We start from the raw sequence: 49,210 nt of genomic DNA, 5'->3' as shown, positions 1-49,210 counted from the left end.
TGGACTACCACGTGCCGTTTGGTGGGCGCAAGGGCAGCAGCTATGGCTCGCGCGAGCAGGGCCGCTATGCGCAGGAGTTCTTCACTACGGTGAAGACTGCCTATATCGGGGTTTGATCGGAGCCTGAAGCAATGCCGCGCGTCGTACTGTTCGGCGAATGCATGCTGGAACTTCAGGGCGAAGCCTTTGGTTCCATGCAGCAAGGCTTTGGCGGCGACACGCTGAACACCGCCGTCTACCTGGCGCGGTGTTCGGCGGGCCTGGAGGTCGGCTACGCCACCGCGTTGGGCGACGATGGCCTAAGCACCGGCCTGCTGGATCGCTGGCAGGCAGAGGCGCTGGACACTTCGTTGGTGCAGCGCCTGCCGGACCGCATGCCGGGTTTGTATTTGATCGAGGTGGATGCCCAGGGCGAGCGCAGCTTCAGCTACTGGCGTGACCATAGCGCGGCCAAGGCCTATTTCGATGGGCCCGAGACTCCGCTGGAGCAGGTAGCCGACCAGATCGACGCGCTGTACCTTAGTGGCATCAGCCTCGCCATCCTGCCAGCTGCGGGCCGCGAGCGCCTGTTCGCTGTGATGGCCCGCTTGCGCGCACGCGGGGCCACCGTGGTGTTTGACAACAACTACCGTCCCCGCCTGTGGCCCAGCCGTACCGAGGCACTGGACTGCTTTGACCGCGCCTACAGCCTGGCCAGCATCGCGCTGGTCACCGCCGACGATGAACAGGCTCTGCGCAGCTTGCCCACGCTGGAAGCCGCCGTGGAAGCCGCATCGGCCCTGCCATGCCCCGAGGTGGTCATCAAACGGGGCCGCGATGCCACCCTGGTGCGCACCGCCAGCGGCGTGCAAGACATCGCCACCGAACGGGTCGAAAAGGTCGTGGACACCACCGCCGCCGGAGATTCCTTCGCAGCAGGCTACCTGGCGGTGCGTTTGCAAGGCGGCAGCACGGTCGCCGCCGCCACCCAAGGCAACCGCCTGGCCGCCCGTGTCATCCAGCACCGGGGTGCCTTGATTCCGTTGGCGGCGATGGTGGATCTGGTGCTCTAATAAATAGAGCTAACGGCGTAGGTATCACTTGGGCTAGAAGCCTATTTTCTTTATATTTTTAAAGCATTCCTGCCACCTGGTCTCCCAGCGCCAAACAGCTCGTCAAGCCCGGCGACTCGATCCCAAACAAATTCACCAACCCTGGCACGCCGTGTACGGCCGGGCCCTGGACGAGGAAGTCTCGGGCTGCTTCGCCTGGGGCGTGGATCTTGGGGCGGATACCCGCGTAGCCAGGCTGCAGCGCGCCATCGGGCAGGCCGGGCCAGTACTTGCGTACCTCGGCGTAGAAAGCATCGCCGCGCGCCGGGTCCACCGCCAGGTCGTCGGGGCTGTCCACCCACTGCACGTCGGGGCCAAACTTGGCCTGGCCGCCCAGGTCCAGTGTCAGGTGCACGCCCAGGCCGGCGGCTTGCGGTACGGGGTAAATGAGGTGCTGGAAGGGCGCGCGACCCGCCAGGGTGAAGTAGTTGCCCTTGGCGAAGTAGGGCCTGGGAACATGGCGCGCGTCCAGCCCGACGCAGCGGCAGGCCAGGGCCGGGGCGTGCAGCCCGGCGGCGTTGACGACGCTGCGGGCCCGTAGCCGGTTACCGTCATTTGCTTCCAAAATAATAGCTGTTTGTGTAGATTCCATCTGCGCTAGCGGGCTATTTAGTGCCAAAGTTCCGCCGGCGTGCTCCAAATCCCCCAGCAGCGCCAGCATCAGCGCGTGGCTGTCGACGATGCCGGTGCTGGGCGACAGCAGCGCGCCGGTGCACTCCAGCTGCGGCTCCCGCGCGCGGGCGGCGGCACGGTCGAGCAGGACCAGGTCGTCTACGCCGTTGGCAGCGGCCTGGGCGCGGATGTGTTCAAGTTGGTTTAGCTGCCCGGCATCGGTGGCGACGATCAGCTTGCCGCAGCGCTGGTGGCCTATGCCGCGCTCGGCGCAGTAGGCGTACAGCATCTGTTTGCCGCGCACGCACAACCGTGCTTTGAGCGAGCCGGGCGGGTAGTAAATGCCCGCGTGGATGACTTCGCTGTTGCGCGCACTGGTGCCGGTGCCGATGGCGTGGGCGGCTTCCATGACCAGCACCTCGCGGCCCTGTAAGGCCAGCGCCCGGGCGACGGCCATGCCGACCACACCGGCGCCAATCACCACGGCATCGACCTGCTCCATCTCAGCCCAGCTTGTCGCGTTGGGCCAGACCGGGGAACAGCCGCAGCCACAGCACCGCCACGATGAGCGTGCCGATGCCGCCCAGCACCACCGAGCCTACCGGCCCCAGCAGCGCGGCGGTAGCACCCGATTCAAACTCGCCCAACTGGTTGGACGCACCGATGAACACCGAGTTGACGGCGCTGACCCGGCCACGCATTGCATTCGGCGTTTCCAGCTGTACCAGGCTCTGCCGCACCACCACGCTGACCATGTCGGCACCGCCCGAGATCCCCAGCGCCGCCAGCGACAGCACCAGGCTGGTGGACGCGCCAAACACCAGCATGCAAATGCCGTACAGCCCCACGGCCAGCAGCAGGGTGCGGCCTACTTTGCGTTGCAGCGGCCAACGCGCCAGCACGATGGACACCAGCAGCGCCCCCACCGCCGGGGAGGCACGCAGCAAGCCCAGGCCCCAGGGCCCCGTGTGCAGGATGTCTTTGGCAAACATCGGCAGCAGGGCTGTGGCCCCACCCAGCAACACGGCAAACAGGTCCAGCGACACCGCGCCCAGAATGGTTTTTTTCTCCCAGATGAAATGCACCCCGGCTAGCACGCTGCGTACCGTCATGGGTTCTCGCGGTGGCGGCACATGCTCGTAGCGCAGGCCGGCCAGCAACACCACGCTCACGCCGAACAGCAGCACGCCGCTGGCATACACCGCGCTGGCTCCGGCTAGAAAAATGGCCCCGCCCAGCGCCGGGCCGCCGATGGTGGCCGCTTGCATACCCGCTGCGCTCATGGCCATCGCCTGCGGCAGCAGGGCAGGGGGCACCAGCAGCGGCGTGAGGGCTTGCTGCGCTGGCATCTGAAAGGCCCGGGCAGCACCCAGCACCAGCGACACCAGCAGCAGCCATTCGCGGCTGACCCACTGTTCGTGCGTGACCCACAGCAAGGTCACGGCCACCAGCGCCTGCAAGGCCACGCAGGTGGCCACAATCCGGCCCCTGTGGACCCGGTCGGCCACGTGCCCGGCTACCAGCGACAGCAGCAGGGCGGGCAGGAACTGCAGCAACCCCACCAGGCCCAGGTCCCAGGCGCTGGCGGTCAGGTCGTACATTTGCCAGCCCACGGCCAGCATCAAAATCTGGCTGCCCAGCGTGCCAAACACGCGCGCAATCCACAGGCGCATGAAGGCGCGTTGTTCAAAAAGGGAATTCAAGGCGGGGCTTTGGGGAGGGTTGAAAAATCGCAGACGCTGCGATGCAACCATCATAAAGGCCCGCCCGCCGCCAGGATGCTGCTGGCGGGCGATTGCTACTGTTTAAATAGCTGCTAGCGTAGAAGGTATATGCGCTAGCAGCCTATTTGGCTTGAAATTCAGTGCAGGTAGTCGCCGTCCGGGGCGCTGGACGATACGTTGAAGAAACTGGTGCCAGTGGTGCCCCGGCCAATTTCTTCTTCGGTGGCTTCGCGCACACCGGCCACGCCCAGCTTCAGGCGCAGCGCCATGCCGGCCAGCGGGTGGTTGCCGTCCAGTACCACGTGCTCGGGGTAGATTTCGGAGACGATGTACAGGCCGTGGCGGGGCACTTCGGGGCTGATGCCTTCGGGCAGGGCGCTGCCTTCAAAGCCCATGCCTTCTTCCAGCACCTCGGGGAACAGGCCACGCGCTTCCAGGAAGATCAACTGGTCGTTGAAGTCGCCAAAGGCTTCCTCGGGCTCCAGGTGCAGCTCCAGCACATCGCCGACCTCGTGGCCTTGCAATTCATCTTCCACTTTCTTGAGCAGATCGCCGCCGCCCACTAAAAGTTCGACCGGCTCGTCGAGCACGTCCAGTTCCACGCCCAGGGTGTCCTTGAGCGTCCAGGTCAGAGCGACCACACATTGTTGGGTAATTTCCATAGGAGAATTGTCGCAGTTTAGGCAGCTGCCTTTATGACACAGGACTTGCGCAAGACCTCTGTACGCCCAAAGGGCTGTACAGAGGGTGCAGCGTAAATCTTACCGATACCTCAAGGAATTCTGTGGATACCACCCAAATTTTGCCGCTGCTGGGCGGACTCAGCCCGCAGCAATTCATGCGCGACTACTGGCAAAAAAAGCCTTTGCTGATCCGCCAGGCGATTCCGGGCTTCCAGGCGCTGCTGGACCGCAGCGCGCTGTTTGCGCTGGCCGAGCAAGACGAAGTCGAGTCGCGGCTGATCACCCAAACCGACGCAGGCTGGAAGATGAAAAACGGCCCCTTGCCCCGCCGCGCCTTGCCGCCGTTGAAAACCCCCGGCTGGACTTTGCTGGTGCAAGGTGTGGACACCCATGCGGCCACCGTGCACGACCTGCTGCAACAGTTCCGCTTTGTGCCTGACGCGCGGCTGGACGACGTGATGGTCAGTTTTGCCACCGACGGCGGCGGCGTGGGCCCGCACTTTGACAGCTACGACGTATTTCTGCTGCAGGCCCACGGCCAGCGCCGCTGGCGCATCGGACGGCAAAAAGACCTGACGCTGGTAGATGGCGCACCGCTGAAGATACTGGCCCACTTTGTGCCCGAGCAAGAGTTTGTGCTGGAGCCCGGTGACATGCTTTACCTGCCGCCGCGCTACGCCCACGACGGTGTGGCGGTGGGCGAGTGCATGACCTACTCGGTGGGTTTTCGGGCCCCGAAGCGCGCTGAACTGGTCCGCGAACTCATGCAGCGCATGGCCGAAGAGGCCGAGGATGCGGTCGGCGAGGCCTTGTACAGCGATGCCGACCAGCCCGCCACCGATACGCCAGGGGCCATCCCGGCAGCTTTGCAAGACTTTGCGCAAACTGCGTTGCAAGAGCTGCTGGACGACCCCGTGGCTTTGCAATGTGCGCTGGGCGAGGTGCTGACCGAGCCCAAAGCGCAGGTCTGGTTCGAGGCCAACGAGCCGTCCGAGCCGCTGGGTGCTGTCAGCCTGGACCCGCGCAGCCGCATGTTCTACGACGCGCAGCACATCTTCATCAACGGCGAAAGCTTCCGTGCCGCCGGGCGCGATGCCACGCTGATGCGCCGTCTGGCCGATGCGCGCACACTGGGGGCCAAAGATTTGGCCCGTGCCAGCGCCGATGCGCGATCTCTGGTGCTGTCGTGGTGCGCCAATGGCTGGGTGCATTCCCACTGAAAGGCTTCGCTATGGACGACTTGCTGCCCACCTCCGATATGCCCCAACGTCCCTCCGGCCGCTTTCTGGGGCGGGTCGCGTTTCAGCAAATGGTGCGCGATGCCCTGGCCTGTGCGGCCCACGAGGGTTGGCGCGAGATCGTCATCAGCGACCCGACTTTTGAGGACTGGCCGCTGGGTGAACGTGAGGTTTGCACATCTTTACAAGTCTGGGCGCGGCCAGGGCGGCAGTTCACCATGCTGGCGGCATCCTTTGATGCGGTAGTGCGCCGCCACGCCCGTTTTGTGGCCTGGCGTACCACCTGGTCCCACCTGATCGACTGCCGCGCCTGCCGCAATGCCGACCCACAAGACCTGCCCAGCGCCCTGTGTAGCCCGGTATGGACGATGCGCCGCCTGGACCTGGAAAACAGCAGCGGCATCTGCGGCATGGAGCCCCAGCGGCGGGTTTTGCTGCAACAGGCGCAGGGGGAGTGGCTGCGCAAAAGCAGCCCGGCGTTCCCGTCCTCCACGCTGGGTCTGTAGTTTGCTTGTTGTAATTACGAGTAAGGGTTTTCGGGCATTGCAGAAGAAGAAGCTTATAATCGAGGGCTGAGTTGAAAGAGCTCGAGTGCTTTCTCTCGGTCACATATACGTAAAGTTATGCTGACGATTTCCGGAAATTGTTTCTACTCCCTCTGTCTTTAAGGAATTTTCTAATGAACAAATCGCTTGTACTCGCGGCTCTGATGGCTGCTGTTGTTTTGGCTGCTTGCGGCAAAAAAGAAGAACCAGCTCCTGCACCAGCACCCGTGGTTGAAGCACCTGCTCCTGCCGCTCCTGCTGCTGCTGAGGCTGCCGCTTCCGCTGCAACCGACGCTGCTGCCGCTGCTACCAGCGCTGCTGCTACCGCTGTCGACGCTGCCAAAGACGCTGCTTCTGCTGCCAAGTAATTCTTTCCAGAATGCTTAAAAGCCACCGCAAGGTGGCTTTTTTTATGGGCGATCATTTATGGGGGGCAATGAGCGACAAGGTCGGTCCTTGCATTTCAGGCTTTGCCCACCACATATAAGCCTTAAGTCCAAGGCATGTGCCCTGAGACCATGGAGAAATGTGTGGCAGATTTTGTAACCGGTATGGTGAGGTTTGTGGTCCGCGCGCTCGTGTTGGCAATGGGTTTGGTGTTTTTCGCCAGCCTGTTGCTGGTGGTGGTGGCGTTGGCCTTGCTGTGGGGGCTGCGCGCGCTGTGGGCCAAGCTCACCGGCCAGCCGATGGTGCCTTGGGTCATGCGCGTGAACCCCAGTGCGGGCTGGAGCCGGGCCTCCCAGGCCGCCAGCCGCTGGCAGCCTGCGGCCAAGCCACCCGGCAGCCGCTCTGGCGTGGGCCGTGCGCTGGCCGACCAGGCAGACGTTACCGACGTGCAGGCCAAAGAACCCTGAGTGTGGATGGCAGACAAGTTGTAAGACCGTGAACCGGTTCTTAGGGCGGCGTGGTCCGCTGGGCAGCCTCGGCATGGCGTGAGTTTTTGGTCGCGTACATCGCCCGGTCTGCTGCCGTGAGCAGCTGCTCGGCGCTGGCACCGTCCACCGGGTAAATCGCCAGCCCGATGCTGGTGCCAATTTCAACCATCTCGCCCGACTCCAGGGTGACAGGCATGGCCAGTGCATCCCGGATTTTGCGGGCGATGGCCATCATGGTGGCGGCACTGTTGACGGCATCCAGGATCAGTACAAATTCGTCGCCGCCCACGCGCGCCACGGTGTCCACACCGCGCACGGTCGAGGTCAGGCGCAATGCGAGTGACTGCAGTACCGTGTCCCCTGCTGCGTGGCCGTACTGGTCGTTGACGGCCTTGAAGCCATCCAAATCCAGCATCAGTACCGCGAAACCTTGTTGGTTGCGCTTGGCATGGGCCATGGCAACGTTCAAGCGGTCGTTCAGCAGCTTGCGGTTTGCCAGGCCGGTCAGTGGGTCGTGGTGGGCCTGCAGGGCCAACTGCTGCTCGTTTTGCTGCAGCAAGTGGTTGGCTTTTTCCAGTGCGTGGGTACGCTCCAGTACCCGGGCTTCCAGGCGCCGTTCGCTTTCGTGCAGGGCGGCCACCACGGCTTTTTCGCTGGATTGCGCCTTGGCCTGGGCCACCATGGTGGTGTTGCGTTGCAGGCGAATCCGGTCGGCCAGTGAGAACGCCAGTACCAGCATCTCCATCGCCGACCCCACCAACAGCGCATGGCGGAGCCAGGGGTACGAGGGCAACCAGCCCAGGTTGTAACTGGTTTTGACCAGGATACTGACCAGCAATACGCTCCATGCCAACATGAAGTAGCGCGCACCGGGACGCTGCCGCACCAGGCTGGTGATGCCAACCACCGCCACGGTGGCAGCGAACACGATGCCTGCGATGTTCAGCAGCCAGGCGCTGGTATGGGGCGGCAGCACCATGACGGCCAAGGCCGTTGCCGCCAGCAGCCCGGCCACCGCCAGCACCCCACGGTCCAGCCGGGGCGCATGCGCGGGCAGGGCCAAAAACGCGCGGGTAAACAGCAGCGCAAAAACCCCGCCTACCGCCGGGCTGAACAGGTTGGCCAGGTACCGCCACTGCGGATGCTGGGACCACATAAATTCGGCACCCAAGCCGGTGATACCCCACTGGGTCAGGCCCATGCCGAGGGCAAAGCCGATGTAGAGCAGGTACAGCCGGTCCCGCAGCGACAGAAACAGCAGCAGGTTGTAGAGCACCAGCCCGGCCAGCAAGCCAAAGTACGCGCCCAGCAGCGCGTAGGTTGAGTGTTCTTGCTGCACCAGGGCTACCGGCTGCCAAAGATCCAGCGGTACCGACACAGCGCCTTCGGATGCGACCCGCAGGTAGAGGGTTTGTACGCTGCCGGGCTGCAGTGGCAGGGGAAACACAAAATGGCGGTGCGGCAATGGCCGGTCGACAAACGGGATCTGGTCACCCGACACCAAGGGCTTGAAACCGCCACCGGCCTGTGGTGCGTACAGCGTGATCTGGTCGAGCGTGGGGTAGGCCACCTCCAACAGCCATGCGCTGGCGGCTTCGGGGGCAACTTGCAGCGTCAAGCGTAGCCAGTAGGCCGACTGCGTCAGGCCAAAGTTGGCCGATCGTCCCTGGCTGGCCAGGGGCACAAACTGTGCCTGCTGATCGGCCTGCAAAATCTGCTCCAGCGTGCGTTGGCCGCTGGGGTCTTCCAGTGCAGCCACTGCCGGGCCCAGCGGGTAATGTGCTTCGGTACCGATCGGCCAGGCCTTGGTTTGTGCCGCCACAGGATTGCAAAGCAGGGCGGCCATGGCGACCAGGCACACCCACAACCACACAGCCCAGGGCCGCACACCGAGAAAAAGGAGTCGCATAGTGGTGGAGATTGGCAAGGTGCAGCCTGCGGTGAAAACTTGGATTTTGTTGGATATTGGGCCGCTGCGTGGATTTATGTACCGAATCTTTGGAAGCGCTGAAGATAGGTGTCTTGTCAGTTGCTATTATTAATATAGCAATAAATGTATAAATAATATGCGCTAGAAGCCTAAAAGGTACTAAAAATAGGCTGGGCCCATCGGCTACCCGGCAGTGCGTGTGTCCGGCTGCAGGATTACAAAACTTTGCAGGTACCGCGTCGGCCTGTGGCCGGTGCCGGGGCGTTGCATATCCATGGACATCAACACTCCATAAAGACGCTAAAACCCTGCCATTTTCAACGCCTCCAAGGAGCCACCATGCAAGTCAAGACCCTGATCGCCGCCCTCGCTTTTGCTGCTACTAGCGCGGCCAGCTTTGCCCAGGCCCCTGCAGCTGCTGCTACATCGGCCACACCGGCTGCCCCGGCCATCGCCAAGCCGGTGGTGGCACCCACCAAGCACGCACACCACCGCGTGGTCCAGCATACGCCAGCCAAGAAGGTCGTGAAGCACCAGGTGAAGGTGGTACACCACCCCGTCCACGCCCACAAGATCGCCCACGCCGCGTAATTCGGCCCGATGCAAAAAGCCCACCGTGGTGACACGGTGGGCTTTTTGCGTTGGGGCGGTTAGCGCCGTTCAGCTTTGGTTGCAAACCCAGGCCACGACGGCGGCGGCGCTGCGGAAATCGTCGCAGGCGCGGGCCGGAATCTCGGGATAACGCTGGTTCCAGATGCGCGCCAATGCCTGCCCTGGGCCGACCTCCAGCACACAGCCCACCCCGCGCGCGGCCAGGTTGTCCATGCACTCGTCCCAGCGTACGGTCTGGGCGATTTGCGCGGCCAGAGCCGCTTTGGCCTGCGCTGCATCCAGAATGCGGTCGGCCGCATTGCTAAACAGTGCGCTGCGTGGCCGCTGGAATGGCAGCGGGGCCAGGGTCTGGGCGAAGCTGTCGGCCGCGGCCCGCATCCAGGGCGTGTGCGAGGCAACCTGCACCTTGAGGCGGGTGCAGTGCGCGTTCTGTTGCAAGGCCAGGCTTTCGGCCTGCGCCAGCGCGGCATGCGGACCGCCAATGACCGCGCTGTCCACCCCGTTGCGGATGGCCACGGCCACGCCGGTCACATGGCAGAGTGCCTCAAGCAAAGGCATCGCCAACCCGCTGACGGCTAGCAAGCCGCCTGGCGTATCGTTGGCGCAGCGGTCCATCGCCTCGGCCCGGTCGCGGGCCAGGGCCAGCGCCGTGGCGGCATCGAACACCCCGGCGGTGCTGAAGGCGGCCAGCTCGCCTACGCTGTAACCGGCAATGGCAGCCGGGGGCGGCAGGTCTGCGGCAAGTTGCTGCCAGGCTGCCAGCCCCAGCCCGGTCAGCAGGCATTGCGCATGGCGGTTGCTGGCGGCCCAGCCAACGTCTTCCAGAGCTTTGCGCCAGTCCTCCACGCCCAGCCGTGCACAGGTCAGACGTACCAACGCACTATCGGTGGCCAGCCAGGGCAGCATGGCCGGGTGCTGCATGCCTTGGCCGCTGAAGACCAGCGCGAAGCTCATGGCGTGGGGGCACAGAGCTGGACCATCCAGCAGGCGGCGGCCAGGGTGTCGGCGGAGCCGCCGGGCGACAGGTTGCGGGCTTGGAATTCGCGGCCCATGGCCTGGGCGGCCTCCATGCCCCCAGGGCGGGCGGTCCCGCCTGCAGCCAGAAAATCGCGGGCTGACTGCCGGGCGTAGCGCAAGCCCTGCAGCCCGCCCCGGTGTGCCAGGTTGCTGTCATCCAGCACCTCCATCACGTGGAAGAGGGTGTCCAGGCGCGCCTGCGCAGGTGAAAGGCCCCGTACAAGCCCCGCAGCCAAGGCCGGTACCGCCGTTTCGAACAGCACCGGAAACGCCAGCGCCGCCTCTTGCGAGGCACTGCGCAAACCGTGTTTTTGCGCGGCAATGCCACCGAGTAGCGTGGGCATTCGCGAAGCCCGTGCTGCCAGCGCGTCGCCCCAGTGGTACCGCAAGGCCTGGCGCAGCCGCGCCGGGGTGGGCGTTGCGCCGCTACCAAACACCGCCCCCGCCGCCGCACACAGCAGGCCCAGCATGAAGATGGCTCCTCGGTGCGTGTTGATGCCGCCGGTGGCCGCCAGCATATGGGCTTCGGCCTGGATGCCGCAGCGCTCCAGCGCCGCAAAATTGGCGTTCTGCTGGCCCAGCTCGGCGATGGCCACAAAGTAGCCGCGCAGCGCGAACAGGCTGCGCATAAAGGTCTGCGCATCCATGTCGCGGTGGCTGCCGTTGTCGGTCAGGGTAACCAGGCCGGGTTTGGGGGACAGGGCCAGCTCGTGGTACAGCGCCCGTGTCGCCGCCCGGCCTATCGCCTGGGGGGTAGGAGCCCGGGGCCAAGCCTGCACTGTCTGCAGTACGGCGGCCCTCATGCAATGGCCTCCGCCAAAGACGGCGCGCTCTGCCAGAACGGTGCGTGCTCCAGCGTGGCACCGCACAGGCGTTTCACCAATACGGCACTGCTGCGGCCCGCCCGCCAAGCGGCCCATTCGCGCCAGGCCACGGCGGCACCGTCGCCAAACACCAGCTCACCGTCCAGGCGCACGCGCGGCACGGCACAACTCTGCAACAACGCGGCAACGGCATCTGCCTGGTGGGGGTCGGATACAGCGATGCACAGGTCGATATCGGAGCCGCCATGCACATGGTCCAGTCCGGTCAGCCGCTGCCAGCCGTAGCTGCCATAGACCCGCGCTGCGGCGTGGCTGGCGCTGAGCTGTTCACACAGCCCGCGCCACGCGGTGCGGGCAGGCAGCGGCAGCAGGCACTGCACCTCAGTGGCGCGGGGAAATGCGTCGAAATACAGCACCGCACTGCGCGGCACGGCCAGCGCGATGCGCCGCTTGTCCCAGCGCGTCGGGGCGGGCAAGCCCACAGCGACGGTGTGCGGCATTTCGCTGGCGGTCTGGCGCGTGACCACCAGCGGCAGGCGCTCGCGGGCCCAGTGTTGCAGGCATTTCTGTGCGGTGGCATCCCAGGTCTGGGACAGCACCTGCTGCCAGCCGGCATCAGAAAGCCATGCGATCTGGTGGCGGTGCAAGGGGGTCATGCGGCATCCAGCACCCGTTGCACCACGGCAGCCGACATCTTGCGGCCACCGCGTGCGGCACCGTCAAGGGCACGCCGGTCTTGCGTGGGCGCATGCGCCAGCGCCTCGCGCAGGGCGGCGGGCAGGTCACCCTGCCATAGGGCTTGCACGCCGCCCATGGCCACATAGTTGCCCACGCCGGGGGCGAATACGGGGTTGGACTGCGACAGCGCCGTCAGCATCTCTTCGGGCAGCTTGGTAACGCGGGCCATGGCGGGGATGCGCATGACGCGGATCTCCGCTTCGGGCAGCGCGTAGCAGGCATCGGCAATCAGGCCCGAGGTGATGAAACCGCCCGACAGCGCCTGGTCGTACACCAGCCCCAGCACCCGGTGCCCGCTGCGCCGTGCCAGGTCGATGGCCATGCCCAGATGCGCCATGGCGCGGTTGATGCCCAGCAGCTCGTCACGTCGGCGCAACTGCTGGCCCTGGGTGTCGATCAGCAGCAGGAGGGGGCGGCCTGGGTGCCGCGTAATGGTGTCCAGCACCACCCGGGCCTGGGCCAGTGCCAGTTGGACACCGATGGGCGCGTGGTTCGTGGTGCCCAGCACCGCCAGCGGCTGCCCGTCGAATGTGGCGGTGCCTTGCAGAAAGTCGCCTTCGGCGGTGATGCCGTGTTCGGGGCCGAAGAGTTGGGTGGCCAGGGTGTCCCAGTTCATGCGTTGACTCCCAAGGTGTTGAGCTCGGCCACATCCATGTCCGGTACGCGGGCTGCGTCGGCAATACCCAGGCGTTGCCACAGGGCGGTGGCTTCGTCGCTGGCGCTGCCCAGGGGCTGCAGGCGCGCTGCCAGCAATGCATGTTCGGCTTCCAAGGCAGCCAGGGTGACAGGTCGGGCGGCTTGCAGTGCCGCAACGGCAGCGCGGCGGAAGGCCGCCACATCGTCTTCTACCAGCGTATCGCAATCGCCGGTCAGCCAGCGGTGCTTGCCGCCCGTGGTACGCCAGACCAGTGCGCGGTCGCGAGAATCGAACTCGTCCACACCGTGGCTGGCTTCGATCACTTCCGGGCCGGACATGGCCAGGCGGCCCACGTCGCTCATCACGATATGGTCGGCGCAGCGCGCCACGATGCCCATGCCGCCAAAGCAGCCGTTGGCGCCGCCGATCAGCACGATCACCGGAATGCCCGCAGCCCGTACGTCCAGCACCGCACGCATCACTTCAGACACCGCAATCAGCCCGGCATTGGCTTCGTGCAGGCGCACACCGCCGGATTCGGCTAGCAACAGCACGGCCTGGGGCCGGTCGCGCAGCGCGCGCTGCAGCAGACCCACCAGCTTGGCACCATGCACCTCACCCACACCGCCACCCATGAATTCGCCTTCTTGGGCAGCTACGAAGATGGAATGGCCGTCCAGGGTGGCGCGGCCAATCGCCACGCCGTCGTCAAAGGCCGAGGGCACGCCGAGTTGGGCCAAGTGCGGGCTGGTGATGCGTTCGGACGGAGGCAGCCACTCATGGAAGCTGCCACGGTCCAGCACCTGGGCCAGGCGCTCGCGGGCGGTGCATTCGACATAGCTGATCATGTGGAGGCCCCTGGAGTTGCTGGGAGTTCTGCCACGGCCTGGTCCAGGCGCAGGCTGACGACCGCGGGCGTGGCCCCCATGTCGTGGATGGAAATGCGCACGCCGGTGATCGGGTGGCGGGTGTGGAAGTCGTCCACCACCGCCTGCCAGATCGGGGCAAAGCCGCGTGCCGAGGTTTCGACGCGCACAGCGCAGTCGGTGTCGGACGTGGCCTCCAGCATGACTTCCAGGTTGCCTGAGCCGACCACGCCGACCAGGATGGGTGCAAAGCCGCCCGCAGGCAGGCCTGTAGCGTACGAAAAATCCAGGGTCTCTAGCCCTGCGGGAATATCGCTCATGGTGGTCTTCCTCCTACCAGTTTCTGAAACGTTTGGGCGGTTGGTACAGCCCGCCGGAGGCGCGCACCAGGTCGCGCATGCTGCGGGCAGCCAGCAGATTGCGGGTGGCATCGCGCGGGTCAATCCCCATGTCTTGCGGGCGGCGGATGATGCCGCGGTCGCGCAGGTTTTCGACCGCGCGTTTGTCACGCGCCAGGCCCACTGCCGTATACCCGGCCACGCCACGGATGGCCTGCTCGCGCTCGGCATCGTTGCGGCACAGCAGCAGGTTGGCAATGCCTTCTTCGGTGAGGATATGGGTCACGTCGTCGCCATAGACCATGATGGGTGGCAAGGCCATACCGGCTTGCTCTTGCAAGGTCCAGGCATCCAGCCGGTCCACGAATGCGGGCTGCATGTGTTCGCGGAAGGTCTCCACCATCTGCACCACCAGCTTTTGCCCGCGCGGCGTGCCCGCTGCGCCGCTGCGGCCTGCGCGGGCCTCGCGCCCGGCTTTCAGCCAGGCCGGGCTGGCGTGGCGTCGGCCCCGGGCATCGGCCCCCATATTGGGTGCGCCGCCAAACCCGGCGATACGGCCCAGGGTGGCGGTGGAGCTGTTGCCGTCCAGGTCGATCTGCAAGGTGGAGCCGATGAACAGGTCGCAGGCGTAGTGGCCCGCCGCTTGGCTGAAGGCGCGGTTGCTGCGCAGGCTGCCGTCCGGGCCGGTGAAGAACACGTCGGAGCGGGCGCGGATGTAGTCCTCCATGCCCAGCTCGGAGCCGAAGGAGTGGATGGATTCGACCCAGCCGGCTTCGATCGCCGGGATCAGCGCCGGGTGCGGGTTCAGCGCCCAGTGCTTGGCGATCTTGCCCTTCAGCCCCAGTGATTCCGCGTAGGTGGGCAGCAGCAGCTCGATGGCAGCGGTGTCGAAGCCGATGCCGTGGTTCAGCCGCTCCACCCCGTATTCGGCGTAGATGCCCTTGATCGCCATCATGGCCATCAGCACCTGGATTTCGCTGATCTGCGCCGGGTCGCGGGTGAACAGCGGCTCGATCAGGTTCGGGCGCGGGGCCTTCACCACAAAGCTGATCCAGCCCGCGGGGATGTCGATGCGTGGCAGCGTGGTGTTGCCGTCCACCAGCTCGTTGACCTGGGCAATAACGATGCCACCCGAGAAGGCCGTGGCCTCGACGATGGCCGGGGTGTCCTCGGTGTTGGGGCCGGTGTAGAGGTTGCCCTCGGCATCGGCCGCGTGGGCTGCCACCAGCGCCACCTTGGGGGTCAGGTCCACAAAATAGCGGGCAAACAGCTCCAGGTAGGTGTGGATGGCACCGATCTGGATGCGCCCGGTGGACACCAGCCGTGCCAGCCGCGCGCCCTGCGGACCAGAGAAGCTAAAGTCCAGCTTGCTGGCCACGCCGTTCTCAAAAATATCCAGGTGCTCCGGCAGTGCCAGCACGGATTGCACCATGTGCAGATCGTGGATTTTTTGTGAATCGACCTGCACCAGGGCCTGGGCCAAAAAGTCGGCCTGCTTCTGGTTGTTGCCCTCCAGGCAGACGCGGTCGCCGGGCTCGATCACGGCCTCCAGCAGCGCGCCGATGGCCTCTGTGGCCACATGCTTGCCACGCAGCTGCGGCCCCAGCGCCTGGGCAGCCCGGGCCAGCCGGGCGGCGCGGTTGTCGGCCTTGGTATTCCAGTTCAAACGGTCCATGGCGTGATCCTTAACCCACCAGAGCTTTGGTGGCAAAAAACAGCACCGACGGGCCCATCAGGCAGCCCAGGCCGGTGTGGAAAGTAGCGACCAGCGCGCCGTAGGGCACCAGCTTGCGGTCGGTGGCGGCCAGCCCGGCCGATACACCGCTCACGGTGCCTGCCAGCCCGCCAAACACCATGGCTGAGCGGGGGGTCTTCAGCCGCAGAAAACGCGCAGCCACCGGGGTGCCCACCATCACCAGAATCGCCTTGATCAGGCCGGTGGCAATGCTCAGCGCCATCACGTCGGGGCTGGCCCCAATGGCTGCACCGGTGACCGGGCCGACGATGTAGGTGACGGCCCCCGCGCCGATGGTGGTCATGCTGACGGCATCGGTATAGCCAAAGCTCCAGGCGATGCTGGCCCCGACGATGAACGGCAGCACCGTGCCCAGCAGCAGAGCCACAACGCCGATCAGACCGGCCTTGCGGGCTTCGGTGGCCTGCACTTCGAAGGCGGTGGCGACGATGGCGAAGTCGCGCAGCATGGCACCGCCCATCAGGCCGATGCCGCCAAACAGCGACATGTCGGCCAGGCCCTTGTGTCCGCCGGTTTGGGTACCACCCCAGTAGGCCAGCAACAGCCCGATGACGATGGCGATGGCCGAGCCATGCACCCGCCCAAAGGTCAGCTTGCGCGACAGAAAGTTGGACAGCAAGACCACCAGGCCGACGATGGCGAAGGCGGTGACAAGGCCGTTGCTGGCGGCGGCTTTTTGCAGAATTTCGAGCATGGTGTTTACTTTGCGTGGGGGGTGGGTACTGCCGTGGGCAGCGCGGCGGCATCGGCCTCTTCAGGCGGCTTTTCCATGCGGTTGATCAAGGAGATAACGACGGCGCACAAGCCCACCGCACCCAGCGCCGACAACAGCGCCAGATGCCCGCCGCGCAGGGCCGACACCACGTCTTGCTGGGCCGCCATGGCCACCACCACCGGGATGTACATGGCCCCCCAGTACTCCACACCCACCTCGGTGAGCCTGGGCAGAATGTTTTTCTTCTGCATGTACAGGCGCGCAAAAATCAGCAGCAGCATGGCGATGCCCACCCCGCCCACATTGGTTTTGACCCCCATGGCCTGGCCCAGCAGGTCGCCTAAAAAAATACCGAGCAAGTGGCAGGCTGCCAGCAGTGCGGTGCCGTAAATGATCATGTCTGTCTCCTGGTTATGGCGCATGTCAGCGCTATTTTTAGAAGCCTTGCCAAGCGGATAGGGCACGGCTGGGCTTCTCGGAATGGAATGTACCGAGCAAGCCGCAATAGAACAATTAACCGCGGGTGGGGATGTTTACGGCAGGTGAAACGATCGGGGGTTTACCCGAGCGCTGCCCGCGCTCAGGCCAGGCTGGCTTGGGACAGGCGGCAGACCGACAGCAGGCTCAGCAGATTGGGGTCGCGCTCCCGCGTGCGCAGAAAGCTCAGGCCAATCGTCTGGCGCATCGAGTACTTGGCTTGCAGCGGAATCATCTGCACCTTGTGCTGGAACACATCGCGCACCCGGCCCGGCAGCAGGGTGCAGCCCAGGCCGCCGCTGACAAGGTTCATCAGCGAAAAAATATCGCCGGTTTGCATCACCACGTTGGGCGTGAACTCGGCGATGCGAAAGGCTTCCTGGAAGCCCTTGTAGGTAGCAAAACCCTCGGACAGGCTGACAAAGCGCTCATCGGCACAGCTGCTCAAATCGACAGCAGCCATGTTGGCGTAGCGCGAGCCGACCGGTGCGGCAAAGTAGATGTCGTCTTCGAACAGCGGCAGCGATTCGATGTCGGGCGCATCCTCGGGAATGGCCATTAGCGCCGCGTCGATGGCACCCTGGGCCAGCTTGTGCAGCAGCACGGCGTTTGAGCCCAGCACCAGCTCGGGCTGCAGCTCGGGTTTACGCACCTTCAGGGCAATCAGCAGGGTCGGCACGGTCTTGATAGTCAGCGAATACAGCGAGCCGATACGGATCTGGTCGGATGCGTAGCCTGCCGCCTGGCGGGTGGCGCGCACGCCCTGGGCCATCAGGTGCAACACGTCCTTGGCGGCTTCGGCCAGCACCTGCGCGGCCTGCGTAGGAATCAGATTGCGGCCTTCGTGGCGAAACAGCGCGCAGCGCAGGCCTTCTTCCAGGGCATGCAAGGCCCGGTGCACGCTGACCGTGCTGGTGTCCAGCACTTCGGCAGTGCGCGTCAGATTGCCTTCCTGCATAAAGGCCAGAAAGATCTCCAGCCTGCGGAAGGTGATGTCGTCTTCGACGCGCGTGGCCATGGTCAGGCGGGGGCTTTGTCAGCCTCGCTGGTGAACGCATCCGCAAAAAAGGCCTCTGGCGGCAGTCCGGCCTGGGCGGTGTACGCGGCCTGGGCCGAGTCGACCACAATGGGCGCGCCGCAGGCATAGACTTCAAAGCCGGACAGATCTGGCAGGTCTTGTAGCACCGCCTGGTGCACGAAACCCGTGCGGCCGGTCCAGCCGTCTTCAGGTAGCGCGTTAGAGACCACCGGCACGTAGCGCAGATTCGGCATCTCGGCCAGTTGCGCCTGTACCCAGTGGTTCAAATACAAGTCGCTGGGGCGGCGACCACCCCAGTACAGCGTAGCTGGGCGGGTGATAGCCTTGTGCTGCATGTGCTCAATGATGGCCTTGATGGGCGCAAAGCCGGTGCCGGAGGCCAGCAGCACGATGGGTTTGTCCGAGTCTTCACGCAAGTAGAAGCTGCCGTAGGGGCCTTCGATGCGCTGGATTTCCTTTTCTTTCATCGTGCCGAACACATGGTCGGTGAACTTGCCGCCGGGCATGTGGCGGATGTGCAGCTCCACCGCTGGGCCGGTGTGCGGCGCGTTGGCCATGCTGTAGGAGCGCCGGGCACCGTCGCGCAGGATGAATTCGATGTACTGGCCGGGGTGGTAACGCAGGGTGTCGTTGGCGGGCAGTTGCAGCTTGAGGACCATCACGTCGTCCGACACCTTCTCCAACGTGGTCACGCGCGAGGGCATTTTTTTGACCGGAAAGGCGCTCTCGTCGGTGACCTGGCGCGACTCCAGCACCACGTCGGTCAGCGGCATGGCGCAGCAGGTCAGCACCAGGCCGGCGGCTTCCTCTTCTTCGCTCAAGGCCTTGCTCTGGTGCGGGCCGTGGAACACCATGCCTTCGAGCTTTTTGCATTTGCAGGAGCCGCAGGCACCGTCCTTGCAGCCATAGGGCAGACCAATGCCCTGGCGGATACCGGCGGCCAGGATGGACTCCATGGCGGTGGCGGCAAAGCTGCGGCCACTGGGCTGCACGGTGATGCTGAAGGCTTGCGGGGTGGGGACGGGATGGGTCATGGGGTTCGGTATCCTTGGGTATTCAACGCATATTTTTGTCAATACCACCCACGGCGCTACAGACAGAGGTTTTCAGGCCAGGAACCCGTGGAGCCGGCTTTGCCGGGCCACTGGGTTCGCCCCCTGCAAGGGGGTTGTCGAAAACACGAAGTGTGTAGCCTGGGGGTGTTTTTAATCCATCTGATTTTGCCTTCAAACCAAACCCCTCTAGGCGCATTGCCCGCGCGCTTCAGGCGTGAGCGCCTGCTGATCATTGGCTGCGGCGATGTCGGCCAGCGCGCTGCTGCCTGCTTGCCGCGCCCGGTGCGCGTGCTGGCGCTGACCTCCAGCCCTGAGCGCCGCCCGGCTTTGCGGGCCCAAGGCATCACGCCCCTGTGCGGCAACCTGGACGACGCGCGCACCTTGCTGCGCCTATCGGGCCTGGCCACCCGCGTGCTGCATTTGGCGCCGCCACCCAACGAAGGCTTTGGCGACCCCCGCACCCGCAGCCTGCTGCGTGCGCTGCAGTTGCGCAGCCCGCCCAGGGCCTTGGTCTACGGGTCTACCAGCGGTGTCTATGGCGACTGCCAGGGTGCGGTGGTGAGCGAGACCCGCACGCTGTCTGCCACCACGCCGCGCGCCCAGCGCCGGGTGGCTGCCGAAGCCGCGGTACGCCTGCTGGGCCGCCGGGCCAGCCGGGTGCGCACCAGCATCCTGCGCATTCCCGGCATCTACGCCCCCGACCGCGCAGGCGGCACGCCCGAGGCCCGGCTGCGCAAAGGCACACCGGTGCTGGAGCGCGCCGACGACGTGTACACCAACCACATCCACGCCGACGACCTGGCCCGGGCCTGCGTGGCCGCCCTATGGCGTGGCCAGCCGCAGCGCATCTACAACGTCAACGACGACAGCGCGATGCGCATGGGCGACTACTTCGACTTTGCCGCCGACCTGTACGGCCTGCCGCGCCCGCCCCGCGTGCCGCGCAATGCGGCGCAGGGCCAGTTGTCGTTGATGCTGCTGAGCTTCATGTCCGAGTCGCGGCGCATGGACAACACGCGCATGAAAAACGCCTTGGGGCTGCGCTTGCGGTATCCGACGGTCGCCTCGGGGTTGCTCCCAAAATAATAGCTACTAACGTATGCTTTATATGGGATAGAGGCCAATTTCATCAATATTTCAGCTCTGTAGACTTGCCCCAGAAAATCCGGTACGCAAACACCGTGTAGGCAATGATCACCGGCAGCACCACGGCCACGCCGTAGAAGATCACCATCAGTGCCTCAGGCGAGCTGGCGGCCTGCCAGATGGTGATTTGGTCGATGATGAGCCACGGAAAGATGCTGTAGGCCAGGCCATAAAAAGCCAGCAAAAAGATGCCCACCGTGGCGCCAAACGGCACGCCGATGCCGTACTCGTTGCCCTGCGCCAGCCGCACTGGCAAGCGGCCCAGGCTGCGCCAGATGGTGTAGAACAGCACCAGGGTGGCCAGGGGAATAGGCAGCAGCAAAATCACGTTGGGAAAGCTGAACCACTTCAGAAAGATGCTGTGGCTCACCCAGGGTGTAGCTACGGAGATGGCCAGCACGCCCAGCCCGGTCATCCACAGGCTGCGCCGCGCCCAGCCCACGGCCATCAGCTGCAGCGCACCGTCGGTCTTGATGATCAGCCAGCCCGCGCCGAGCAGCGCGTAGGCGGCTAGCAGGCACAGGCCGATCAGGCTGCTGAACAGCACGCTGGCCGTGTCATTGACAAAACCGGTGATCATCGAACCCAGCATAAAACCCTGCGACCAGCCCGCCAGCACCGAGCCCACATGGAACGCCATGTTCCATAGCCGCTTGTGCTCGTCGCGCGCCTTGACGCGGAAATCAAAGGCCACGCCGCGCAGCATCAGCGCCACCAGCATCAGGGCCACAGGCAGGTACAGCGCGCCCAGAATCATGCCGTGCGCCATAGGAAAAGCCACCAGCAGCACACCCACGCCCAGCACCAGCCAGGTTTCGTTAGCATCCCAGAACGGGCCGATGCTGGCGACCATCGCGTCTTGCTGGGCGTTGTTGGGCTTGCGCAGCAGAATGCCCACGCCCAGATCGTAGCCGTCCAGAATCACGTAGGCCAGCATGGCCAGGGCCATCACCAGCGCGAATACGACCGGCAGCCAGACGGCGGGTTGGCCGAAGTTGTTGATCAGGTCAGGCATGTTGGCTCTCCATACGGCGGTCAATGTGCCCAGTGTGGGTGGTGCCAGGCTGGGCGTGCAGCGTGGCCTTTGTGGCCATGTGGAACACCACCGAGATGTAGGCTGTGATCAGCACCGCGTACAGCAGCAGGTAGACCACCAGGGTGCTGGCAATCGCGGCAGAGGGCACAGTGGAGGCGGCTTCGGCCGCTGTCATCACGCCTTGCACCAGCCAGGGCTGACGGCCGATTTCGGTGACGTACCAGCCCGCAATCAGCCCCACCCAGCCGATGAAGGTCATGGCTACCAGGCCCTTGGCCAGCCAGGGCCGGGGCTGTCCCTGGCGGCGCAGTTGCCACACGCCCGTCCAGCTCGCGGCCAGCATCAGCAGGCCCACGCCCACCATGATGCGAAAGGCGAAGAACACCGGGGCCACGGGCGGGTGCTTGTCGCCAAAGGCATCGATGCCCTTCACCTCGCCGTTCCAGTCGTGGGTCAGGTAGAGGGAGGCCAGCTTGGGGATGGCGATCTCGAACTTGTTGCTCTGCGTGGCCGCGTCGGGGATGCCGAATAGCACCGCCGATGCGCCACGCTCGGTCTTCCAGATGCCTTCCATGGCGGCAATCTTGGCGGGCTGGTGGTGCAAGGTGTTCACGCCGTGCATGTCGCCCACCACGATCTGCACCGGGATCAAAAAGGCCGCAATGGTCAAACCCGTGCGCAACCCGGCCATCACCTCCAGCCCGCGGTCGTTTTTGAGCCAGCGGTAGGCGCTGATGCCGCTCAGCAAAAAGGCCGATGTCAGCCCCGAGGCCAGCAGCATGTGGCTGAAGCGGTAGGGGAAGGAGGGGTTGAAAATCACCTCTAACCAGCTGGTTACGTGGGCTTGGCCGTTGATCATTACAAAGCCCGCCGGGGTGTGCATCCACGAGTTCAACGCCAGAATCCAGAACGCCGACATCGTGGTGCCCGCCGCCACCAGAAAGGTGGCCGTGGTGTGCATGCGCTCACTTACCCGGTGCCGCCCAAACAGCATGATGCCGAGCATGGTGGCCTCTAGAAAGAAAGCCGTCAGCACTTCGTAGGCCAGCAGTGGCCCGGCGACATTGCCCACCTTCTGCATGAAGCCCGGCCAGTTGGTGCCGAACTGGAAGCTCATGGTGATGCCGCTGACCACGCCCAGCGCAAAGGTCAACGCAAAAATCTTCACCCAGAACTGGTAGGCATCCATCCAGTGCGCTGCGCGGGTGGCCGTATACCGGGTCTTGAAATAAAACAACACCCAGCCCATCGAAATGCTGATGGTGGGAAACAGGATGTGAAAGGTCATGTTGGCCGCAAACTGGATGCGGGCCAGCACGACCGGGTCGAGGGCTTCCATCATGTGGCTCCTTCCGAGGGCGAAGTTTTAAATACTTTCTTGACCCGCTCTTTGACTTCGAGCAGCTTCTTCACCTGCGAACCCATCTTCAGCAGGCTGGCCAGCGAGGCGGAATCCATCTTTTGCACATCGTCCAGCCAGGACGTGCCCAGCTCGATCAGGTCGTGCATTTCCTTCATGCGCGACTGGGCGTGGATGTCTTCGGCCAGCGCGGGCCGCTCCATCAGCGCCTCGCGCAGCATGGTTAGCGTGGGGTCGATCTCGCGCTTGCGCCGCTCGGCCGCCAGGGTGCGAAAGATGGCCCACACGTCGCCGGGGGTTTCAAAGTATTCGCGCCGGTCATTGGGCAAGTGGTGCAGCCGCACCAGGTTCCAGGACGACAGCTCCTTGAGCCCCATGCTGACGTTGGAACGCGAAAACGCCAGCCCTTCGGCAATTTCATCGGCGTTCAGCGGCTTGGCCGACACAAACAGCAGGGCATAGATTTGCCCCACGGTGCGGTTGATACCCCAGCGGCTGCCCATTTCGCCAAAATGCAAAACGAAGCGCTGGGTGAGGGGAGGCAGGTTCATAGTGCTGGTCTTTCTGAATTTTCAGTATTTTATGAAAATTCAGAAACTACAGCAACACAGGGACATAAAAAACCCTTTGACTCGGTGGAGTCCAAGGGTTTTATGGTGTGTGGTGCCCGAGGCCGGAATCGAACCGGCACGCCTTGCGGCGGGGGATTTTGAGTTGCTGTATGAGGTGCTGTGTCTAGGTAAGCGGTGCGATGCTGAGGAAAGGTTGACGCAGTAAAAGTTAGGTGCAAATTGGTAGGTTCGCGAAGTTCTGAGAAATCGCTGAAAACTGGCTGCACCGCGACCGAAGACACACATGAACGTCATCAAACGCGAATATTAAACCGTGTAAAAATTAACTCACTTAAAACAGGCTGAAATTCGAAAGGTGAACTCTGCCGCCTTCCCAGGCGCGTACCTTTTTACTTAAAAAACCTGTAATTACTTCTAGTCGACTTGATACAGATTCTGAATCGATACTGCTAATTTCTGAAATACGAAAGTTTCCTAATGAACTCGTAGAAGTGCCCAGCCTAACCCCGCTTTGTTCACTCAAAATCCAGCGATCATGAATTGGGTGATCTCCATCGTTGTTTACTCCTATTACAGAAATCTCAATATCTGAGGATGTAACATCGCAAATAGAATGCCAAGCACTAGTGAATGCTGCCTCAAAATTATTATCGGGTACAAGTTTTTTGAGATGTCGTCTACCCGCCAAAACCCTAAGACTTGATGATGGTGCTATTTTTGCCATCTCGAATAACAAGCCTAGATCGTCAGGGCCAAAATATGGGTCCGAAATGTAGATTGTCTGGCCGTCGTTGGATCGAACCCATTCGAAGATAGACGAGAGAGCATCATCTCGCCCCCCCGGCTTTATCAAACCGCCTTTATGTAGATTTCCTGACCCCAATGTATTTAAACTTCCATGCAGCAATGAAAGTACAAGCTCCCCAGCATTAAGAGATGCCTTAAAAATGCTCTGGATAGCCTTATCCCCCTTGGAGTTAGGTCCAGCCTTTCTGATAGAGTTTTCAAGCATCCAACTCCAAATACAATACGAGCTTTCGAAGGGCAAGGAAGGAGCCCTTGAGTTTAACTTCCTAAAATCTTCAATCGCTCTCGGTGCAATCCGATTTGCATTCAATGATCCAAGGTTTCGCATTGACAATTCGGCAATGTCATTGTCAGATTCTTCGTCCAACTCAGCTTTGTCAGGATCAGCTGCCGCCTCCTTCTGTAAGCGCTTCAATTTGATTCTTGCCTCAAGAGCGACCCTATCATTTTTTCTAGCCCGATCTCCGTCTGCTAAATCTATGAAGGTTTCCGCCAAATCAGGGTCGATATTAAAAACTATGTCTAATAATTTTCTTTTGCGATCATAAATATTAACGTCTGGGCCTACGTCCTTGGTCAGAGTCATTCCTTGCCGTGCTAAAACGAGGGAATGCTTTTTATCAAAATCTTCGAGGATGCCAGCTATCCATGCGTATCGATCAATTTGATCCAAAATGGTTGGAGCAAGCAATACATCCTCTTTAATTTTCGTAAGCCAGTCTTCAGGAATTATGTTGGCTTTAGCTCTTGCACCTACCGCAACGAAAGCAGTAACTACTGCACGATCCGAAACATTTTTAAGACTTCGGGCATCCGCATAAAGTTTTTTCCAAACTTGCGGATTTACAGATAGCTCAGAAAGTTGACGGGCGCGGTTTATCAAAGCAAGACTCGAAAATAAAAATCCGGAGTGGCTAATATTTTTAGGATCAGGAAGAAGTTTATTGCTTAGATCCTCAAGCTTATTAAGAAATTCTGCGACTTGAATTCGACGAATTTTTCTTTCATTTTTTCTTGCACATAAAGAATAGGTAAGTGCTTCCAAAACACAAAAAATCGCTGAATCTGTCGACATTTTACTGATCAAGCCGATAACGCTGGTCGCTGTGTCAGAATCAAGTTCATATCCCTCACTGTCGGGATCCTTATAAACATCCGTGTTTGCAATCTTTCTGAGTAGGGTAAAGCAAATTTCTGAAATTGCGGCATCGCGGCGAGCGGAGGAAGAAATCTTCTCAACGGTGAATTGCCCTGTCGATTCATGTACTAAGAAAATAAAAGGTGCGGCGTGAGCTAGCGTTAATTCGTTACCAAATTTCTCCTCATCGTCGTCATCGACTGGCAGCATTGGTTCCACATATCGTTTACAGATATGGCGGGCGAGTTTTGGTTTCCCGGTGAAATGTAACCGAATACCAAGTTCGCACCACATGAGTAGGCGTTCGTCCGGCACAGCCATAGCTGAAATCAAATTGACAATTTTCAAAAATTCTTCATCAGGTTCATCGCTGTCTAGGGCAATGTATGAATAAGCTCGCACGCAGAGGCTTGTAATAAGCTTTATTACATCGTGCAGTGACTCAGAAGGCGCTTTAGTCGAGGTTTGCTCTTCGATAACTTTTTTAAACCATTCTTCAGCATAATTCTTATCATAAGCATAAGTGTCCCTGACGAGGGAGTATCCCAAATCCCATTTAACCCAGTCAATGGAGTTTGAATTCCATGCAAGAAGTATTTTTTCTTTAAGTATGGAGAGCTTTGATTCATCTTTGAACGTTAAAAATTCAATTTGAATTGCATGCCGCAAACCCATAAATCGGTAGTTTGCTATATTGAGTTTTCGCCAAAGGGAAGTAATTGCTTGATTGCATTCGCAGACTCTCTTTGTTTTCAGGTGGTCAACCACCAAGGACATCCCGTGCAGAATCGATGTTGCACGTAAATTATCATCACTTATTTTCTCGATGCACTTTAAGATAGGACCTGGGTTGGTTCGAAAATGCATGAGTTGAAAAAGTTCACCCATAAGAAGAGAGTATGCTGAATCACGACGACTCTCCGTGTTTAATGAGGAACATACTTGCAGTGCTAACTTGACATCTGCTCTTGCTAATGCAGGTAATGCAGTTTTAACTGATGAAAAATGGTCAGCTGAATGCATTAAAAGCAATTCTATTGATTGCATTAGCACCGTTGTTGTGCTCGAAATCAGTGATGTTTTGTTTTCTAGCGCTTCCCAGTCTGGAAACTGCTTTAAGGCATGCAGCATCCAAGACAAACAGGTGCTACGCATTCCAATATCTTCTATTTTTTCTACTTCAAGAAATGTATCAAGTAGACTTAATTCCGCCTCAGCAGGTGAAATTCTATATTGAGGCTCTAGCAGAAGCATTCTCAGCCGAATAGCCTCAACTGACGTTCCCATAAAAAGGTCGGTTGCTACTAGTGCCTTAATTCGCTTACTTAGCTTGTCGGCTTCTAACATGTCTTTAGTGTTTGGTAGGACAAGCGCGATTGCTCGTAAGTCCTCTATTCGTGGAGATCGAGTTAGGTCTCGTATAATTACATCGATTGCTGCATTTGCGACAGCATATGCTCCTGGATCTCCGCGCCTCCGACCGATCCATTCTTTCAAAAAGATCAGGTCACTCGTACTTTCGGGGGACTGTTGGAGACGAGCACAAAGATTCTCTGATGAAGTCCTGTCTACCATATGTCCGATAATTTGAGAGAATTTCTTATGTTGTCTTTCAGACATACGTAGTTCGATGTGTCGCTCTTCGCCTAAAGTAGAATTCTCGATTGAGTTTTCCTCGGCTTTATCCTTATTAACTGAGGGCGTTTTTTTTGAATCTTTATCTTTTATTGTTGAATTGGCTTTGTTAAAAAGATCTACTGCTGCCTCTAAATCTACTACTATTAAATCACATGCAATTGGAATTGCAAGGCCTCCAAGAGTATCAATGGTAATGTTGGATAGAAGAAGTTTGATGTGATCTCGAATAGAATTCGGAATTAATTTTCTTTCGTCAAATAATGCTTTTGCTGTAGCGCACAAGTATTTCAAGCGCTCCTCATTGGTTGGCGCTGCTAGGGATATTTCGATTGCATCATCAATCTCACCCATACCAACAAGGGCCTCTATCCTGCTTTGTGAGCCCACCGAAAGCGTAATTCCTCCAACTACACTTTTTCCCATTCCAAACTGAGCAATCAAGTCGTCATTACATAAATTTCGAGCAGCCTTTAATCCCAAGTCGAAATTCGACTTTAACGCCCTTAATGATTTTTCGGTATTTAGTAGTCGACAGAAATGACTTGTATCAAGTCTTTTAACTAAATCATCGTATCGTCCCGTATTCATGAGTTGCACCGGAAGGTAGCGATCGGATTCAATAGATTCCGGTTTGGCTAGTAAATCGCTTAATAAAATAGCTTGTACTTCTTCTTCAAGTTTTTGGAGTTTTTTGCGAAGAAATATTTTCTGGACATTTGATCTAATTGAGATCATGTCAGACGTGGAATCATGATCAATAAAAGAGTTTTTCTCAAGAAAATTTTTCAATATATTTGAATCTGTATGCGTGTAAACTGCTAATCTTTCGAGAGAAATTGGTCTGTTGGAAAAACACAGGAACGCCACTTGTGTCTGATTTACTGAGTTTCCCGCTAGGCTTGCCCACTCCATTTCCATTAAATCTTCCAGATCTCCATGCTTATCTGATAGGATTTCATCTAACGATTTTCCGGTAGTTTCTAGAATCGACTTCAGCTTCGTCATTCGCCCGATAGATCCAGAGCAAAATTTCCTGATATCCGCGATATCTTTTGCTGAGATGTTTTTTAAACCTGAGAAAAGCTCTACCGCTTCTTCTTGTGCAATTTGAATCAACGGAATAGCCTTGAACGACTTGCACCGACTACGAATATCTTCTTCAAGATCGACAGGTCCTGAAATAAGAAATCTGAAATCTTGTTGTCCAAATGGAAATAGATCTAAAATTTCAGCTTTTAATCGACTTTCCGGTGCATTTTTTTCTGCAAGTCCATCAAGAACAAATGTGATTGGTTTATGCTTTGCAACTTTTGTAGGCGATACAGCATGGCTTTGTACTGAGCCGAATCAACTGAATCAAAATTTCCTGCTGAATTATTAGTTATCCAATGTATTTGCTCCGCTAGCACTATCCGGGAAAACTCTGGTGAATAAAAATATGTGTCTCCTGCAGAAAGAAAAACACCGACGGAATCTTGTGGGTGCCTTCTCATGAAACTGGCAAGTAACTCACTTTTGCCACTTTGAGTCTCACCCTCAATAAAAATGCATCGTGCTGCATCTTTAAAAACTCTGTCTATGTGTTCGAAGAGATTGTCTCGTGCGATTGTTTTTTCTGGTAATTTTGGGAAATTTCGGCAGAAATCTGAGGTGCCCGTCTCTAAGACTATATTGTTTTGCATTTAGGTACTAGATTGTTTTTCGGTACGGAACGCGCCGCTCCACTTGCTCAATTTTTAACTCGAGCGTATGGATTGGCGACATTGCCTAAAAAATATGGAAGGCTTTTCACTTCAGTAGGACGTTGAACGACACGCGTTGCATGCTACCCATATTTTTACGATTTGATACAGCGTAAGGCATAAAAGTTAATTTCTATACAACATTTAAAGTTTGATTGACCTTTCCTGCGCGTTATAGAACTCTCATGTACACCCTACTGGTCCGTGCCTGTAGGCAGCGTGAGCGACACCGGTCAGATAGGCAAGTAGCCAATTCTCGTGATTGACGTAAGCCTCGCACTAATATGCACTTGTTGGATGGCCTGGAGCCGCATGCGCTTTCTGGATATGTTTTTGCCTCTGTATGAAGTCGATTGTTACGGTCCGAGTCTCCTAGGGAAGTCTTTCTACGCCGTTCGGTTCTTCGCTGAAGTGAAGGTGTTTCCTTTGTCAACGTAAGGCTGAGCAGGGACGCTTTCGTTGAATGAGTCAAAAGATCGTTTATGTGACTTGCAGTCGCGTCCGGCAGAGCCTTGCCTTTGTGGCGCATACTGAACCATGCGAGCGTGCACGCAGGCTTCTCCCTGATGAGAACTTGCTCGTCACATAGGAAATCGGAATCGAGTACGCCAATTCCATGAGAGATTTGCAAAGCGGGAATCGTGCGGGACTGTGGCGCAATTACTGCGATGATCCTGGGTTTTGTGCGGGCTGTGGCTTTCCCGTTTCCCCAATGAAAAACCCCTTGACTCGTGAGAATCAAGGGGTCATCGAAGTAAGCCGTGGTGCCCGGGGCCGGAATCGAACCGGCACGCCTTGCGGCGGGGGATTTTGAGTCCCTGCGCCGTTTGAGGATGGGCGGACCTCGCGGAGTGATTGCTTCCGCATGATTTTGCGTGTCACTGCAATTTTTCTCCAATGGGCTGAGCCCAATGCGGAAGCGTTTTTTTACCGAACTGCCTTCAATTCTGACCCCTTTGTTCGGTAGTGCCGCGCCGTGAGTGCTTTGCTGCTGTGCTGTAGAAGCTTACTGGCCTCGTCCATGTCTTCGGCCAGGTCGGCTGCGCGCTTGCGGGTGTCGCGCAAGTACATGGCCTTTATGTCGTCGGCCAGCTTGGGATAGGCAGCAGCGGCTGCAATGCGGGCCGCGTCGTAGCGGCTGCGCAGCATGCCTGCCGACACCGCACGCCCGGTGCTGGTGGTTAGCAGCATGACCGAATCAGCCGCACCGCGTCGCTGGATCAGCGCCGTAAGCACGGGCGATTTCTCGACCACAAAGTAATCCCACTTGCCGGTTTTCCCCGAACGGAACCGCAGCCGCCCATCCACCGGCAGGCGCACGGTGCGTGCATCGGTCAGCCGCATGCCGGTGGTGGTCGCAATGTCCATGCAGTCGCGCAGAACCTGGTCAGCGTGGGCGTAGACCGCATCAAACAGCTCTGTGGTGACCTCAAACTCCCGAGCCTGCTCTGGGTTCTTCCATCCCTTAATACCCGCCGCTGGCCAGGGCTTTTCTGTCATGCCCCAAAGCAGCGCCTTGCCCCAGATCACCGACAACAACGCCAGTTCGCGGTTGCCTTGGGTCTTGGCTGTGCGGCCGTCAAGGTACTGGCGGAGCACCTGCAGCGTGACCTCGTGCCAACCTGCTGCGCCAAACACGGGCTCAAGCTGGCGCAGGTTTTTGGTGTAACCCTTGCGGGTTTCTGTCGACGTGTAGGTGGGTAGGATTTTCTCGACAAACCGGTCAATGGCCTCTTGAATGGTGCCGCGCACCTTGGGAGTGATTTGCGTCAGCCGGGTCCATTCCAAAATAGCCGCGTCGTAGTCGTTGCCCAGGCGCACGTCTGGCTTGCCCGTGCCGCGCATGTCCAGCCAGTAGCTGACCCATATTTGCCCACCCTTGCCCTTGCGGGCATAAGTGCGCAGACGGGGATACTTGTTGGGCTTCACTTCACCGCCCGCAGGTTGAGCCCTGTGGGCACGTAGGCGCGGCCTTCCAGCCACGCCTGGACGTGCAGGCGCGACACGATTACCCGCCGCCCATCTACCCGGTGCGGGATAGCCCGGCTCTTGAGCCACTCGCCTTGCTGGGTTGGGCGGGCGTAGCCGGTGAGGTGGTGCATCTCAGTTGCATTCAAATATTCGGTCACGGTCCATCCTCCTTGTGCGCATCTTCTGTGCGCATGGGTTGTGCGGTAGCAGCTATTGAAGTAATAGCCTTAATTAACAGATTCGCGCAACTCTTTGCCCTGAGTGAACCGGGCGGCACGCTTGGCTCTGATCTTGATCACGGCTCCGGTGCGTGGGTTGCGGCCCAAACGTGCCGGGCGCTTCACTACATCAAATCTCCCAAAACCCAAAATAGCCACGCTACCGCCGCGCTTCAAGTTGTTTTTGATGGCTTGCAGCGCTGCATCCAAAGCTCGTTTTGCTACGGCCTTGGAAATGTCGGCATGCTTTGCCATGTGCTCAATTAATTCAGATTTATTCATGCTCATTTGTTGGTACCGGTTAATTGCAGATTACGCTATCTGCTATAAATAAGATAGTAAAAGGTCAGGGCCACCGTGCGGCATAGGTGGTGCGCCTCTAGTACAAGCCGACTTGCGCGCTTCCCTGGTAAAAGTTACGCGGCCTGCTTGGCCTGCACGTGCTGAATGTGGGCCACCAGGCGCATGCACATCAGCGGAAAGCTGTGCTCGTGGTACACGCCATGAGCGCCAACCTTGGCCGCTGGTTCAAAGCCCAGCGAACGCAGAAAGTCAGCCGACAAAGCGAAGCCCAGGCGCTCGGCGATGGCTCCCAGCTTGAGCGTGGGAGTGGCGCTGGCTGTAGGCGCTGGCACCGCGGCGCGCATGGGCACCACGTTGGCCGCAGGCGTGCCACCTTGCCGCCAGTGGTCGAATTTATCTTGACTGCCTGGTGTAGAGAGTTGCGCTACAGTTTTGGTAGCTACCTGCGCAAGTGGGTTGTGCGCTGGCTGCGGTTCTGCCGCCTTGGCGGCGGCCAGTTTTGCCTGTTCCATAACCGCTCGGGCGGCTTCCGTCTTGCGGGCCAGCTCCAGCGCGGCCTGCTCTTCCGCCTCTGCTTTGACGCGGGCCAGGCGAGCGGCCTCGGCCTGTTGCGCTTCAAACTCAGCACGCTGGCGGTTGAACTCAGCTTGCTCGGCGGCCATCTTGTCTGCAGCAGCTTTCTGCTGAGCTGCCAGGGCATCCGCTGCATCTTGTAGGCGCTTGGCCTCGGCGGCTTGCTGGGCTGCTACCTTTTCGTTTTCTACTCGCTGTGCCTCGACACGCGCATATTCATCTTCACGGGCCTTGGCTGCATCGAACATGGTGCGCATTGCCACCAGAGTTTCAGCTTTGACGGTAGCGGCTTGGTCGGCAAATTCCTCCCAGGCGGCAGGCTCAACCGGAATGGCTTCCACTGCCGCGATGCCGTTGGCAATGCGGGCCGAAGGGAGACCTTGTGCTTTGGCGACACAGCCGCGCATGGTGTTCAGTCGTGCAATGTAGCCAGCCACGCGCTCGGCTTCAATGCGGTCCCGCTCGGCTTTTTCGTCGGCCCGGCGCTTCTCGTCGGCATTGATCTGGGCATCAATCGGGGTTTCGAGTGCTACGATTTCGGCAGTGATGCGCTTGGCTTCTGCGTCAATCTTGGCCCCGAACTCCAGCGCAGGGGCCTTGAACTCTTTGCGCTTCTTTTCCAAACTGGTGCGCAGTGTCACCAGTTCCAGGCGGCCAGCGCGTGCCGCCTTGTCGCCCGCCGTGGTGGTCAGGTCAAACAGCACGCCTTCATACTTCGTGCGCAGGGTGGCCAGCGCTGCCTCGGTCTTGCAGTACTGCACCAGCACTGTCCCGCCGTTGATCTCGGCGCGGTCTAGTACTTCGCTGGCGACTTCAATGGGTTTGTCGATGACTTCGGACATGGTGTACTTTCAAAAATCAAGGGTTTCTGGAATGCGGGCGGCAACGGTCGGGACACTTGGAGCAGGTGTGACGCGGGTGACGGGCTGCGGCATCGTCTTGAATGTCATGCGGTGGTGCACGCTGCGGACCTTGAGCACGTCATCTGGACAATAGGCAGTGACTTCGGCAATGCGGCCATCGCGCACAGCAGGCCAAACCATGGAGCCATCCATCGCACCTTTGCCGGGCAAGCCCAGAGCTTTGCAGAGCTTGTCTAGGCTGATGCTGTTGCCCACGCCCGCCCACTGCACCATGGTGTCAAAAACCTTGTCCATCTCCCATGGCTTTGCCAGTGCGGCACGGGCCAGGATGGGATGGGGTCGCACGCCGCAAATAATGCTGCGCTGGGCGATGAAACGCAGATCAAAACCGCTGACATAGTGGCCGACAACGGCCATGCCGACGATGTGCGCATGAGGAACGCAGTCGCTGATGGCCTCATTCAAGGTGCGCAGCATCTTTGCCTCGCTGCCAGGGTCTTGCCAGTCTTTGGTGGTGACGGTGATTACCTCTCCATCGCCGACCGCAAAAGATGCCACCACCACTTCGCCCAAGGTACCGTTCAAAGAGGTCTTGAGCCAAGCTTCTTCAACAGCCGCAACCTTGTTTTCGCGTTCCCATTCGGCGATGCTTTCGGGCTTTTTATACTGACCGGGTGCCGTGATGGTTTTAGCGATTTCCTCGCGCAGTCCGGGCCGCTGACCAGGGATAGTTTCGATATCGAAATAAAGTGCGTTTTCCATGATTTATCCTTGTGGCCATGCGGCGGTAAGAGACTTTTGAATTTCTGGTTTGAGAAGCACCCAAACAGCATCTAAAACAGGCTTTTCCCAGCCCGCCATGGCTTGAGCTGCTCCGGATGCATCATTGGCCGCTACGCCTTTTGCAATGCGCTCGGCGCGGGCCTTGGGTGTCAAATCCATTTCTGGCTCACCAGACTCTCGGCGTGCGGTTTCTTCTGCTGCCCATTGCACATATTTGCTGTCATTCCACATGCCGCTGAAAATGTCACCAGCAAAACCAATCATGCTGAGGCACTTAACCATGCCGTCAGTCACCGACTTTTTCCCGGCATCTTCATCCACCATGTAGGAACCTTTGCTTGTCAAGTAGCAAGCTTTTGTACCCCCCATCTGATCGAATGTTTCAGAACGCTTGCCATCAAGTACGTACCAAATTGAAACAACAGCAACATGCAAAACCTCATGCTCTGTCATGCGTTCAAATCGTTCTGATTTCACAATCACACCCCAGCCGATGCCGATGGGTCCAAACACCTCGGTGGCGCGCTGGATTAGCCAATATGGTTTTGGTGAATCACCCTTGTATGTCTTGCCGGTGATTGGCTTTACCGCATGAGGATCGGTAACTTTTACGCTATCCCATAAAGCTAGGTTGCTCATCTAAAACTCCATTTCTGCATCGTCTGATGTGTTTGTCGGTTGCTGCAAAGGCATGTAACCATCGGTTGCTTGATCAGATTCAATTTGCTGTGATGCCACGGCATCCGAGTTCCGCCAGGTTTGGTGCTGGCTTTCCAGTTGGTCCCAAATTGCATCTTTGGTGCGGCTCATGACGCTTCCCCTATGGCTTTAGCGATGGCTGCGCGGGCGGCATTGATGGATGCAGCTTGATCGTCCATAGCCGCCATGTCGATTTGATAATCCTCACCCCAGCGTAGGACTTCCATGGCGTTGTTGGCCGCTACTACTCGTTGCAGCGCTGCCAGCAGGTCCGGCGCAGCGGCTATTAAGCGGGCATTGGCTTCGCGGTCTGGGTGATTGAGTCCGGGGACTGCAATCGAGGCATCCAGTGCGGCGGCCCGAATGCCCCCGTTGCCCTGCTGATTTTCTGAAAACACTGCATGAAGGCGGACGCCGTCGTCCTGCACGTAAACGGACCATGGCCCCGGCGTGTGCTTGCTCATTTCAGCCCCCCATTTCTACAAACCAAATGGCCCGCCTTCGTTTCAAAAAACATAGCAGCGCTGCCATACAGCGCAGTGCATTGGTCTTCGGCAACTTGCCGTTGCGCGGCCCGCTGTGCATCGGTATCAACGTCCATTGGCTCGGCATCCCAGCCAAAGGCTGCGGGCAGAGTGAGGGCTGCTACGATGAGCAGCACGCCCAGGGCGGTGTAGGTGCGGTTCATGTCGCGCCGCCTTTTGCTGGATCTTTTATTAAGCCGCGCCATGTGACGTTTCTGCCATACATGTCCATGGATTTAGAAAGGCCCTGACCAGGTTGCCTGGAACATGTCAACCAGTAATGGCCATTCCAATATGAGAAATTGTTTCCTGTCCAACTAGGGCAATAAACAGAATAGCAACCAACCCTTGCAGGTTTTATGCTGACAGGAAACCATGGTGTTAATTGCGCGCTCATGCTCTTTGCTCCAGGCTCTCGCCGGCGAGCTGCGCGCCGTCTGCTATTGCGGTAGCGGGGAGGGTGGTGGCTATACTGTTTGTAGGTTTGATGCCGTGAGCGGCTTCAATGGCGCGGGCTATGCCGATCATGTCATCTGACCACACATGACCAAATTTAGCGGTCGCATCGGCAAGTTCCCTGTGGGTCAGCGGCACCCGCTGCACCTCTACTGGCTGCGCGACGATTTCAGTCGCCAAACTTTCCATGTCACCCTGCCGGAACGACCACTCAAGATCGCCGGATGGCGTTTCAATGACAGCGCAATACAGGCGCGCAAGTTCAAGAAATGACTGAGCAGATGCGACCCACGCCACCGGTTGCGCACTCTGTTGGGGTGGCTGGCGCAAATTCCAAGTTGCAATTGCAGCGTCTTTTAAATAATCTTCCACTGCAACGTTGCACGTCAGACAACCAACGCGGAAAATCTCTGCACCATCAAATCTGCGAGATTTAAAAAGATTGACGCTCATACAAAACGGGCAGGGCAGTAGCTCGCCACCTTGCACCCCAGGTGCTGGCACTACCGGGGCTGCATCCGCTTCTGCCGTAGCAGCCAGCTCAGCATCTACCGATGCGCACCAAGCGGGCGAGGGGATAGTGGGGTTCATAACGTCACCTTTGTTTGATGTTGACGATCAATCTGCCGGGCCAGCGCACGGTCGTGGTACTCGCGCTGCTTGCGTTCATCGGGCGTTTCGTGGCGCTGCAAGTTTTCGCGGGCGATACGCTGGCTGGCCGCCACTACTGCGGGCGGGGGCGGGATGTGTGCTCTGAGCATGTGGGGCCTATCGTTGGGCGTAAAAAAACCCGCTGGGGCGGGCTGGGTGGTGGGCTGATGGCCGATCAGGATTCGTTGGTGATAGCAAGCAGCTGCTGCAGCTTTGTATCAATCCCCGTCAATGCCATCTGGTAATCGGCCATGAGCTTTTTGCGTTCTGCGGTCAAGCTGTCAACTTTAGCGTCCACCATTTCCGTGGGTGAGAGCAGTTTGATGGTGATAGTTGCCTTCCCAGCGCGGGACCAATCTGAGCACGACATATCGTGATTGGAATAAAAAAGCTTAGCCGCCGCACCGTCTGGGTTTTCTGCGATTTCTGCTGGGCCGTAATGGCTGCCAGAAAACCACGCATCAACGGTGCCGGTAATCGTCTTGGGAATGGTGTTCATTTCAATCTCTTGTTGTTGAGGGGGGTGGGCTACTCGCTGCACTGGTGCGCTCCACCGGGAACCCCCAGCGGCCAGCATTGGCTTTTGCCCGTAAATGAAGATGGAAGCCCAGCTATCGGAAACCAATTAGGGCGAATCGAACGGCCCATCTGCAACCTGCTCACTGGCCTGTGCTCCGCAGCACTCACTGAACAACCATCAAGTAAGCGGCCACAAACATAGGCAACGCAATTGCCCTGCTGCCGATTGCGATTCGTTTGGCCGCTTACTTGATGGCCCCATGCTATTTGTTTCAGCGTGGGACGCTCTACCGAATCAAGATTAGTCTTGAGCCCGACGCCATCCTTCCGGAGTGTATTCACGCTGCCTGCGAATTTCGTAAATTCCAGATGGGATGCTGATTGTTTCGTGTGTGTCATGATTACGAAGATGGCGAATCAACGTCTCCGTCTTGTCCGACGCTTCGATTACTTCAAGGTAGCTCAGCAATGGATCTTCAGTGTCATATACCTTTACGTGTGGTGCTTCAGTGATGCAATGATGGTGGCCGGTTTCACTGTGGGCTACTATGTAGATGCCTTTTTCGGCAGTGACTACCTTGACGGAGGCAGGCAGAGAATCTACGCGACGCATCATGATGTCACCCTGTGCCGCATTGAGTTTAAAAGTCTTCATTTTCAGTTCCTTGGTTAGAAAAAATTCACTATTTTTATTAGGTTTGTTTTGAAATAAAGCTGTTCCTTTTATGTACGCACTTCTGGAAGAAGTGTCCTATCCGCTGGAAGTCCATAAGTCCACAAATTTCCTTCCAATGCAGTTTTTATTTCTCGCGGAACAGGTAAAACAATATTTGTTCGTCCAGTTCCGCAAGTCACTTTAAGAAAGCGTTCTTTTCCAGAATCAGGAAGGTTTACCTCAATTAGGGTGCCTACTTGATTATCTTCATCTTGATCAATCACATTTGCATTTAGTTGCTCTAGTATTGAACTCCACCCGACTATTTCGCAGGCCGCGCGTCGCTGCTCCATGTTTTGCCAATTCAATGCTTCTGCTGCTGTCGGCTTCTTTCCAGTAAGCCATTCATTCGGAATAGAAGTCCCATGCCAGTGATATAACGACCAGCCATCGCGATAGGCAATGCTTGGGCCATCAGCACAGTGCAATCTACCCATATCGTCCCGATGTAAAAATAGTGGTCGATCACTTATCGATAAAACGTTCTCATGCCACCATACCCATCCACATGACTTTGTTAAAGTCTCATCAAGAGAGAATGCATCAAGTGTGGAGTTTTTCCATTCCATCACGTCGCGTAGAAAACTTATATAGGCCGACCATCCAGAAGTAAACAATTGACCTCCGCGGTAGTTGTAAATAGCATTTCCGACCTGCGACTCGACCTGCGACCAGACCTGCGACCAGACCTGCGACCCGACCTGCGACCAGACCTGCGACTCGACCTGCGACCAGACCTGCGACTCGACCTGCGATTCGACCTGCGACCCGACCTGCGACCCGACCTGCGACCAGACCTGCGACCTGACCTGCGACCAGACCTGCGACCCGACCTGCGACCTGACCTGCGACCTGACCTGCGACTCGACCTGCGATTCGACCTGCGACCAGACCTGCGACCTGACCTGCGACCTGACCTGCGACCTGACCTGCGACCAGACCTGCGACCCGACCTGCGACTCGACCTGCGACCCGACCTGCGACCTGACCTGCGACCTGACCTGCGACCCGACCTGCGACCCGACCTGCGACCTGACCTGCGACCTGACCTGCGACCCGACCTGCGACCCGACCTGCGATTCGACCTGCGACCCGACCTGCGACCAGACCTGCGACCTGACCTGCGACCCGACCTGCGACCTGACCTGCGACCAGACCTGCGACCCGACCTGCGACCCGACCTGCGACCTGACCTGCGACCTGACCTGCGATTCGACCTGCGATTCGACCTGCGACCTGACCTGCGACTCGACCTGCGACCTGACCTGCGACTCGACCTGCGACCTGTTGATCTCACGCAACATTACCCAAGCTAAAGCCCCGCCTAAAGTGGCTCCATAAGGACTGCCCATGCGCAAAATTACTGTTGGACGTTCAAGATTGCAGAGTTTGTAGGCTTTAAGAGCTGCCTCAGTTGCAGCATCAAAATCTGCCGGATCGGTGGACAATCCAATCTCAATCCATTTTTGGGACCACTCTGCAAAACGGGCAGTTTGTTCAGGTGTGATGGTGGTAATTTTTTTCATGATCAATCGTTTTTTGGTTGTGAAATTACAGAAACTTTTTTGAAGACTCTGTGGTTTTAGCCCGCGTTAGCAGGCCGGTGGAGTTAATCGGGGTGAGCTAAGCACTAAGTAGTGCGAGCTTTTTGAATGAGATCGCGTAATTTAAAAAGGCTGTCTGCAACGTCGGCGGTTGTTGTTCTTTCGACGCCTGAAGGCAGATCTGCTCGAATCAACCGCTCAACTAAATATGTAAAACTATCTGCTTCAGTTGCAATATTCGGCGCAGCGGCCATTAGTCGGGCATCTTCAAGTGTTCTTGCAACAGCGATGCCGTCGCGCGCTGCGCTGGTAATGTGCCAATACACGCCGCCGCCCAAAGCTTTTCTCACCGCCCACGGACCAGGCGTTAAACCTGTCCAGACAAATTCTTCATTGGTTTTTTGCTTTTTCATGCCAGCTGCTTTGCTGCCCAAACTTCGGCATTTTTAAGAGTAAAGCCCGACCAGCGCAGGTTTGTAATATCTGCACCCTGCACACCATTGCGCGCATTAACGTAAACGTTTGCAAAAGCCCTATCATTTTTTACGTTAATCACTACTGCGCGATTACCTTTGCTCTTGACGACTTGCATGTTTTCTCCTCGTTAAACCCAAACCCTGCACGCAATGTTTGGGTTTTGCCACTCGTGAGAATGGCTAAATTTGTGCTGCGGTCACAGTCGGCAGCGTACTTTCACCCTCGGGCTAGAGTGGCGCAGTACTTGGTGTCTGCTCAGCTAGGGAACTCCGTCGCTGCACTCATCTAAGCCGTCATCGCGTCTTGCTCACTGCTTGGTAGCTGTTTTGCTGCGATGTAGTTACTTTAGCAAAAGAGAAACATAAAAACAAGCATTTGCGAAAGTATTTTTAAATAATCTGTATTCATCCTCAATATTGATGAAGCCCAGGCGTAAAAAAACCGCCTCAAGGGGCGGTTGGGGGGGGGTGGGCGGTTGAGTGCTAGAACCAGTGGAACCCCTTGGCCATCAAGCCGGCCAAGCCTAGGGCCACTGCTATGATGGCTCCAAAGGTCAAGCGGAAATCGGTGGTGCGGATGGAATGAATCTCCCCGCGCAGCGTGCGCACGTCATCGCGCAGCTCTTTGACATCGCGCTGAATGTATTCGGCGGCGGTTTCTAACTTTGTGATGCGGGCTTCCATGTTGCCATTATCAGGCGGTTCGCCGCCATTGTCACGGGCGCGGGCATTGGCTTTAAAAGAGCCCGTATGCACATCACCCATGCGTCACCCCGGCAAACACGTCATCAAAAAGCTCCAGGTAGCCGCATGTAGGGCAGACGTAAATGCTTATCGTGAACCCCGTATCGTGCACCTGAACCGGTGAGGTGTCGTAGTCTGGCGTAGCTGCATAGGCAGGCAGCAGAAAGCCTACCGCACCACTGGCCGGGCTGTGAAAGATCAGGCGGCCATGGCCATACCGGCACGAGGGATTGGTTATCTCAGTAATCATTGGGGTAATCTTCCTTCAACGGCCCTTAACATCCCTTGCGCTCCCACTTGTCCTTCGCCTTGCCCTCTGTAACAGTCTGCCACTGCATATTGACTGCAGCATCAACGCCGCCGCACGCCAACGCCTTGATATGGTCGATCACGTAGCCAGGGCAGGGGCTTTTGGGCTCGCCCGTAGCTGGGCAAGGCTGCTGGCGCTTGAACTCTACCTTAGCGCTTGTGCTGCGCTTGATTCGTGCGTCAGCCTGGAATGGGAGTAAGGCGGCCAAGAAGATCAGCCCGGCCAAGCCGCAGCGGGGGGTCATTCTTGTCCCGCCTTTTTCCGCTCGTAGATCACGGCCGCAATCCGGAAGACGCCATCTTGGCTGAGCTTGGAAGCGCGTGGACCATACGCTCGAAAGTTGATGTTCATGTCCTTTGGTGTAACGCGGCCGTTGGTCCCGTTGAATATTTTGGTCAACTGATCGAACGTTTCGCGCATCTCCGCGGGGCGGGTTTGGCCTCGAGCCTCTACAACGTTCATTACCTGGAAGGCGATCTCGCGCGGGCTATCAGGACTCCCTTGGGCGGTCATGACAAAGACGACTTTACACAACATCCGCAGCAAGCCAACCGGCGGCGGGCCGCCCAGGGCTGATTGCATTTCCCGGCACACTGCCGCCTGATCCTGCCAAGAAACCCCGGCAAGGTCTCCGGTTTCATCCCGCACTTTGTTCCACTCGCACGATCTGACGGGTGACAAGTTTGCATCTGGGTCTGCCGCATAAGCGCAAAGACAAAAAGCCGACAACAAGATAGCCAAAAAACTCTTCATTTTGTCCTCTGATGGTTCCCACAGTCCGCGTGGGCGCGGTTTTAACGTGTTTCCCCAAAATCCCGGCTGTGGATCATGGTGGCCAGCTCGTCGGTCAGGGTGCCGACCATGCCCCGCGCAAATGTGGGATTGCGAAAACAGTACCCCGCTACGTTGGTGAAATAGCGGTTCTTTTTCATCGTGCAGCCGTAAGCCATACCCGTTATTTCTCCAGCGCGGGCTAACTCAAGAAGCGTTTCCAGTGCCTCGATGGTATCGCGGCTTACAGAGTCGGCAATTAGTCGGTAGGGCATGTCACGCCCCTTTCTTCCGACCGGCCTTACTGGCACCAGGGATAAAAGCGTGGGGTGTCTGTTTCTGAACCAATAGCATCTGCATGGGGTCCCTGGATGTTGGTAGTACGGGTGAGTCCTCCATGGCATCCCTCGGCGTGAGCATGCCATCCAGCTTTGCTGCGTTGCTTACAGCCAAGCCAGGAGTTTGAATCGCCTCTGCGATCAAAGAGGCCGCCGCCCCCCTTGCGCCTGGTGTCAGCGTTTCCAGTATGTTTGCCAATTGCATTAAAAGATCTGACGCTGATACAGCCGGGGCATCATTTTTGATCTTCGCCAGGAGTGTCGGTGGTTCATCAAACCAATCTGGATCTTTTCCCGTCAGATCTACAAGTCTTTTGAGAGCCTTGTCGCGCAAAGCCCTGTAGCCAGTAAACCACTGGTTCACTTGCGCCATCTTTATGCCTGTGTGACGCTCAAATTCCGATGTCTTGGCGTTGTATTCGGTGTCAATAAGCGACTCCAAGCGGTCCAGCCGTCGCGCGACGATTGGATCAATCTCTTTGGTAGAAGTGGGGCGTTTCATTGGACTAAAACTTTAGCACTTGCAACTTTCGCAAAAGCTCCATATACTTTCGCAAAAGCGAGAGCAATATGAACCTGCAAAGTTATATCCAGACAGACCGAGGCAACGCTACCAAGCTTGCAGCCTCGCTGTCTATTCCCCCATCGTACCTGTCTCAAATGGCAACTGGCGAGCGCGCCATATCGCCAGAACGGGCGCTGGCTATTGAAGTTGCAACGGGAAGTTCTGTTATGCGTCAGGACTGCCGCCCCGACGACTTCTGGCGCATCTGGCCCGATCTGGCCCATCTCGCCCCCACCCCCCAAAGCCCAGCAGATCAGGGGGCCTGATTCATGACCAACTACCAGGAATGGATCAACTGCACGATTGCCGCGATAAATGTCGCGGTCGCAATCGCAAACGTGATTAGCCACAAACGGTACTGTCGTTTGTCGGCCTCCTTGGCTGCCAGAGATTCCGAGCGCACCTGCGCCAAGAGTTGCTCCAAATGCGCCACGGTCTGCCGTGACAGAGCTGGCAATGGGGATACACGGATATGCGGGTCTTCGAGTGACATGGTTACCTCCTTGGCCGATGGTTCCTTGATTGTCAGCAAGGACAAGTAAGCCATGCAGACCCCACAAAGCCAAACAGAGCAGGGAGTCACCCATGCGTGACCACATAGCCAGCCTGCTCCAGCTAAAACGCAACTCTGAAGCTATGAGTAATGCGCTTCTTGCGGCGAATCGACGCGCCATTAAGTTGGCCGATTCACCCAAAGTTCCCCGGGAGTTGTTGATTTTTTCCATTCATCGACTGTCGCTTTTTTTTGCCCTGAAGGGGTACACAACCGGCTTCAAAAACCATGACACGACTTGAAGAGCAGGCTGAACTGGCCCTGGCACGTACTCCGGCACGCGCTGACATGCCGATTGAAACGGTCCGCGCCAAGCGCACCGCTGCTGGGGCAATCACCTTGGCCTGCGATGCATCGGGGTTGGAGGACAAAGAGATTTACCTCGCCCTGGAAATTGACGCTGGTTACTTCTCCAACATCAAAAAGGGCAAGGCCACGTTGCAGGCCGATCTGGTCGGCAAGTTTTGCGAGGTGGTTGGCAACACGATCTATCCCGAATGGGTCGCGTACCAAGTCGGATGCACTCTGGTGATGGTCAAGACCGAAGCAGAGCGCCGTGCCGATGCAGAAAAAAAGAGAGCAGACACAGCGGAAATGAAGCTGGCTGTATTGATGGAAACCTTTCGAGTGAGAGCAGCAGCATGACCAACAAGATCTTCAACGACAACAAACCCACCGACATTGATGCAAGCGTGCCCCTTTGGTGCCGCGCAGCTGCTGTACTGGTGCCCACCGCCCTGGTGCTATTTGCCCTGTGGTGCGCATTTCAAATTGGCCGTGCGGTGGGGATGTGACCATGAGCATTTACCCAAAATCCGCTATTGAAGCCAGCGCCCGGCAGGCCGCTGTTGCCTTTGTCAAAGGACAGGATGCGCACTGTCCTTACCCCGATTGGCATGAAGCCGCGACGGTCTGGCGCGATGCTCTGGCCGCCGAGGTTGATCGTCTGCGCGAAGAGGTGGCCGCATGAGCACCGTTAACGCATTCAACTGGCGCGAGTTCACTCAACCCGTCGAAGCCAAGAAGTCGCACCCAGTACGCGGATACGAGCGCCCTGGCTACGTTGAGCCCCGCAAGGTCATCAAGACCGATGCCGCTGGTACGCGCTTGGCGCTGAACAACTCCGGCAAATTAGTGCGCGTCTGCATGGGCTTGCAGAAGCCTAGCTTGACGATTGCCACCCAGGCTGACCGGAAGGTGATCCGCAAGCGTGAGGCGGCTATATGAGAGTGCTCCGTTTCATTGCTTCATGCATCCGTTTGCGCTCTTTTTCTCGCGCCTTGTGGGTTGATGCCTACGACTCCTTCAAACCAAATCACAGCAATAAACAAGCATGATTCAGCACCCCTTGAGCGCAGCATTCCCCGTGATGTTGGAAGAAGATTACCAAGCCCTGCTTGATAGCGTGGCAGATATTGGTGTTCAGAATCCAATTACTTTGCTGGATGGCATGGTGCTGGATGGTTGGCATCGTTACAACGCAGCCGAAGCTCATGGACTAGATTGCCCATCGGTTGAATTGGCCGCTGGCGTAGACCCGCGCACCTTTGTTCTGGCGCAGAACAGGGCGCGTCGGCACATTACCGCCGCGCAGTTGGCAATGTCTGCAACGGCGGTTTATGCATGGTATCCCCACGGCGGAAACCAATCCGCACTGAGTGCGGATCGCTCAAAGACAACCGCGGAGCTGGCTGAGATTTCCGGGGCTGGACGGCGCACTATTGAGCAAGCCAAAACAGTACAGCGCACCGGTACACCCGAAGTGCAAGAGGCTGTGCGCCGTGGCGATATTGGTTTGCCCAAAGCCGCCAAGATTGCCGCGATGCCTGCCGCCGAGCAAGCTGCCGCTATTGCCCAGCCGCTGCCTAAAGCCACGCCCCAGCCCGCCCACGACGACGGCGCACCCGACGAGGCCGAACTGCAATCCGTGGCCGCAGCCGAAACCGCGCAGCAAGAAACCATGGCTTTGCTACTTGCCAGCGATGCCCCATTAGCTGCTGCCGCCGAAGAAAACACCCGCCTGCGCCTGCAAGTGGTGCAACTTTCGGCCCGCATCGTCGGCCTGCAAAACAAAGAACTTGAACTGGTGCGGATGCTCAAGAGCCGCGACCGGGTGATTGCCAAGCTGGAAAAGGAAAAGGCGGCTGCATGATGGACTTGTTCACCGATACCCCCAACTACGCTAGCGCGACCTTCCCGGAGCCGCGCCCGTTTCAGGCCTCCGCGCACCAGGCATTGCGCGATGGCGCGAAGGCGGGGCATCGGTGCCAGTTGGTCATGGCCCCCACCGGGGCCGGTAAGAGCTACCTGGGCCTACGTATCATCCATGAAGCGCTGGTGAAGGGCAAAAAAGCGGTGTTTGTGTGCGACCGCACGACGCTAATTAACCAAACCTCCGAAGCCGCCGACAAGTACGACCTGAGCGCTCACGGTGTTATGCAGGCCAGCCACTGGCGCACCAACTACAGCGCACCGTTCCAGATTGCCAGTGCCCAAACTTTGGCCCGGCGCGAGTGGCCTGACGCGGATGTGATCGTGATTGACGAAGCGCACACCCAAATGGCCGCCTGGGTCAACCATATTCCCAACTGCCGTGCGCACGTGGTGGGCCTGAGTGCTACACCTTTTAGTGCGGGCCTGTCCAAGCTGTTTAGCAACCTGGTAAACGCCACCACCATGCACGACCTGACCGTATCCGGCGTGCTGGTGCCCATGCGCATCATGAGCTGCACGCGTGCCGATATGACGGGCGCAGAAACTGCGGGCGGCGAGTGGACCGACCGGGCCGCCGAAGAGCGCGGCATGGGCATCGTGGGTGATGTGGTGGCCGAGTGGATCAAGCACGCAGGCAACCGCAAGACGATTGTTTTCGGAGCCACGATCAAGCACTGCGAAGAACTGTGCCGCCAGTTCAACGAGATTGGCGTGATGGCTGCGGTGTTCACAAGCAACACCCTACCCACCGAGCGCGAGTTTTTGTTGAAGGAGTACAAAAAGCACAATTCCACCCTGCGCGTGCTGGTGTCCGTGGAAGCCTTGGCTAAGGGCTTTGACGTGCCGGATGTGGGATGTGTGGTGGATTGCCGCCCGCTGCGCAAGTCGCTATCGACCGCGATCCAAATGTGGGGCCGTGGCTTGCGCAGTTCGCCCGATACCGGGAAAACTGAGTGCCTGCTGCTGGACCACAGCGGAAATATTGGCCGGTTTGCCGAGGACTACACCGACATTTACTTTAACGGCCTGGCCGCACTGGATGCGGGCGACAAGTTGGACAAGGCGATTCGCCGCGACGACGACGCCAAGGAAAAGAACGGTTGCCCAGCCTGTGGCTACAAGCCTTTTTACAAGCGCTGCATGAGCTGCGGCCACGAGAAGCAAGAGGCTTCGGTAGTCGAAGTGCTGCCCGGCGAGATGCGGGAAATCATGCTGGGCAAAAAGAAGGTTGCCGACGATTCGCGCCACCTATGGGAGCAAGCTTGCAGCTATGCCCGCGCTCACAGTGCGCCCGAAAAGCAGCGCGCACGCGCTTACTACCTGTTCCGTGACATGGCCGGTATCGAGCCGCCCAAAGACTGGCACATGAGCGATACGCCCAATGTGCAGATCACCCGTAATTTCTTGAACAAAGTGCAGGCCAAGAACATTGCGTTCAGCAAGGCCCGCCAGGCGGTGGCCGCATGAGCTTTGAACTGTTCGCACACATTCACGGCCTGGCAATTCCTAGGCTGTTTGCAGCCGACAAGGTGCAGCGCTGCCCCACGGTGGACAAGCCACGCAGCAAAAATGGGGCTTGGTTTTGGGACGGCCTCAAGGGCTGGGTGAGCGATTGGGCGCAGGGTGGAGAAATCCATTGGTACGACAACCCGAACGCCAAGACCCTAAGCGATGCCGACCGCCTCGCCTGGGCACAGCGCAAGCAGGCCGCACAGCAGCGGCAGGAAAACGGCTGGGTAATGGCTGCGCGCCGGGCCGACAGCATCCTGCGCGATACCGAATTGAAAACGCATGACTACCTCATGCGCAAGGGCTTGCCCGACACGCTGGGCCTGGTGGACCCGGACGGCGCGCTGATTGTGCCCATGCGCAACCTTGCCACGAATGCAGTGCAAGGCGTGCAAGTGGTGCGCTGGCTGGGCGACGAAATGCGTTGGGAAAAGAAGATGTTGCCAGGGATGCGCGCAAAAGGTGCCGTGCTGCGCCTGGGTTCCAAAACCGCTCAGGAGCTGTTTTTGTGCGAAGGGTATGCCACGGGCCTATCTATCGAAATGGCGCTGCGCCAGTGCCGGTTTAACGCCTCCGTGCTGGTGTGCTTCTCTGACTCCAATCTCGTGCAAGTCGCCTCCATGGTGCACGGCCGGGCCTTTGTTGTAGCTGACCACGATGCAAGCGGCGCAGGGCAGAAAGCAGCGGAGAAAACCGGCCTACGCACCTGTATGTCGCCGGTCATGGGGGAAGACGCAAACGACCTGCATAAGCGCGCTGGGCTACTGGCGCTATGCCAGATGGTGATGGCGGTACGCATGACATAGGTGGGTGCAACCAAGCACCTTGCCGGTCGGCCAGTAATTAACGACAGCAGCAAGGGAAGAGCGGGGGACTGTGAGGAAGTTCTGAAACACCCCGGCAGGCGGCGAAGGCAGCACCTGTGAACGATAAGGCTACCGGGTCATGTAACTGCGAGAGGCAAGTACGTGTGAAGGCCAAGCCTAAGGAGGCGAGGTCTGTCCAGCTCAAGGCAATGAATCGGATTAGGTGTTTGGTATTGGATGTTTAAGGAGCCATCAATGGAATTAGGAGGAGATTGGAACGATGCAGAAATATCGGCATTTGCCCGCCGCCAAGTGCGGTTGGAAAAGATGGGCTTGCCTTTGGTGGAGGCTGAAAAGCTGGCGCAAACGCTGCTGTACCGCGATAGGCCTGGTTCTAATGATGATCGCAAGCTGTGCCTGGAATGTGCGCATTTTGTGGAAGGCCGCTGCAAGAAAGGCCGGGCTGCATTGCCGTTTGTTTTGCAACGCTGCGAGAAGTTTTTGAAGGTAGGACGATGATCGCTATCACCAAGCCCAAGCACTGCAAGTGCTGCAAAAGCCTATTCACCCCAGCCCGCCCGCTGGCCCGCGTGTGCAGCCCGCTGTGTGCGCTGACCCTGGTACGGCAAGAGAGCGCCAAAAAGGCCAAGCTGCTGGAGTCGGCCAATCGCAAGGAGACTCGGGCCAAGTTGGAGAAGCTAAAGACCTGCGCCCAATTGGCACGTGAGACGCAGACGGCTTTTAACGCTTGGATACGCGCCCGTGACCACGGCCAACCCTGCATATCGTGCGGACGGCACCACCAAGGCCAGTATCACGCTGGGCATTACCTGAGTGTCGGCGCACGCCCAGAACTGCGCTACGAGCCGCTGAACGTGCATCTTCAATGCGCGCCGTGCAATACACACCTGTCGGGCAATGCAGTGTTGTTCCGCAAGGGGTTGGTGCGCAAATTGGGGATTGAGATTGTGGAATGGCTGGAAGGCCACCACCAGCCGACGCACTACGCCATAGAAGACCTCAAACACATCAAAAAGAACTACGCGGCAAAGGCCCGCGAACTTCTGAAAGCACAAGCATGAAGCACGCCAACATCGCCCAGCAGGGACACCGCTACAGCCTGGATGGCCGCGACGTACTTGCGTTGGACTCGGGCCACGTTGCACGTGTGGCTGAAATCCATATGGACAAGCCCTGGCCGCTGGGGCGAGAGCACACGGTCAAAGCTAGCTGGCTGGTGCCGCTGGGCATGGTGTATTTCGGTGGTGAGGTGCCTGCATGAGCGAACGCCTCACGATCCAGTGCTACGAGCCGCGACGGGCCAAAGTAGAAGTAGATGCGCTTTGGCTGCGACTCAAATCACTATTGATAGACGGGCATCGCATGGTGCTGGAGCTGCGACCCGAGAAGCGCAGCACTCCACAAAACCGCAAGCTGTGGGCCATGCTGGGCGAGATCGCCGCGCAAGTGGAGTGGCACGGCCAGAGCCTGGATGCAGAGGACTGGAAGCATATTCTCACGGCTAGCCTCAACAAGCAGCGCGCCGTGCCCGGGATTGATGGCGGCTTCGTAGTGCTTGGCACAAAGACCAGCCGTATGACCAAAGCGGAAATGTCGGACCTTATCGAGTTGATGCACGCATTCGGGGCAGAGCGCGGGGTGCGCTTCGCGGATGGGCAGATTGACCCGCACACCGGGGAGATTCTGCAATGAACACCGCCACCCACCGCAACGGCTGCCATGACCGCAAGCCTTTAAAGGAATCCGTACACGTGCCGGACGGTTGGTTCATAGATGGGGTAACACGGGTATCAATGATGGTTGCCTCGCCGTTCCGCATGGCCCGCGACTGCCAGTACACCAAGACCGCGCTTGGCCAGGCTGACGCAGGCTGTAGTGCCTGCAAGTGGCGTGTCGTGCAATGAAGTGCGCCAGCTGCCACCGATTGCTTAGCACTGCCGCTGCTACGGTGGGCCGCGCTGTTTTTGGCCCAGTTTGTGCCAAAAAAATGAATCTTATTGCTACTAAAAAAAGAGCATATAGCGCACTAATGGTAAGGGCTAAGCCCAAATACCAGGAAGAAAACCAAATAGATTTATTTGAGGAAACGACGCAATGAAAACTATTACTAAAGGCCGAACTATGAAGGGGAATTTTTATGCGCTATAAAAAAACGCCAATGCTTACGCATCCAATATCGACAGCTCAGTTTGCATCGGCTGAAGCCCCTTTGCTTGGCATGCTGTACATCGTAGAGGTCAATGTAAGAGATCAATCAACGGGTGAAACAGCGAAACACAAACTGCTTTTGGTGGGCTGTGAAGCGGATGATATTGAGAGAAAGATGAAGTGGATTTTTGATACGGGAAACGTTTCCGTTGTAATCAAAGGATTTGAGAAAGTTCGCGAGAAAGTGCATTTTTTAAGCACCGTAATTACAAAGGACACATCTGCAATCGGGCCGGTACTTATGCGAGATGAAGGTTCTTTTGCTGTGAAGCAATTCAGCCCGCAGGTTACAGAGTCATACAACCCCAAGCTCTTTGCAGTGGGAATCACAACGACCATGCTTGCTAAAGACTCTGAGCACGCCTTACGCAAAGTCGCTACAGCCATTATGAATCGGGCGACTGTTGGAAAGTCCCACACAGGCGCGCAGTTGCATGATCAATCCACTGTCGTGGTGGAAGAAGTACCGAAATCCAGTGGATTTGCTACAGCTCGGGATGTCTCGAATGAAGTGAATCGCGCTCATATTTTCAGATCCTGAGCACAAACAGAAAAGCCCCGGACCGACCAAAGTACAAGGGCTTTTCAACTATCGCATTGCGCGCCAGATTTTAATTGAAAGGGACGCAATGAACACTACGACTGAAGCACCTGGCATTGATGAG

The 49,210-nt window shown here is 58.4% G+C and carries 65 protein-coding genes (1 of these 65 cut by a window edge); 23 read left to right on the top strand and 42 right to left on the bottom strand.

The annotated features are described in order from the left end of the window. The first annotated feature begins 131 nt into the window (after positions 1-131). A complete protein-coding gene (locus tag AC097L_RS06585) occupies positions 132-1,052 on the top strand; it encodes a sugar kinase (RefSeq protein ID WP_479585465.1) in 921 nt (306 codons plus the stop codon). 58 nt (positions 1,053-1,110) lie between these two features. Here the strand turns inward: AC097L_RS06585 and AC097L_RS06580 are convergent, their stop codons facing one another. The 3 genes from AC097L_RS06580 to AC097L_RS06570 all read right to left on the bottom strand — a co-directional run bounded on the left by AC097L_RS06580 (position 1,111) and on the right by AC097L_RS06570 (position 4,089). After that, positions 1,111-2,205: an NAD(P)/FAD-dependent oxidoreductase gene (locus AC097L_RS06580; protein ID WP_479585464.1), complete on the bottom strand. Its 1,095-nt coding sequence runs from the start codon at positions 2,203-2,205 to the stop codon at positions 1,111-1,113. Between the two features lies 1 nt (position 2,206). Continuing rightward, positions 2,207-3,457 carry an MFS transporter gene (locus tag AC097L_RS06575; protein ID WP_479585478.1) on the bottom strand — a complete coding sequence of 417 codons (1,251 nt, stop codon included), beginning with the start codon at positions 3,455-3,457 and terminating at the stop codon, positions 2,207-2,209. 107 nt (positions 3,458-3,564) lie between these two features. Further along, a complete protein-coding gene (locus tag AC097L_RS06570; RefSeq protein ID WP_479585463.1) occupies positions 3,565-4,089 on the bottom strand; it encodes an FKBP-type peptidyl-prolyl cis-trans isomerase in 525 nt (174 codons plus the stop codon). Between the two features lie 122 nt (positions 4,090-4,211). Here AC097L_RS06570 and AC097L_RS06565 point away from each other — a divergent pair, with 122 nt between their 5' ends. From AC097L_RS06565 to AC097L_RS06550, 4 genes are all read left to right on the top strand, one after another. Next, a complete protein-coding gene (locus AC097L_RS06565) occupies positions 4,212-5,330 on the top strand; it encodes a JmjC domain-containing protein (protein WP_479585462.1) in 1,119 nt (372 codons plus the stop codon). A gap of 11 nt (positions 5,331-5,341) precedes the next feature. Beyond that, complete coding sequence (locus AC097L_RS06560; protein ID WP_479585461.1) at positions 5,342-5,854, top strand: hypothetical protein; 513 nt, start codon at positions 5,342-5,344, stop codon at positions 5,852-5,854. Positions 5,855-6,027: 173 nt separating this feature from the next. Beyond that, positions 6,028-6,261, top strand: a complete 234-nt coding sequence (locus tag AC097L_RS06555) for a hypothetical protein (RefSeq protein WP_479585477.1) — start codon at positions 6,028-6,030, stop codon at positions 6,259-6,261. 162 nt (positions 6,262-6,423) lie between these two features. Further along, the gene (locus tag AC097L_RS06550) at positions 6,424-6,747 is read left to right on the top strand and encodes a hypothetical protein (RefSeq protein ID WP_479585460.1); all 324 of its coding nucleotides are present in this window, start codon (positions 6,424-6,426) and stop codon (positions 6,745-6,747) included. Positions 6,748-6,787: 40 nt separating this feature from the next. On the opposite strand, the gene AC097L_RS06545 is transcribed toward AC097L_RS06550, so the two are convergent. After that, positions 6,788-8,677 carry a diguanylate cyclase domain-containing protein gene (locus AC097L_RS06545; RefSeq protein ID WP_479585459.1) on the bottom strand — a complete coding sequence of 630 codons (1,890 nt, stop codon included), beginning with the start codon at positions 8,675-8,677 and terminating at the stop codon, positions 6,788-6,790. A 360-nt stretch (positions 8,678-9,037) separates the two neighbouring features. Between AC097L_RS06545 and AC097L_RS06540 the strand changes: the two genes are divergently transcribed. Further along, positions 9,038-9,289 (top strand): hypothetical protein, encoded by a 252-nt coding sequence (locus AC097L_RS06540; RefSeq protein ID WP_479585458.1) that lies wholly within the window; start codon positions 9,038-9,040, stop codon positions 9,287-9,289. A 69-nt stretch (positions 9,290-9,358) separates the two neighbouring features. Here the strand turns inward: AC097L_RS06540 and AC097L_RS06535 are convergent, their stop codons facing one another. From AC097L_RS06535 to AC097L_RS06485, 11 genes are all read right to left on the bottom strand, one after another. After that, positions 9,359-10,264, bottom strand: coding sequence for an acyltransferase domain-containing protein (locus AC097L_RS06535; RefSeq protein WP_479585457.1), 906 nt, complete (start codon positions 10,262-10,264; stop codon positions 9,359-9,361). Further along, positions 10,261-11,130, bottom strand: coding sequence for a triphosphoribosyl-dephospho-CoA synthase MdcB (mdcB, locus tag AC097L_RS06530; protein WP_479585456.1), 870 nt, complete (start codon positions 11,128-11,130; stop codon positions 10,261-10,263). The genes AC097L_RS06535 and mdcB overlap by 4 nt, the downstream gene beginning before the upstream one ends. Continuing rightward, on the bottom strand, positions 11,127-11,807 hold the full coding sequence (mdcG, locus tag AC097L_RS06525) for a malonate decarboxylase holo-[acyl-carrier-protein] synthase (RefSeq protein WP_479585455.1): 681 nt from the start codon (positions 11,805-11,807) through the stop codon (positions 11,127-11,129). Before mdcG ends, mdcB begins: the two co-directional genes overlap by 4 nt. Next, the gene (locus tag AC097L_RS06520) at positions 11,804-12,505 is read right to left on the bottom strand and encodes a biotin-independent malonate decarboxylase subunit gamma (RefSeq protein WP_479585454.1); all 702 of its coding nucleotides are present in this window, start codon (positions 12,503-12,505) and stop codon (positions 11,804-11,806) included. The genes mdcG and AC097L_RS06520 overlap by 4 nt, the downstream gene beginning before the upstream one ends. After that, on the bottom strand, positions 12,502-13,374 hold the full coding sequence (locus AC097L_RS06515) for a biotin-independent malonate decarboxylase subunit beta (RefSeq protein WP_479585453.1): 873 nt from the start codon (positions 13,372-13,374) through the stop codon (positions 12,502-12,504). The genes AC097L_RS06520 and AC097L_RS06515 overlap by 4 nt, the downstream gene beginning before the upstream one ends. Further along, the gene (mdcC, locus tag AC097L_RS06510) at positions 13,371-13,712 is read right to left on the bottom strand and encodes a malonate decarboxylase acyl carrier protein (protein ID WP_479585452.1); all 342 of its coding nucleotides are present in this window, start codon (positions 13,710-13,712) and stop codon (positions 13,371-13,373) included. Before mdcC ends, AC097L_RS06515 begins: the two co-directional genes overlap by 4 nt. Positions 13,713-13,725: 13 nt before the next feature. Next, positions 13,726-15,405 (bottom strand): malonate decarboxylase subunit alpha, encoded by a 1,680-nt coding sequence (gene mdcA / locus AC097L_RS06505; RefSeq protein ID WP_479585451.1) that lies wholly within the window; start codon positions 15,403-15,405, stop codon positions 13,726-13,728. A 10-nt stretch (positions 15,406-15,415) separates the two neighbouring features. Continuing rightward, positions 15,416-16,180 (bottom strand): malonate transporter subunit MadM, encoded by a 765-nt coding sequence (gene madM, locus AC097L_RS06500; RefSeq protein WP_479585450.1) that lies wholly within the window; start codon positions 16,178-16,180, stop codon positions 15,416-15,418. A gap of 5 nt (positions 16,181-16,185) precedes the next feature. Further along, positions 16,186-16,599 carry a malonate transporter subunit MadL gene (gene madL / locus AC097L_RS06495; RefSeq protein WP_479585449.1) on the bottom strand — a complete coding sequence of 138 codons (414 nt, stop codon included), beginning with the start codon at positions 16,597-16,599 and terminating at the stop codon, positions 16,186-16,188. Between the two features lie 182 nt (positions 16,600-16,781). Then, positions 16,782-17,696, bottom strand: coding sequence for a LysR family transcriptional regulator (locus tag AC097L_RS06490; protein WP_479585448.1), 915 nt, complete (start codon positions 17,694-17,696; stop codon positions 16,782-16,784). Positions 17,697-17,698: 2 nt separating this feature from the next. Continuing rightward, positions 17,699-18,751: a CDP-6-deoxy-delta-3,4-glucoseen reductase gene (locus AC097L_RS06485; protein ID WP_479585447.1), complete on the bottom strand. Its 1,053-nt coding sequence runs from the start codon at positions 18,749-18,751 to the stop codon at positions 17,699-17,701. A gap of 186 nt (positions 18,752-18,937) precedes the next feature. Between AC097L_RS06485 and AC097L_RS06480 the strand changes: the two genes are divergently transcribed. Beyond that, positions 18,938-19,858: an SDR family oxidoreductase gene (locus tag AC097L_RS06480; RefSeq protein WP_479585446.1), complete on the top strand. Its 921-nt coding sequence runs from the start codon at positions 18,938-18,940 to the stop codon at positions 19,856-19,858. 43 nt (positions 19,859-19,901) lie between these two features. Here the strand turns inward: AC097L_RS06480 and AC097L_RS06475 are convergent, their stop codons facing one another. The 26 genes from AC097L_RS06475 to AC097L_RS06350 form a co-directional block, all read right to left on the bottom strand. After that, the gene (locus tag AC097L_RS06475; protein WP_479585445.1) at positions 19,902-20,933 is read right to left on the bottom strand and encodes a cytochrome d ubiquinol oxidase subunit II; all 1,032 of its coding nucleotides are present in this window, start codon (positions 20,931-20,933) and stop codon (positions 19,902-19,904) included. Next, positions 20,926-22,296: a cytochrome ubiquinol oxidase subunit I gene (locus AC097L_RS06470; protein WP_479585444.1), complete on the bottom strand. Its 1,371-nt coding sequence runs from the start codon at positions 22,294-22,296 to the stop codon at positions 20,926-20,928. The genes AC097L_RS06475 and AC097L_RS06470 overlap by 8 nt, the downstream gene beginning before the upstream one ends. Beyond that, positions 22,293-22,865 (bottom strand): GbsR/MarR family transcriptional regulator, encoded by a 573-nt coding sequence (locus AC097L_RS06465; protein ID WP_479585443.1) that lies wholly within the window; start codon positions 22,863-22,865, stop codon positions 22,293-22,295. Before AC097L_RS06465 ends, AC097L_RS06470 begins: the two co-directional genes overlap by 4 nt. A 352-nt stretch (positions 22,866-23,217) precedes the next feature. Beyond that, positions 23,218-27,585, bottom strand: coding sequence for a hypothetical protein (locus tag AC097L_RS06460; RefSeq protein WP_479585442.1), 4,368 nt, complete (start codon positions 27,583-27,585; stop codon positions 23,218-23,220). Positions 27,586-27,704: 119 nt separating this feature from the next. Beyond that, complete coding sequence (locus tag AC097L_RS06455; RefSeq protein WP_479585441.1) at positions 27,705-28,151, bottom strand: hypothetical protein; 447 nt, start codon at positions 28,149-28,151, stop codon at positions 27,705-27,707. Positions 28,152-29,138: 987 nt separating this feature from the next. Continuing rightward, complete coding sequence (locus tag AC097L_RS06450) at positions 29,139-30,140, bottom strand: integrase (protein WP_479585440.1); 1,002 nt, start codon at positions 30,138-30,140, stop codon at positions 29,139-29,141. Beyond that, positions 30,137-30,340 carry a DUF4224 domain-containing protein gene (locus AC097L_RS06445; RefSeq protein WP_479585439.1) on the bottom strand — a complete coding sequence of 68 codons (204 nt, stop codon included), beginning with the start codon at positions 30,338-30,340 and terminating at the stop codon, positions 30,137-30,139. The genes AC097L_RS06450 and AC097L_RS06445 overlap by 4 nt, the downstream gene beginning before the upstream one ends. 69 nt (positions 30,341-30,409) lie before the next feature. After that, entirely contained in the window at positions 30,410-30,682 is a 273-nt protein-coding gene (locus AC097L_RS06440; RefSeq protein ID WP_479585438.1) for an HU family DNA-binding protein, read from the bottom strand. Positions 30,683-30,816: 134 nt separating this feature from the next. Next, a complete protein-coding gene (locus AC097L_RS06435; RefSeq protein WP_479585437.1) occupies positions 30,817-32,118 on the bottom strand; it encodes a hypothetical protein in 1,302 nt (433 codons plus the stop codon). A 9-nt stretch (positions 32,119-32,127) separates the two neighbouring features. Further along, on the bottom strand, positions 32,128-32,901 hold the full coding sequence (locus tag AC097L_RS06430; RefSeq protein WP_479585436.1) for a 3'-5' exonuclease family protein: 774 nt from the start codon (positions 32,899-32,901) through the stop codon (positions 32,128-32,130). Between the two features lie 3 nt (positions 32,902-32,904). Beyond that, the gene (locus tag AC097L_RS06425; protein WP_479585435.1) at positions 32,905-33,561 is read right to left on the bottom strand and encodes a hypothetical protein; all 657 of its coding nucleotides are present in this window, start codon (positions 33,559-33,561) and stop codon (positions 32,905-32,907) included. Beyond that, positions 33,562-33,732, bottom strand: a complete 171-nt coding sequence (locus tag AC097L_RS06420; protein ID WP_479585434.1) for a hypothetical protein — start codon at positions 33,730-33,732, stop codon at positions 33,562-33,564. It abuts the gene before it with no gap. Continuing rightward, entirely contained in the window at positions 33,729-34,085 is a 357-nt protein-coding gene (locus tag AC097L_RS06415) for a hypothetical protein (RefSeq protein ID WP_479585433.1), read from the bottom strand. The genes AC097L_RS06420 and AC097L_RS06415 overlap by 4 nt, the downstream gene beginning before the upstream one ends. Next, positions 34,082-34,309: a hypothetical protein gene (locus AC097L_RS06410; protein ID WP_479585432.1), complete on the bottom strand. Its 228-nt coding sequence runs from the start codon at positions 34,307-34,309 to the stop codon at positions 34,082-34,084. The genes AC097L_RS06415 and AC097L_RS06410 overlap by 4 nt, the downstream gene beginning before the upstream one ends. A gap of 229 nt (positions 34,310-34,538) precedes the next feature. Further along, positions 34,539-35,192 (bottom strand): Lar family restriction alleviation protein, encoded by a 654-nt coding sequence (locus AC097L_RS06405; RefSeq protein WP_479585431.1) that lies wholly within the window; start codon positions 35,190-35,192, stop codon positions 34,539-34,541. After that, positions 35,189-35,362, bottom strand: coding sequence for a hypothetical protein (locus AC097L_RS06400; RefSeq protein WP_479585430.1), 174 nt, complete (start codon positions 35,360-35,362; stop codon positions 35,189-35,191). Before AC097L_RS06400 ends, AC097L_RS06405 begins: the two co-directional genes overlap by 4 nt. Positions 35,363-35,427: 65 nt before the next feature. Further along, positions 35,428-35,751: a hypothetical protein gene (locus AC097L_RS06395; protein ID WP_479585429.1), complete on the bottom strand. Its 324-nt coding sequence runs from the start codon at positions 35,749-35,751 to the stop codon at positions 35,428-35,430. A gap of 321 nt (positions 35,752-36,072) precedes the next feature. Beyond that, a complete protein-coding gene (locus AC097L_RS06390) occupies positions 36,073-36,426 on the bottom strand; it encodes a hypothetical protein (protein WP_479585428.1) in 354 nt (117 codons plus the stop codon). Between the two features lie 68 nt (positions 36,427-36,494). After that, positions 36,495-38,012 (bottom strand): DUF6745 domain-containing protein, encoded by a 1,518-nt coding sequence (locus AC097L_RS06385; protein ID WP_479585427.1) that lies wholly within the window; start codon positions 38,010-38,012, stop codon positions 36,495-36,497. A 104-nt stretch (positions 38,013-38,116) separates the two neighbouring features. Then, positions 38,117-38,443 carry a hypothetical protein gene (locus tag AC097L_RS06380; protein WP_479585426.1) on the bottom strand — a complete coding sequence of 109 codons (327 nt, stop codon included), beginning with the start codon at positions 38,441-38,443 and terminating at the stop codon, positions 38,117-38,119. Then, on the bottom strand, positions 38,440-38,622 hold the full coding sequence (locus AC097L_RS06375; RefSeq protein WP_479585425.1) for a hypothetical protein: 183 nt from the start codon (positions 38,620-38,622) through the stop codon (positions 38,440-38,442). Before AC097L_RS06375 ends, AC097L_RS06380 begins: the two co-directional genes overlap by 4 nt. Before the next feature lie 367 nt (positions 38,623-38,989). Continuing rightward, complete coding sequence (locus AC097L_RS06370; RefSeq protein WP_479585424.1) at positions 38,990-39,271, bottom strand: hypothetical protein; 282 nt, start codon at positions 39,269-39,271, stop codon at positions 38,990-38,992. After that, complete coding sequence (locus AC097L_RS06365) at positions 39,264-39,500, bottom strand: hypothetical protein (RefSeq protein WP_479585423.1); 237 nt, start codon at positions 39,498-39,500, stop codon at positions 39,264-39,266. The genes AC097L_RS06370 and AC097L_RS06365 overlap by 8 nt, the downstream gene beginning before the upstream one ends. A gap of 300 nt (positions 39,501-39,800) precedes the next feature. Further along, positions 39,801-40,313 (bottom strand): hypothetical protein, encoded by a 513-nt coding sequence (locus AC097L_RS06360; RefSeq protein WP_479585422.1) that lies wholly within the window; start codon positions 40,311-40,313, stop codon positions 39,801-39,803. Between the two features lie 41 nt (positions 40,314-40,354). Beyond that, entirely contained in the window at positions 40,355-40,606 is a 252-nt protein-coding gene (locus tag AC097L_RS06355; RefSeq protein ID WP_479585421.1) for a hypothetical protein, read from the bottom strand. A gap of 1 nt (position 40,607) precedes the next feature. Then, on the bottom strand, positions 40,608-41,171 hold the full coding sequence (locus tag AC097L_RS06350) for a helix-turn-helix domain-containing protein (RefSeq protein WP_479585420.1): 564 nt from the start codon (positions 41,169-41,171) through the stop codon (positions 40,608-40,610). A 68-nt stretch (positions 41,172-41,239) separates the two neighbouring features. Between AC097L_RS06350 and AC097L_RS06345 the strand changes: the two genes are divergently transcribed. Continuing rightward, positions 41,240-41,500 (top strand): YdaS family helix-turn-helix protein, encoded by a 261-nt coding sequence (locus AC097L_RS06345; RefSeq protein ID WP_479585419.1) that lies wholly within the window; start codon positions 41,240-41,242, stop codon positions 41,498-41,500. 11 nt (positions 41,501-41,511) lie between these two features. Here the strand turns inward: AC097L_RS06345 and AC097L_RS06340 are convergent, their stop codons facing one another. Next, positions 41,512-41,727 (bottom strand): hypothetical protein, encoded by a 216-nt coding sequence (locus tag AC097L_RS06340; RefSeq protein WP_479585418.1) that lies wholly within the window; start codon positions 41,725-41,727, stop codon positions 41,512-41,514. A 92-nt stretch (positions 41,728-41,819) separates the two neighbouring features. On the opposite strand from AC097L_RS06340, the gene AC097L_RS06335 reads away from it, so the two are divergent. The 15 genes from AC097L_RS06335 to AC097L_RS06265 all read left to right on the top strand — a co-directional run. Next, the gene (locus tag AC097L_RS06335; RefSeq protein ID WP_479585417.1) at positions 41,820-42,029 is read left to right on the top strand and encodes a hypothetical protein; all 210 of its coding nucleotides are present in this window, start codon (positions 41,820-41,822) and stop codon (positions 42,027-42,029) included. After that, positions 42,016-42,432 carry a transcriptional regulator gene (locus AC097L_RS06330; RefSeq protein WP_479585416.1) on the top strand — a complete coding sequence of 139 codons (417 nt, stop codon included), beginning with the start codon at positions 42,016-42,018 and terminating at the stop codon, positions 42,430-42,432. The genes AC097L_RS06335 and AC097L_RS06330 overlap by 14 nt, the downstream gene beginning before the upstream one ends. After that, positions 42,429-42,581 carry a hypothetical protein gene (locus tag AC097L_RS06325; RefSeq protein ID WP_479585415.1) on the top strand — a complete coding sequence of 51 codons (153 nt, stop codon included), beginning with the start codon at positions 42,429-42,431 and terminating at the stop codon, positions 42,579-42,581. The genes AC097L_RS06330 and AC097L_RS06325 overlap by 4 nt, the downstream gene beginning before the upstream one ends. A gap of 2 nt (positions 42,582-42,583) precedes the next feature. Then, entirely contained in the window at positions 42,584-42,757 is a 174-nt protein-coding gene (locus tag AC097L_RS06320; protein ID WP_479585414.1) for a hypothetical protein, read from the top strand. Further along, the gene (locus AC097L_RS06315; protein WP_479585413.1) at positions 42,754-43,014 is read left to right on the top strand and encodes a hypothetical protein; all 261 of its coding nucleotides are present in this window, start codon (positions 42,754-42,756) and stop codon (positions 43,012-43,014) included. Before AC097L_RS06320 ends, AC097L_RS06315 begins: the two co-directional genes overlap by 4 nt. A gap of 535 nt (positions 43,015-43,549) precedes the next feature. Further along, entirely contained in the window at positions 43,550-43,939 is a 390-nt protein-coding gene (locus AC097L_RS06310) for a hypothetical protein (RefSeq protein ID WP_479585412.1), read from the top strand. Then, the gene (locus tag AC097L_RS06305) at positions 43,936-45,468 is read left to right on the top strand and encodes a DEAD/DEAH box helicase (RefSeq protein ID WP_479585411.1); all 1,533 of its coding nucleotides are present in this window, start codon (positions 43,936-43,938) and stop codon (positions 45,466-45,468) included. Before AC097L_RS06310 ends, AC097L_RS06305 begins: the two co-directional genes overlap by 4 nt. Beyond that, on the top strand, positions 45,465-46,316 hold the full coding sequence (locus tag AC097L_RS06300) for a toprim domain-containing protein (protein ID WP_479585410.1): 852 nt from the start codon (positions 45,465-45,467) through the stop codon (positions 46,314-46,316). Before AC097L_RS06305 ends, AC097L_RS06300 begins: the two co-directional genes overlap by 4 nt. A 237-nt stretch (positions 46,317-46,553) precedes the next feature. After that, positions 46,554-46,835: a hypothetical protein gene (locus AC097L_RS06295; RefSeq protein ID WP_479585409.1), complete on the top strand. Its 282-nt coding sequence runs from the start codon at positions 46,554-46,556 to the stop codon at positions 46,833-46,835. Then, on the top strand, positions 46,832-47,398 hold the full coding sequence (locus tag AC097L_RS06290) for a recombination protein NinG (protein WP_479585408.1): 567 nt from the start codon (positions 46,832-46,834) through the stop codon (positions 47,396-47,398). The genes AC097L_RS06295 and AC097L_RS06290 overlap by 4 nt, the downstream gene beginning before the upstream one ends. Beyond that, positions 47,395-47,598, top strand: a complete 204-nt coding sequence (locus tag AC097L_RS06285; protein WP_479585407.1) for a hypothetical protein — start codon at positions 47,395-47,397, stop codon at positions 47,596-47,598. The genes AC097L_RS06290 and AC097L_RS06285 overlap by 4 nt, the downstream gene beginning before the upstream one ends. After that, positions 47,595-48,029: a recombination protein NinB gene (locus AC097L_RS06280; RefSeq protein WP_479585406.1), complete on the top strand. Its 435-nt coding sequence runs from the start codon at positions 47,595-47,597 to the stop codon at positions 48,027-48,029. Before AC097L_RS06285 ends, AC097L_RS06280 begins: the two co-directional genes overlap by 4 nt. Continuing rightward, the gene (locus tag AC097L_RS06275) at positions 48,026-48,241 is read left to right on the top strand and encodes a hypothetical protein (RefSeq protein ID WP_479585405.1); all 216 of its coding nucleotides are present in this window, start codon (positions 48,026-48,028) and stop codon (positions 48,239-48,241) included. The genes AC097L_RS06280 and AC097L_RS06275 overlap by 4 nt, the downstream gene beginning before the upstream one ends. 233 nt (positions 48,242-48,474) lie before the next feature. Then, complete coding sequence (locus tag AC097L_RS06270) at positions 48,475-49,086, top strand: hypothetical protein (protein WP_479585404.1); 612 nt, start codon at positions 48,475-48,477, stop codon at positions 49,084-49,086. An 88-nt stretch (positions 49,087-49,174) separates the two neighbouring features. Next, positions 49,175-49,210, top strand: the start of a protein-coding gene (locus AC097L_RS06265) for a hypothetical protein (RefSeq protein ID WP_479585403.1). 627 nt of this gene lie beyond the right edge of the window; only the first 36 of its 663 coding nucleotides appear in the window; its start codon is at positions 49,175-49,177; the stop codon falls past the right edge of the window.

It is taken from the genome of Rhodoferax sp. RT5P35 (assembly GCF_056521385.1).
This window is presented reverse-complemented; position numbering and strand designations above follow the sequence as displayed.

Excerpts from the sequence above, each read along its gene's own strand:
- AC097L_RS06585 (WP_479585465.1), top strand. The coding sequence starts at position 132 with ATGCCGCGCGTCGTACTGTTCGGCGAATGCATGCTGGAACTTCAGGGC.
- AC097L_RS06580 (WP_479585464.1), bottom strand. The coding sequence starts at position 2,205 with ATGGAGCAGGTCGATGCCGTGGTGATTGGCGCCGGTGTGGTCGGCATG.
- AC097L_RS06575 (WP_479585478.1), bottom strand. The coding sequence starts at position 3,457 with ATGGTTGCATCGCAGCGTCTGCGATTTTTCAACCCTCCCCAAAGCCCC.
- AC097L_RS06570 (WP_479585463.1), bottom strand. The coding sequence starts at position 4,089 with ATGGAAATTACCCAACAATGTGTGGTCGCTCTGACCTGGACGCTCAAG.
- AC097L_RS06560 (WP_479585461.1), top strand. The coding sequence starts at position 5,342 with ATGGACGACTTGCTGCCCACCTCCGATATGCCCCAACGTCCCTCCGGC.
- AC097L_RS06555 (WP_479585477.1), top strand. The coding sequence starts at position 6,028 with ATGAACAAATCGCTTGTACTCGCGGCTCTGATGGCTGCTGTTGTTTTG.
- AC097L_RS06545 (WP_479585459.1), bottom strand. The coding sequence starts at position 8,677 with ATGCGACTCCTTTTTCTCGGTGTGCGGCCCTGGGCTGTGTGGTTGTGG.
- AC097L_RS06540 (WP_479585458.1), top strand. The coding sequence starts at position 9,038 with ATGCAAGTCAAGACCCTGATCGCCGCCCTCGCTTTTGCTGCTACTAGC.
- AC097L_RS06535 (WP_479585457.1), bottom strand. The coding sequence starts at position 10,264 with ATGAGCTTCGCGCTGGTCTTCAGCGGCCAAGGCATGCAGCACCCGGCC.
- mdcB (WP_479585456.1), bottom strand. The coding sequence starts at position 11,130 with ATGAGGGCCGCCGTACTGCAGACAGTGCAGGCTTGGCCCCGGGCTCCT.
- mdcG (WP_479585455.1), bottom strand. The coding sequence starts at position 11,807 with ATGACCCCCTTGCACCGCCACCAGATCGCATGGCTTTCTGATGCCGGC.
- AC097L_RS06520 (WP_479585454.1), bottom strand. The coding sequence starts at position 12,505 with ATGAACTGGGACACCCTGGCCACCCAACTCTTCGGCCCCGAACACGGC.
- AC097L_RS06515 (WP_479585453.1), bottom strand. The coding sequence starts at position 13,374 with ATGATCAGCTATGTCGAATGCACCGCCCGCGAGCGCCTGGCCCAGGTG.
- mdcC (WP_479585452.1), bottom strand. The coding sequence starts at position 13,712 with ATGAGCGATATTCCCGCAGGGCTAGAGACCCTGGATTTTTCGTACGCT.
- mdcA (WP_479585451.1), bottom strand. The coding sequence starts at position 15,405 with ATGGACCGTTTGAACTGGAATACCAAGGCCGACAACCGCGCCGCCCGG.
- madM (WP_479585450.1), bottom strand. The coding sequence starts at position 16,180 with ATGCTCGAAATTCTGCAAAAAGCCGCCGCCAGCAACGGCCTTGTCACC.
- madL (WP_479585449.1), bottom strand. The coding sequence starts at position 16,599 with ATGATCATTTACGGCACCGCACTGCTGGCAGCCTGCCACTTGCTCGGT.
- AC097L_RS06490 (WP_479585448.1), bottom strand. The coding sequence starts at position 17,696 with ATGGCCACGCGCGTCGAAGACGACATCACCTTCCGCAGGCTGGAGATC.
- AC097L_RS06485 (WP_479585447.1), bottom strand. The coding sequence starts at position 18,751 with ATGACCCATCCCGTCCCCACCCCGCAAGCCTTCAGCATCACCGTGCAG.
- AC097L_RS06475 (WP_479585445.1), bottom strand. The coding sequence starts at position 20,933 with ATGCCTGACCTGATCAACAACTTCGGCCAACCCGCCGTCTGGCTGCCG.
- AC097L_RS06470 (WP_479585444.1), bottom strand. The coding sequence starts at position 22,296 with ATGATGGAAGCCCTCGACCCGGTCGTGCTGGCCCGCATCCAGTTTGCG.
- AC097L_RS06465 (WP_479585443.1), bottom strand. The coding sequence starts at position 22,865 with ATGAACCTGCCTCCCCTCACCCAGCGCTTCGTTTTGCATTTTGGCGAA.
- AC097L_RS06455 (WP_479585441.1), bottom strand. The coding sequence starts at position 28,151 with ATGCAAAACAATATAGTCTTAGAGACGGGCACCTCAGATTTCTGCCGA.
- AC097L_RS06440 (WP_479585438.1), bottom strand. The coding sequence starts at position 30,682 with ATGAATAAATCTGAATTAATTGAGCACATGGCAAAGCATGCCGACATT.
- AC097L_RS06435 (WP_479585437.1), bottom strand. The coding sequence starts at position 32,118 with ATGTCCGAAGTCATCGACAAACCCATTGAAGTCGCCAGCGAAGTACTA.
- AC097L_RS06430 (WP_479585436.1), bottom strand. The coding sequence starts at position 32,901 with ATGGAAAACGCACTTTATTTCGATATCGAAACTATCCCTGGTCAGCGG.
- AC097L_RS06425 (WP_479585435.1), bottom strand. The coding sequence starts at position 33,561 with ATGAGCAACCTAGCTTTATGGGATAGCGTAAAAGTTACCGATCCTCAT.
- AC097L_RS06420 (WP_479585434.1), bottom strand. The coding sequence starts at position 33,732 with ATGAGCCGCACCAAAGATGCAATTTGGGACCAACTGGAAAGCCAGCAC.
- AC097L_RS06415 (WP_479585433.1), bottom strand. The coding sequence starts at position 34,085 with ATGAGCAAGCACACGCCGGGGCCATGGTCCGTTTACGTGCAGGACGAC.
- AC097L_RS06410 (WP_479585432.1), bottom strand. The coding sequence starts at position 34,309 with ATGAACCGCACCTACACCGCCCTGGGCGTGCTGCTCATCGTAGCAGCC.
- AC097L_RS06405 (WP_479585431.1), bottom strand. The coding sequence starts at position 35,192 with ATGAACCCCACTATCCCCTCGCCCGCTTGGTGCGCATCGGTAGATGCT.
- AC097L_RS06400 (WP_479585430.1), bottom strand. The coding sequence starts at position 35,362 with ATGCTCAGAGCACACATCCCGCCCCCGCCCGCAGTAGTGGCGGCCAGC.
- AC097L_RS06395 (WP_479585429.1), bottom strand. The coding sequence starts at position 35,751 with ATGAACACCATTCCCAAGACGATTACCGGCACCGTTGATGCGTGGTTT.
- AC097L_RS06390 (WP_479585428.1), bottom strand. The coding sequence starts at position 36,426 with ATGAAGACTTTTAAACTCAATGCGGCACAGGGTGACATCATGATGCGT.
- AC097L_RS06385 (WP_479585427.1), bottom strand. The coding sequence starts at position 38,012 with ATGAAAAAAATTACCACCATCACACCTGAACAAACTGCCCGTTTTGCA.
- AC097L_RS06380 (WP_479585426.1), bottom strand. The coding sequence starts at position 38,443 with ATGAAAAAGCAAAAAACCAATGAAGAATTTGTCTGGACAGGTTTAACG.
- AC097L_RS06375 (WP_479585425.1), bottom strand. The coding sequence starts at position 38,622 with ATGCAAGTCGTCAAGAGCAAAGGTAATCGCGCAGTAGTGATTAACGTA.
- AC097L_RS06370 (WP_479585424.1), bottom strand. The coding sequence starts at position 39,271 with ATGGGTGATGTGCATACGGGCTCTTTTAAAGCCAATGCCCGCGCCCGT.
- AC097L_RS06365 (WP_479585423.1), bottom strand. The coding sequence starts at position 39,500 with ATGATTACTGAGATAACCAATCCCTCGTGCCGGTATGGCCATGGCCGC.
- AC097L_RS06360 (WP_479585422.1), bottom strand. The coding sequence starts at position 40,313 with ATGAAGAGTTTTTTGGCTATCTTGTTGTCGGCTTTTTGTCTTTGCGCT.
- AC097L_RS06355 (WP_479585421.1), bottom strand. The coding sequence starts at position 40,606 with ATGCCCTACCGACTAATTGCCGACTCTGTAAGCCGCGATACCATCGAG.
- AC097L_RS06350 (WP_479585420.1), bottom strand. The coding sequence starts at position 41,171 with ATGAAACGCCCCACTTCTACCAAAGAGATTGATCCAATCGTCGCGCGA.
- AC097L_RS06345 (WP_479585419.1), top strand. The coding sequence starts at position 41,240 with ATGAACCTGCAAAGTTATATCCAGACAGACCGAGGCAACGCTACCAAG.
- AC097L_RS06340 (WP_479585418.1), bottom strand. The coding sequence starts at position 41,727 with ATGTCACTCGAAGACCCGCATATCCGTGTATCCCCATTGCCAGCTCTG.
- AC097L_RS06335 (WP_479585417.1), top strand. The coding sequence starts at position 41,820 with ATGCGTGACCACATAGCCAGCCTGCTCCAGCTAAAACGCAACTCTGAA.
- AC097L_RS06330 (WP_479585416.1), top strand. The coding sequence starts at position 42,016 with ATGACACGACTTGAAGAGCAGGCTGAACTGGCCCTGGCACGTACTCCG.
- AC097L_RS06325 (WP_479585415.1), top strand. The coding sequence starts at position 42,429 with ATGACCAACAAGATCTTCAACGACAACAAACCCACCGACATTGATGCA.
- AC097L_RS06320 (WP_479585414.1), top strand. The coding sequence starts at position 42,584 with ATGAGCATTTACCCAAAATCCGCTATTGAAGCCAGCGCCCGGCAGGCC.
- AC097L_RS06315 (WP_479585413.1), top strand. The coding sequence starts at position 42,754 with ATGAGCACCGTTAACGCATTCAACTGGCGCGAGTTCACTCAACCCGTC.
- AC097L_RS06305 (WP_479585411.1), top strand. The coding sequence starts at position 43,936 with ATGATGGACTTGTTCACCGATACCCCCAACTACGCTAGCGCGACCTTC.
- AC097L_RS06300 (WP_479585410.1), top strand. The coding sequence starts at position 45,465 with ATGAGCTTTGAACTGTTCGCACACATTCACGGCCTGGCAATTCCTAGG.
- AC097L_RS06295 (WP_479585409.1), top strand. The coding sequence starts at position 46,554 with ATGTTTAAGGAGCCATCAATGGAATTAGGAGGAGATTGGAACGATGCA.
- AC097L_RS06290 (WP_479585408.1), top strand. The coding sequence starts at position 46,832 with ATGATCGCTATCACCAAGCCCAAGCACTGCAAGTGCTGCAAAAGCCTA.
- AC097L_RS06285 (WP_479585407.1), top strand. The coding sequence starts at position 47,395 with ATGAAGCACGCCAACATCGCCCAGCAGGGACACCGCTACAGCCTGGAT.
- AC097L_RS06280 (WP_479585406.1), top strand. The coding sequence starts at position 47,595 with ATGAGCGAACGCCTCACGATCCAGTGCTACGAGCCGCGACGGGCCAAA.
- AC097L_RS06275 (WP_479585405.1), top strand. The coding sequence starts at position 48,026 with ATGAACACCGCCACCCACCGCAACGGCTGCCATGACCGCAAGCCTTTA.
- AC097L_RS06270 (WP_479585404.1), top strand. The coding sequence starts at position 48,475 with ATGCGCTATAAAAAAACGCCAATGCTTACGCATCCAATATCGACAGCT.